At 69.8% G+C, this 56,961-nt stretch carries 48 protein-coding genes and 3 pseudogenes (1 of these 51 only partly in view); 28 read left to right on the top strand and 23 right to left on the bottom strand.

Annotated features, from left to right (window positions below; translation table 11 throughout):
- From ACZ7L6_RS42210 to ACZ7L6_RS42195, 4 genes are all read right to left on the bottom strand, one after another.
- Positions 1–718: the 5' portion of a P-loop NTPase family protein gene (locus tag ACZ7L6_RS42210; RefSeq protein ID WP_471933645.1), read on the bottom strand. The gene continues 473 nt to the left of window position 1, outside the view; 718 of the gene's 1,191 nt are visible here — the first part of the coding sequence; the start codon lies at positions 716–718; the stop codon falls past the left edge of the window.
- A gap of 431 nt (positions 719–1,149) precedes the next feature.
- Positions 1,150–2,238, bottom strand: a complete 1,089-nt coding sequence (locus ACZ7L6_RS42205; RefSeq protein ID WP_471933643.1) for a hypothetical protein — start codon at positions 2,236–2,238, stop codon at positions 1,150–1,152.
- A gap of 434 nt (positions 2,239–2,672) precedes the next feature.
- Positions 2,673–3,314 (bottom strand): response regulator, encoded by a 642-nt coding sequence (locus ACZ7L6_RS42200; RefSeq protein ID WP_471933641.1) that lies wholly within the window; start codon positions 3,312–3,314, stop codon positions 2,673–2,675.
- Positions 3,311–4,516, bottom strand: coding sequence for a sensor histidine kinase (locus ACZ7L6_RS42195; RefSeq protein ID WP_471933639.1), 1,206 nt, complete (start codon positions 4,514–4,516; stop codon positions 3,311–3,313). Before ACZ7L6_RS42195 ends, ACZ7L6_RS42200 begins: the two co-directional genes overlap by 4 nt.
- Positions 4,517–4,748: 232 nt before the next feature.
- On the opposite strand from ACZ7L6_RS42195, the gene ACZ7L6_RS42190 reads away from it, so the two are divergent.
- From ACZ7L6_RS42190 to ACZ7L6_RS42155, 8 genes and pseudogenes are all read left to right on the top strand, one after another.
- A complete protein-coding gene (locus tag ACZ7L6_RS42190; protein ID WP_471933637.1) occupies positions 4,749–5,321 on the top strand; it encodes a GlcG/HbpS family heme-binding protein in 573 nt (190 codons plus the stop codon).
- Positions 5,322–5,490: 169 nt separating this feature from the next.
- The gene (locus ACZ7L6_RS42185; RefSeq protein ID WP_471933635.1) at positions 5,491–6,090 is read left to right on the top strand and encodes a DinB family protein; all 600 of its coding nucleotides are present in this window, start codon (positions 5,491–5,493) and stop codon (positions 6,088–6,090) included.
- Positions 6,091–6,288: 198 nt separating this feature from the next.
- Entirely contained in the window at positions 6,289–9,192 is a 2,904-nt protein-coding gene (locus tag ACZ7L6_RS42180; RefSeq protein WP_471933633.1) for an ATP-binding protein, read from the top strand.
- Positions 9,193–9,314: 122 nt separating this feature from the next.
- Positions 9,315–9,557: pseudogene (locus tag ACZ7L6_RS42175) on the top strand (GMC family oxidoreductase N-terminal domain-containing protein); the annotation flags it as partial.
- Positions 9,540–10,016 carry a GMC oxidoreductase gene (locus ACZ7L6_RS42170; RefSeq protein ID WP_471933679.1) on the top strand — a complete coding sequence of 159 codons (477 nt, stop codon included), beginning with the start codon at positions 9,540–9,542 and terminating at the stop codon, positions 10,014–10,016. The pseudogene ACZ7L6_RS42175 and the gene ACZ7L6_RS42170, both read left to right, overlap by 18 nt.
- 105 nt (positions 10,017–10,121) lie before the next feature.
- Entirely contained in the window at positions 10,122–11,600 is a 1,479-nt protein-coding gene (locus tag ACZ7L6_RS42165; RefSeq protein ID WP_471933631.1) for an aldehyde dehydrogenase, read from the top strand.
- A gap of 286 nt (positions 11,601–11,886) precedes the next feature.
- Complete coding sequence (locus tag ACZ7L6_RS42160) at positions 11,887–12,867, top strand: threonine ammonia-lyase (protein WP_471933629.1); 981 nt, start codon at positions 11,887–11,889, stop codon at positions 12,865–12,867.
- 230 nt (positions 12,868–13,097) lie between these two features.
- Positions 13,098–14,411, top strand: coding sequence for a hypothetical protein (locus tag ACZ7L6_RS42155; RefSeq protein ID WP_471933677.1), 1,314 nt, complete (start codon positions 13,098–13,100; stop codon positions 14,409–14,411).
- A gap of 201 nt (positions 14,412–14,612) precedes the next feature.
- Here ACZ7L6_RS42155 and ACZ7L6_RS42150 read toward each other — a convergent pair whose 3' ends face one another.
- Complete coding sequence (locus ACZ7L6_RS42150; RefSeq protein ID WP_471933627.1) at positions 14,613–15,065, bottom strand: DUF6082 family protein; 453 nt, start codon at positions 15,063–15,065, stop codon at positions 14,613–14,615.
- 564 nt (positions 15,066–15,629) lie between these two features.
- On the opposite strand from ACZ7L6_RS42150, the gene ACZ7L6_RS42145 reads away from it, so the two are divergent.
- On the top strand, positions 15,630–15,830 hold the full coding sequence (locus tag ACZ7L6_RS42145; protein ID WP_471933625.1) for a cold-shock protein: 201 nt from the start codon (positions 15,630–15,632) through the stop codon (positions 15,828–15,830).
- Between the two features lie 148 nt (positions 15,831–15,978).
- Here ACZ7L6_RS42145 and ACZ7L6_RS42140 read toward each other — a convergent pair whose 3' ends face one another.
- A complete protein-coding gene (locus ACZ7L6_RS42140; protein ID WP_471933623.1) occupies positions 15,979–16,968 on the bottom strand; it encodes an ornithine cyclodeaminase family protein in 990 nt (329 codons plus the stop codon).
- Between the two features lie 241 nt (positions 16,969–17,209).
- Positions 17,210–17,419 carry a hypothetical protein gene (locus tag ACZ7L6_RS42135; RefSeq protein WP_471933621.1) on the bottom strand — a complete coding sequence of 70 codons (210 nt, stop codon included), beginning with the start codon at positions 17,417–17,419 and terminating at the stop codon, positions 17,210–17,212.
- On the opposite strand from ACZ7L6_RS42135, the gene ACZ7L6_RS42130 reads away from it, so the two are divergent.
- From ACZ7L6_RS42130 to ACZ7L6_RS42110, 5 genes and pseudogenes are all read left to right on the top strand, one after another.
- Entirely contained in the window at positions 17,418–18,380 is a 963-nt protein-coding gene (locus ACZ7L6_RS42130; protein ID WP_471933619.1) for an NADPH-dependent F420 reductase, read from the top strand. The two genes, ACZ7L6_RS42135 and ACZ7L6_RS42130, sit on opposite strands and share 2 nt — an antisense overlap.
- Positions 18,365–18,615, top strand: a pseudogene (locus ACZ7L6_RS42125) (transposase); the annotation flags it as partial. The gene ACZ7L6_RS42130 and the pseudogene ACZ7L6_RS42125, both read left to right, overlap by 16 nt.
- Positions 18,616–18,690: 75 nt before the next feature.
- A complete protein-coding gene (locus tag ACZ7L6_RS42120; protein WP_471933617.1) occupies positions 18,691–19,422 on the top strand; it encodes an HAD family hydrolase in 732 nt (243 codons plus the stop codon).
- A complete protein-coding gene (locus ACZ7L6_RS42115; protein WP_471933615.1) occupies positions 19,419–19,895 on the top strand; it encodes a GNAT family N-acetyltransferase in 477 nt (158 codons plus the stop codon). The genes ACZ7L6_RS42120 and ACZ7L6_RS42115 overlap by 4 nt, the downstream gene beginning before the upstream one ends.
- 168 nt (positions 19,896–20,063) lie before the next feature.
- Positions 20,064–20,900, top strand: coding sequence for a transposase family protein (locus ACZ7L6_RS42110; protein WP_471933613.1), 837 nt, complete (start codon positions 20,064–20,066; stop codon positions 20,898–20,900).
- A 76-nt stretch (positions 20,901–20,976) separates the two neighbouring features.
- On the opposite strand, the gene ACZ7L6_RS42105 is transcribed toward ACZ7L6_RS42110, so the two are convergent.
- Complete coding sequence (locus ACZ7L6_RS42105; protein WP_471933611.1) at positions 20,977–22,542, bottom strand: oxidoreductase; 1,566 nt, start codon at positions 22,540–22,542, stop codon at positions 20,977–20,979.
- 332 nt (positions 22,543–22,874) lie between these two features.
- Between ACZ7L6_RS42105 and ACZ7L6_RS42100 the strand changes: the two genes are divergently transcribed.
- Complete coding sequence (locus ACZ7L6_RS42100; RefSeq protein WP_471933609.1) at positions 22,875–23,855, top strand: hypothetical protein; 981 nt, start codon at positions 22,875–22,877, stop codon at positions 23,853–23,855.
- A 231-nt stretch (positions 23,856–24,086) separates the two neighbouring features.
- Here the strand turns inward: ACZ7L6_RS42100 and ACZ7L6_RS42095 are convergent, their stop codons facing one another.
- Positions 24,087–24,467 carry an antibiotic biosynthesis monooxygenase family protein gene (locus ACZ7L6_RS42095; protein WP_471933607.1) on the bottom strand — a complete coding sequence of 127 codons (381 nt, stop codon included), beginning with the start codon at positions 24,465–24,467 and terminating at the stop codon, positions 24,087–24,089.
- Positions 24,468–24,715: 248 nt separating this feature from the next.
- Between ACZ7L6_RS42095 and ACZ7L6_RS42090 the strand changes: the two genes are divergently transcribed.
- Positions 24,716–26,086 (top strand): PT domain-containing protein, encoded by a 1,371-nt coding sequence (locus ACZ7L6_RS42090; RefSeq protein ID WP_471933605.1) that lies wholly within the window; start codon positions 24,716–24,718, stop codon positions 26,084–26,086.
- A gap of 142 nt (positions 26,087–26,228) precedes the next feature.
- Here ACZ7L6_RS42090 and ACZ7L6_RS42085 read toward each other — a convergent pair whose 3' ends face one another.
- The 3 genes from ACZ7L6_RS42085 to ACZ7L6_RS42075 all read right to left on the bottom strand — a co-directional run bounded on the left by ACZ7L6_RS42085 (position 26,229) and on the right by ACZ7L6_RS42075 (position 29,549).
- A complete protein-coding gene (locus ACZ7L6_RS42085; RefSeq protein WP_471933603.1) occupies positions 26,229–27,800 on the bottom strand; it encodes an SMI1/KNR4 family protein in 1,572 nt (523 codons plus the stop codon).
- A gap of 515 nt (positions 27,801–28,315) precedes the next feature.
- Positions 28,316–28,693 carry a VOC family protein gene (locus tag ACZ7L6_RS42080; RefSeq protein ID WP_471933601.1) on the bottom strand — a complete coding sequence of 126 codons (378 nt, stop codon included), beginning with the start codon at positions 28,691–28,693 and terminating at the stop codon, positions 28,316–28,318.
- A 418-nt stretch (positions 28,694–29,111) separates the two neighbouring features.
- Positions 29,112–29,549, bottom strand: a complete 438-nt coding sequence (locus ACZ7L6_RS42075; RefSeq protein WP_471933599.1) for a pyridoxamine 5'-phosphate oxidase family protein — start codon at positions 29,547–29,549, stop codon at positions 29,112–29,114.
- A gap of 498 nt (positions 29,550–30,047) precedes the next feature.
- On the opposite strand from ACZ7L6_RS42075, the gene ACZ7L6_RS42070 reads away from it, so the two are divergent.
- Positions 30,048–30,350: a hypothetical protein gene (locus tag ACZ7L6_RS42070; RefSeq protein ID WP_471933597.1), complete on the top strand. Its 303-nt coding sequence runs from the start codon at positions 30,048–30,050 to the stop codon at positions 30,348–30,350.
- 302 nt (positions 30,351–30,652) lie between these two features.
- On the top strand, positions 30,653–33,742 hold the full coding sequence (locus tag ACZ7L6_RS42065; protein WP_471933595.1) for an AfsR/SARP family transcriptional regulator: 3,090 nt from the start codon (positions 30,653–30,655) through the stop codon (positions 33,740–33,742).
- A 17-nt stretch (positions 33,743–33,759) separates the two neighbouring features.
- Here ACZ7L6_RS42065 and ACZ7L6_RS42060 read toward each other — a convergent pair whose 3' ends face one another.
- The 3 genes from ACZ7L6_RS42060 to ACZ7L6_RS42050 form a co-directional block, all read right to left on the bottom strand.
- Positions 33,760–34,302 (bottom strand): hypothetical protein, encoded by a 543-nt coding sequence (locus ACZ7L6_RS42060; protein ID WP_471933593.1) that lies wholly within the window; start codon positions 34,300–34,302, stop codon positions 33,760–33,762.
- A 68-nt stretch (positions 34,303–34,370) separates the two neighbouring features.
- Positions 34,371–35,330: a hypothetical protein gene (locus tag ACZ7L6_RS42055; protein WP_471933591.1), complete on the bottom strand. Its 960-nt coding sequence runs from the start codon at positions 35,328–35,330 to the stop codon at positions 34,371–34,373.
- Between the two features lie 349 nt (positions 35,331–35,679).
- Positions 35,680–36,348 carry a TetR/AcrR family transcriptional regulator gene (locus ACZ7L6_RS42050; protein WP_471933589.1) on the bottom strand — a complete coding sequence of 223 codons (669 nt, stop codon included), beginning with the start codon at positions 36,346–36,348 and terminating at the stop codon, positions 35,680–35,682.
- A 134-nt stretch (positions 36,349–36,482) separates the two neighbouring features.
- On the opposite strand from ACZ7L6_RS42050, the gene ACZ7L6_RS42045 reads away from it, so the two are divergent.
- The gene (locus tag ACZ7L6_RS42045) at positions 36,483–39,293 is read left to right on the top strand and encodes a helix-turn-helix transcriptional regulator (RefSeq protein ID WP_471933587.1); all 2,811 of its coding nucleotides are present in this window, start codon (positions 36,483–36,485) and stop codon (positions 39,291–39,293) included.
- A 282-nt stretch (positions 39,294–39,575) separates the two neighbouring features.
- On the opposite strand, the gene ACZ7L6_RS42040 is transcribed toward ACZ7L6_RS42045, so the two are convergent.
- Complete coding sequence (locus ACZ7L6_RS42040) at positions 39,576–40,754, bottom strand: M48 family metallopeptidase (RefSeq protein WP_471933585.1); 1,179 nt, start codon at positions 40,752–40,754, stop codon at positions 39,576–39,578.
- A 469-nt stretch (positions 40,755–41,223) separates the two neighbouring features.
- Between ACZ7L6_RS42040 and ACZ7L6_RS42035 the strand changes: the two genes are divergently transcribed.
- Positions 41,224–41,955, top strand: coding sequence for a DsbA family protein (locus tag ACZ7L6_RS42035; protein WP_471933583.1), 732 nt, complete (start codon positions 41,224–41,226; stop codon positions 41,953–41,955).
- Between the two features lie 272 nt (positions 41,956–42,227).
- Here ACZ7L6_RS42035 and ACZ7L6_RS42030 read toward each other — a convergent pair whose 3' ends face one another.
- The gene (locus tag ACZ7L6_RS42030) at positions 42,228–42,422 is read right to left on the bottom strand and encodes a hypothetical protein (protein WP_471933581.1); all 195 of its coding nucleotides are present in this window, start codon (positions 42,420–42,422) and stop codon (positions 42,228–42,230) included.
- Positions 42,423–42,575: 153 nt separating this feature from the next.
- Complete coding sequence (locus ACZ7L6_RS42025) at positions 42,576–43,076, bottom strand: hypothetical protein (RefSeq protein WP_471933579.1); 501 nt, start codon at positions 43,074–43,076, stop codon at positions 42,576–42,578.
- A 1,217-nt stretch (positions 43,077–44,293) separates the two neighbouring features.
- Here ACZ7L6_RS42025 and ACZ7L6_RS42020 point away from each other — a divergent pair.
- Positions 44,294–46,009, top strand: a complete 1,716-nt coding sequence (locus ACZ7L6_RS42020; protein ID WP_471933577.1) for an RICIN domain-containing protein — start codon at positions 44,294–44,296, stop codon at positions 46,007–46,009.
- Positions 46,010–46,650: 641 nt separating this feature from the next.
- Here the strand turns inward: ACZ7L6_RS42020 and ACZ7L6_RS42015 are convergent.
- Positions 46,651–46,950 (bottom strand): hypothetical protein, encoded by a 300-nt coding sequence (locus ACZ7L6_RS42015; RefSeq protein WP_471933683.1) that lies wholly within the window; start codon positions 46,948–46,950, stop codon positions 46,651–46,653.
- On the opposite strand from ACZ7L6_RS42015, the gene ACZ7L6_RS42010 reads away from it, so the two are divergent.
- Entirely contained in the window at positions 46,913–47,401 is a 489-nt protein-coding gene (locus ACZ7L6_RS42010) for a GNAT family N-acetyltransferase (protein ID WP_471933575.1), read from the top strand. The genes ACZ7L6_RS42015 and ACZ7L6_RS42010 overlap by 38 nt on opposite strands.
- Before the next feature lie 137 nt (positions 47,402–47,538).
- On the opposite strand, the pseudogene ACZ7L6_RS42005 reads toward ACZ7L6_RS42010, so the two are convergent.
- Positions 47,539–47,763, bottom strand: a pseudogene (locus tag ACZ7L6_RS42005) (hypothetical protein); the annotation flags it as partial.
- 449 nt (positions 47,764–48,212) lie between these two features.
- Here ACZ7L6_RS42005 and ACZ7L6_RS42000 point away from each other — a divergent pair.
- The 3 genes from ACZ7L6_RS42000 (at position 48,213) to ACZ7L6_RS41990 (ending at position 50,804) form a co-directional block, all read left to right on the top strand.
- The gene (locus ACZ7L6_RS42000; protein WP_471933573.1) at positions 48,213–49,628 is read left to right on the top strand and encodes a DEAD/DEAH box helicase; all 1,416 of its coding nucleotides are present in this window, start codon (positions 48,213–48,215) and stop codon (positions 49,626–49,628) included.
- 209 nt (positions 49,629–49,837) lie between these two features.
- On the top strand, positions 49,838–50,080 hold the full coding sequence (locus tag ACZ7L6_RS41995) for a DUF5302 domain-containing protein (protein ID WP_053663526.1): 243 nt from the start codon (positions 49,838–49,840) through the stop codon (positions 50,078–50,080).
- 388 nt (positions 50,081–50,468) lie between these two features.
- Positions 50,469–50,804 (top strand): hypothetical protein, encoded by a 336-nt coding sequence (locus ACZ7L6_RS41990; protein WP_471933571.1) that lies wholly within the window; start codon positions 50,469–50,471, stop codon positions 50,802–50,804.
- Here the strand turns inward: ACZ7L6_RS41990 and ACZ7L6_RS41985 are convergent.
- A complete protein-coding gene (locus tag ACZ7L6_RS41985) occupies positions 50,791–52,476 on the bottom strand; it encodes a ribonuclease J (RefSeq protein WP_471933569.1) in 1,686 nt (561 codons plus the stop codon). The genes ACZ7L6_RS41990 and ACZ7L6_RS41985 overlap by 14 nt on opposite strands.
- 715 nt (positions 52,477–53,191) lie before the next feature.
- Here ACZ7L6_RS41985 and ACZ7L6_RS41980 point away from each other — a divergent pair.
- Both ACZ7L6_RS41980 and ACZ7L6_RS41975 read left to right on the top strand, forming a co-directional pair.
- Positions 53,192–53,395: a cold-shock protein gene (locus ACZ7L6_RS41980; RefSeq protein WP_014670069.1), complete on the top strand. Its 204-nt coding sequence runs from the start codon at positions 53,192–53,194 to the stop codon at positions 53,393–53,395.
- Positions 53,396–53,730: 335 nt separating this feature from the next.
- Positions 53,731–54,087, top strand: coding sequence for a WYL domain-containing protein (locus ACZ7L6_RS41975; RefSeq protein WP_471933567.1), 357 nt, complete (start codon positions 53,731–53,733; stop codon positions 54,085–54,087).
- Between the two features lie 57 nt (positions 54,088–54,144).
- Here ACZ7L6_RS41975 and ACZ7L6_RS41970 read toward each other — a convergent pair whose 3' ends face one another.
- On the bottom strand, positions 54,145–54,573 hold the full coding sequence (locus ACZ7L6_RS41970) for a hypothetical protein (protein ID WP_471933565.1): 429 nt from the start codon (positions 54,571–54,573) through the stop codon (positions 54,145–54,147).
- 258 nt (positions 54,574–54,831) lie between these two features.
- Here ACZ7L6_RS41970 and ACZ7L6_RS41965 point away from each other — a divergent pair, with 258 nt between their 5' ends.
- Positions 54,832–55,716, top strand: a complete 885-nt coding sequence (locus tag ACZ7L6_RS41965; RefSeq protein WP_471933563.1) for an SCO6745 family protein — start codon at positions 54,832–54,834, stop codon at positions 55,714–55,716.
- Positions 55,717–56,178: 462 nt separating this feature from the next.
- Here ACZ7L6_RS41965 and ACZ7L6_RS41960 read toward each other — a convergent pair whose 3' ends face one another.
- On the bottom strand, positions 56,179–56,799 hold the full coding sequence (locus ACZ7L6_RS41960; RefSeq protein ID WP_471933561.1) for an Rv1733c family protein: 621 nt from the start codon (positions 56,797–56,799) through the stop codon (positions 56,179–56,181).
- Positions 56,800–56,961 lie beyond the last annotated feature (162 nt).

Genomic DNA, 56,961 nt, shown 5'->3' with positions numbered 1-56,961 from the left:
TGCGCAGAATACGGATCACCTGCGGCATCGGCTGCTGGTAGGTGCTGGGGAAGCCCAGATCGGTGAAGTCGATGACCCGCGACGCGCCCGCGTCGGCCATCAGCGTCGGATCCCCGGGCGCACCGGTTCCGGTCACCTTGGCCGCGCCGACCCGGCGGCCGGCCAGGCTGAGGCCGCGGATGAGGGCGGCGGCCACGGTCGTCTTGCCCGCGTTCATCGATGTGCCGAGTACGGCGATGGTGCGCGGGCGGGGAGCGAGAGCGGGCACCACCGGCCGGGCCAGGCGGGCAAGGTCGATGACTTCGCCGTGCTCGTCGGTCAGCCGGCCCAGCGGCTCCACCCGGGTGGGGGACTTCATCCTGGCGTGGGAGGACAGGACCCGCCCCGCTATGCCGCCTCCGGCGACCAGGTCACAGGGTCCGAGGTCGTCCGGCACCACGGCCTCGAACTGATCCGGGGCGTAGCGAGCGCCGTAGGCGACGACGATCCTGTCGCCGACGAACAGCCGGTTGCGCTTTCCGTGTACCTGCCCGAGGAATTTGTGCTGGCCGATTCCGGTCACCTGGCACAGCACCAGTTCGCCCGCCCGCGGAGGCTTGTCCTCCCGGCTCAGCCCCAGGGGTCTGGTGCTTCCGTAGCCGAGCTCGACAAGGCGGCGAGCCGTATAGGAAACCTTCGCCACCTCATCGGCGGAGGCATTGAACCGCACGCACTGCATCGATTTCTCCTTACCCCGTCGTCCCGCGGAGCACCAGCATCCGCCGCGTTCGCACACTGCGCACTCCGACTACCGGCATCCGCCGCAATCTGGAACTCCTGACGGATGACGACTCGCTGGAACGGGTTCAGGCTGTCCGGCCGTACACCGACGACTTGGACGGAAGAACGCACAGCCGGGTCCACCGCCGAGGCCGATGCACGGCCCGACCCCGAACGCGTCACCCAGGCGGTCGCGCGGATGGCCGCCGACGCGGCGCACCACACGGGGTCGGAGGACACCATCCGGCCCGGATCGGCCGGACGCGTGGACGAGCCAGGTCCGGGGCTGCTGACTGCCACCCCGGCTCGCACCTCGTCGAGGCCCCCAGCCGTCAACTCCCGCGCAGTACAGCTGGATGTCCACGCCGCTCACTCCGCAGCCGTACGACGTCAGGCTTCAAGGCGTTCGGTGTATGCCCCGGTCGGCGGAGCCGGCGTGGGACTCGTCATGCCCACGGACCAGAACCCATCGGTGCCGGGAACGGACGTCACGTCATTGAGGTACGGAGCAGGCGCCGCGCCGGCCGGGCCCCGCACGACGGTCCAGGTGCTGCCGTCCCGGCGCAGGTACGTACTGCGGCTCTGGTCCTGGTAGTTCCAGCCCGATATCCAAGCCGCGCGGCCCTGCGCATCACCCGCGATCCCGGTCAACGACCCGACCGTGAAACCCGCGTCCAGCCGGGTCCAGGCCGTGCCGTCCCAATGGCTCAGGGCCGGATTGCCGGGGCGGCCGGGTGGCCCGCCGACGCCGGCCTCGGTGCCCACCGCCCAGACGTCGTCCGGACCGGCCGAGTGGAGGTCGGCGATGCCCAGACGCAGACCGGCGATCGGGGGTAACACCGTCCAGGCTCCGTCCCAGCGTGCGACCAGTCCGGACCACCCTCCGCCGTTCGACTGGTCACCGCTCACCCAGACCTCGCCCGGCGCGCGCAGTACGACCCGGTAGAGGTTCGCGCTCGTGACGGGCAGCGGGTCCAGCCATCGCCAGCGTTGTCCGTCCCCGTGCAGCAGACGGGCGGCGCCGCCCCGGCTGCCACAGATCCACACCTGCCGGTCGGGGCCGACCGCCACGGAGTTGAGCCGGACGTCCGGTTCGCCCCTGCCCGGGAACGTGGCCTCGCGCCAGGTGGTTCCGTCCCAGCGCAGCAGCGGGCTGCCGTTCGCGGCAGGCATGCCCACACTCCACGCGGCGGTGGGGCAGACACCGGCGACGTCGGTCAACCGCGTGTGGCCGAGATGCGACAGGTCGGTCTTCATCCAGGCGCTGCCGTTCCACAGCATCGCCAGCGCCCGCCCCCGGGACGGCCCGGCAAGGCCCTCCTCACCCACGGCCCACGCCAGTTGGGGGCCGGCGGCGGCGATGCGGCGCAGCTGCGCGGCGGGAGTACTGCCGGGCGCCGGCACGGCCTGCCAGCCTTGCGTCTCGGGCGTCGGCACGTCGGCCCGGGACGGCACCGAGCCGAGCGCGATCCCCGACATCGTGCCGAGCGCTCCTGCCACAAATCGCCTTCGTCTCACTGCTGCATCCCTCCGGACGGATCGGGCGGATCAGATCGGGCGGATCAGGAGGGACCACCGTGAACCGGCGGACGTCGCAGGTCTAGATACTCACGTGACAAGTCCAGCGTGCGTTCTGCGGGGTTGGCGGTCGCATCGAGTGCGAGCCGGTCGGCGGTGCGGGCCAGGCGAAGTCACCGGTGACCTCGCCTTCGTCTCCTTGTGTGACTCCGTAGCAGGGCCGGATTGCCCTGCTACCAAGAAGACGACCGGCGGACCGGCGGATACGACAGACACCCCCGACGCATTCACGAAGCCGCCTGCCGCGTCCGGGCGCCGCGCCTGCGCATCGAATCCTCCTGCGCCGCCCGCACCGGCAAGCGGTCGGCCGACACGCCCGCATGAGTGGGCTGCCCTCACGGCAGCAGCCGTCGCTCCTTCGCGACGGCCACCGCTCCTGCGCGGGTGTCGACGCCGAGTTTGTCGTAGATGCGGCGCAGGTGCGTCTTGACCGTGGCCTCGCTGATGTACAGCGCGCGGGCGATGTCGCGGTTGCCGATACCGAGGGCGAGCTGGGCGAGGATGTCGCGTTCGCGATCGGTGAGGGTGGGGCGGGGTTGGCGCAGGTTGGCCATGACGCGACCGGCGACCGGTGCCGACAGGGCGGTACGCCCCTCGGCGGCGGCGTGGATCGCGGCGAACAGCTCCTCGGGCCGCTCGGCCTTGAGCAGGTAACCGGTGGCGCCTGCCTCGATGGCGCGGGTGATGTCGGCGTCGGTGTCGTACGTGGTCAGGACGAGAACGTGGGCGCAGGCGCCGGCGGAGGAGGTGAGGCGGCGGGTGGTCTCCACGCCGTCGATGCCCTCGCCCAGTTGCAGATCCATCAGCACCACGTCCGGGGCGAGTTTCGCGGCCAGCGCGAGCGCCTCCTCGCCGCTGCCGGCTTCACCGACGACCTCTATGCCCGGGGCGCTGTCGAGCAGTGCGAGCAGCCCGGCCCGTACGACGGCGTGGTCGTCGCAGACCAGGATGCGCACGGGAGCGCGGTCGGTGGTCATCGGGCTGCCTCCAGGGGAACGGCGGCGGACACGACGGTGCCCTCGCCGGGCGTGGACTCGACGGTCAGGGTGCCGCCGAGAGGGCGCAGCCGGGCCCGCATGGCCGGCAGCCCGTGCCCGCGCTCCGAGCCGGGGAGGCCGGGCAGCGCGGCGGGGTCGAAGCCATGGCCGTCGTCGGAGACGTCCAGGACGACCTCGTCGTCGAGGAGTGTGAGGGTGACGGCGGCACTGCGGGCACCGGAGTGCTCGCGGACGTTGGCCAGGGCGCCCTGGGCGATGCGCAGCAGCGCGGCCTGGACGCGGGCGGGCAGCCGGGCGAGCCGGCCGTCGCCGTCGAGGTGGACGCGTACGGTGAGGTGCGCCCCGGACTCCCGCGCGGCGAGGGCGCGCAGCGCCTGATCGAGGCCTTCGCCGCGGGCCAGGTCGGCGGGGGCCAGGTCGTGCACGAAGCGCCGGGCCTCGGCGAGGTTGTGTTCGGCGACGGACGCGGCGGTGCGTATGTGGGCGCGGGCCTTGTCCGGTGCGGTGTCCCACACCCGGTCCGCCGCCTGGAGCAGCATCTGCTGGCTGGACAGGCCTTGGGCGAGCGTGTCGTGGATCTCCATGGACAGCCGCTGGCGTTCGGCGAGGGTGCCCTCGCGGCGTTCTGCGGCGGCGAGTTCGTGGCGGGCGCGGATCAGGTCGTCGATCAGGACACGCTGACGTGCGGTGTGCCGTTCCATCTGCAGGAAGACAGCGGCGGCCAGCGCGGCCACGGCGGGCGGCGCGAGGACCAGGTTGGGGTCGAAGCGTCCCGCGAGCTGCACTTGCGCCGCGACGACGAACACCGTCAGGACCGCCACGAGACCAAGGGCCGAGCGTGGCGGCAGCGTGCGCAGACCGGTGTAGAAGAGGGGCACCGCGCACCAGGCGAAGCTGGGCGCCAGAACGACCAGGACCATCCACACCACGACGACCAGCGCCAGCCACGCAGTGTGCCGCCGACCGGGCCGCACCCCCGGGTCCCCGGCCCTCGGTCCCAGCAGATGCAGGACGGCGAGCACGACGCACAGCGCGATGATCCACGGACTGCGCGGCTCCCCGGGATGGCGCAGCAGGAACCGGGCGAGCGCTCCGCCGAGAAGCAGGAAGAACGCCGCGTGCATCACGACGCCGAGCCACCGGGCGTCCACGGTGCTCGGTTCGTACGACCGGTTCCCCATCCGGGGCCGCCTCCCTTCTCGCTCGCGGGCGCTGAACTGGGCAAACATCTCCATTGTGGCCCGTTGCGGGGGTCAGACAGGTCAACCGATCGGATGACCCCGGTGTCGTCCGCCGGGCGCCGCCGAGCCAGCCGGAACGCCGACCCTCCGGGCCGGGATCCGGGCCGAGGCTGGAGAGCGACGAAGAGGGGCGGCAACCGGGCCGCCCGACACCCGAGGAGTCGACCGACCCATGAACAACCCCGTGCGCAAGAAGTTCTCCCGCCGTGCCCGCGTCGCCACCGGTGGTGCCGTACTCGCCGTCGTCGCCCTCGCGGGCTTCGGCGCGGTGTCCGCGAACGCCTCGGCGCCCGCCCCCACAACCGCCGCTGCCACCTCGGCCCACGCCCCGGCCCGGGCCACCACCACCTCCACCCACCTGACGATCGACGCCGCCGCCAAGGCCGCGCAGGCCGCGCTGGACGCCGCGGAGAAGGAGAACCAGCGCGTCACGGTCGCCGTCGTCGACCGCAACGGCAACACGATCGTCACCCTGCGCGGCGACGGCGCCGGCCCGCAGTCCTACGAGTCCGCCCAGCGCAAGGCGTTCACCGCGGCCGCCTGGAACGCCCCCACCTCCCAACTGGCCGACCGCCTGCAGCAGACCCCGAACCTCAAGGACATCCCCGGCACCCTGTTCCTGGCAGGCGGCGTCCCCGTCACCGCCGACAACGCGCCCATCGCCGGCATCGGCGTCGCGGGCGCTCCCTCCGGGGCACTGGACGAGAAGTTCGCGCAGGCGGGGGCGAACGCGGTGGCTCGCTAGCCACCCGCTGTCGATGCCGTACCGGCCTCGCCGTACAGGACGTCCCTACGGCATCGACCGCGCACTCACGACAGCCCGCCCTCGGGGCTTGGGCTTACGGCGTCGCAAGACAGCTACCTGGCCTTTCCGCCGGGCCCGACTGTCAGTGCCGGGTGGCAGAGTGCCTGGCATGAGCGAACCGAACCCGAAGGCGGACCTCCTCCGATACCTGCAAGACGCGCGCGACACCCTGGTGTGGAAGCTCGACGGCCTCTCGGAATACGACATCCGCCGCCCGCTGACCCCGACGGGCACGAACCTGCTGGGGCTGGTCAAACATGTCGCCGGGGTGGAGCTGGGGTACTTCGGCGACACCTTCGGGCGGCCGTTCTTCGACGAGGAGCCGCCGCCCTGGTGGTACACGCAGGGCGCAGAACCCAACTCGGACATGTGGGCCACCGCGGACGAGTCGCGCGAAGAGATCGTCGGGCTGTACCACCGGGCATGGGAGCACTCCGACCGCACGGTAGCGACACTCACCCTGGACGCGATCGGTCACGTCCCGTGGTGGCCGGAAGAACGCCGCGAGGTGACCCTCCACCACATCCTGGTGCGCGTGATCTCCGATACCCAGCGGCACGCCGGACACGCCGACATCGTGCGGGAACTCATCGACGGAGCCGTCGGGCACTTGAAGGGCAACGACAACATGCCCGCGGGAGACCAGGCATGGTGGGAGCGCCACCGGCGCCGACTGGAGCGGGTCGCGCGGGACGTCGGCAAGGGCTGATCATGCCCCGGCACTGCCGACGAGGTGCACCGGATCCGGAGGGTGGGCGGTGCCCGGTCGACCTGTGGGCCGTACGGTGAAAGAGGGAACGGAGGGCGGCTGGGACTGCCGCCGGGAGACCGAGAGAAGGCCTTTGTCATCGTGAAGCCGTCCGCGCGCGGACGCGAGCGTGACACCGGAGCCGGCCATCACCCGACGGTGACTGACGGACCGGATCGGGTCGGTGCCGGGCTGCTGGAGCGCGAGGAAGAGCTGCGGCGTCTGGAAAGGGCGATCGCCGGAGCGCAGGCCGGCACGGGCACGGTCGTGGCGGTGGAGGGCTCGGCGGGGATCGGCAAGACCCAGCTGCTGCGGGCCGCGATGGAACGTGCGGCACAGCACGGCATGGCTGTGGTCAGCGCTCGCGGCGGGCAGATGGAGACCGACTTCGCGTTCGGCATCGTCCGGCAGTTGTTCGAGCCGGCGCTGGCCGCCGCGGAGACCGGCGCGCATGAGGCGCTGCTGGAGGGAGCCGCCGCTCCTGCGGCATGGCTGCTCGGCGGCGGCCGGGCCGATGAGCTCGGTGAACCATTCGGCGGCGATCGCAGCTTCGCCGCCCTGCACGGCCTCTACGGTCTGACCGCGAAGCTGGCGGCGCGCACGCCACTGCTGATGGTGGTGGACGACGTGCACTGGGCCGATGTGCCGTCACTGCGGTTCCTGGGCTATCTGGCCCGGCGTGTGCGCGGCCTGCCCGTAGTGCTGCTCGTTGCAGTGCGCCCGGAGGACCCCGGTGCTCAGGGACTGCTCCTTACGGAGCTGGTCGGCGGCCCGGAGACCGACATCGTCAGGCCGGGGCCGTTCACGATCGACGCGGTGCGAACGCTGGTGCGGGGAGCCTTCGCGGCGGCACCTCTCGACCCGGGCTTCGTGCGTGATTGCTGGACGACGACGGGCGGCAACCCCTTCCTGGTCACGCAGCTGATCGATGCCCTGCGTGCCCGGGGCGCGCAGCCGACCTCCGCGGCGGTCGACAAGGCCGGCGAGCTGGGCCTGGAGACGGTGTCGCGCTGGGTCACCCTGCGTCTGGCGGGCCTGCCGCCGTCGGCCACGGCGCTGGCCGCGGCCGTGGCGGTGCTGGGCGACGGAGCCGCTGCCGCGCAGGCCGCCGATCTGGCCGGGCTCGATCAGGCCGGGTGCGACGAGGCCGTCGACGGACTGGTCTCGATGAGCATCCTGCGTGACGACGACCACCTGGCGTTCGTACACCCACTCGTGCGCTGGGCGATCTACGCGCACCTTCCTCCCCGTCGGCGGGCACGAGCGCACCGGCAGGCCGCCCGGCTGCTGTGGTACGAGGGAGCCGCGGTCGAGCGCGTGGCGTCGCACCTGCTGGCGGCCGCCCCGGCCGGCGACGAGGAGGTGGTCGACATCCTGCTGCAGGCCGCCCGCGCGGCGAGCCGGAAGGGCGCGCCCGACCTGGCGGTCCGGTACCTCAAGCGGGCACTTGCGGAGCCCGCGCGTGCGGAGTCCAGGCCCGAGCTGCTGCGCGAGCTCGGTGTCGCGGAGCAGAGCGCCGGCCAGTTCACCGACGCCGCGCAGGACCTGCGGCGCGCTCTGGAGTCCACCGACGACATGGCGGCGAAGATCGAGCTCGGGTTTCGCCTGCGCACCGCACTGGTGTGGTCGGACCGCGCGCACGAGGTCGCGCCGACTTTGGCCGGCCTCATCGCCGAGGCCGGCCGGCGCGACTCGGAGGGCGCCCTGCTTCTGGAGACAGCGGTGGCCGGGGCCCTGCAAGTGGACATTTCGACATCGCAGGAGCTGCGCGAGCGCGTCCGGCGGGTCGTGGCGCCTGCCCTCGCCGGCGAACCCGTGCCTCCCCACGTCGCCAGTCTGGCGGCGGTCGAGGCACTCTTCGCCAACGCACCGGCTGCACGGGTTGTCCGCCTGGCCGAGAAGGCGAGCCGCGGCCGGTACCAGGTGCCCGACTTCGCACGCGGCCCGATGAGTGCCCAGCTCCTGCTTGCGCTGATCTTCGCCGAGGACTACGCGACGGCCCGGCGGCTGCTCGACGACGAAGTCGAGGACGCACACCACCACGGGTCGGCCGCGCAGTTCTTGAACGCGGCTGTGCTCCGCTCGGTGCTCTTCCACCGCCTGGGTATGCTGGCCGAGGCCGAGGTGGATGCCCGCGCCGCGCTCGAGGCGGTGCACCTCCAGTCGGGGCCCGGTCGGTCCGGCGGCGGGCGGCCGGCCCACTCCCTGCACGCTCCGATGGCGGTTGCGGTGCTGATGGACACCCTGATCGAACGCGGGAACGTCGGGGGCGCGGAGCAACTGCTGGCCGAGACAGGGCTGGCCGCGTCCGACAGTCCGCTGCTGCTGTTCACGTTCCTGATCGGTGCCCGCGCACGGCTGCGGGCCGCTCAGGGCCGGACGCCGGAGGCGATCGACGAGTTCATGGCCCTCGGTGCCCGGATGGGGAGCACGGTCGTGACCCCGGCGCTGGCGCCCTGGCGGTCGCAGGCCGCGCTTGCCCTCGTAGCGACGGACCTCCCTGCGGCGCGTCGGCTGGCGCGTGAGGAGCTTGCTCTCGCCCGGCGGTTCGGTGCGCCCCGGACTCTCGGGGTGGCGCTTCGTGCGGTCGCCGCGACGGGCAGTCCGGACGAGCAGGCGCAGTGGCTGCGCGAAGCGCTCGCGGTGCTGGAGAACTCGCCGGCCGCCCTGGAGCGGGCGCGCACCCTCGTCGAGTTGGGTGCCGTGCTGCGTCGCCGGGGCCACCGCCTTGAGGCACGGGCCGCTCTGGAGCGCGGCATGGACGGCGCATGGTCCTGCGGGGCGACCGGCCTGGCACAGCGCGCGTGCGACGAGCTACGGGTCGCCGGTGCGCGCCCCCGCCGACTGGCGCTCAGCGGGGTCGATGCCCTGACGGGCGCCGAGCGCCGTGTCGCCGGCCTCGCCGCCCGAGGCGCCACCAACCGTCAGATAGCGCAAGCCCTTGTCGTCAGCCCGGCCACCGTCGAGACCCACCTGCGGCACGTTTTCCAGAAGCTCGACATCACCTCCCGCGAGCAGCTCGCGGAGCTTCTCGGCGGGGCGCACGAGCCCGAGGCCCCGTAGAGGAACTCTCAGGGACATGACCGCAAAAGGTCAGCGCCGTTTCATGGACGCGCAGCAGCCCGCCGACGGCCGACGATCGCTTCAGAGACCGGACGGACAGCGGCCGCAGGAGGCGGAACGTCATGGCTGCGCAGCAGGAGAGCCATCACGACTACGTGATCGTCGGGGCGGGCACGGCCGGCTGCGTGCTCGCGGCACGACTGCCGGAACGCGACGGTGCGCGCGTGTTACTCGACAGGGACCGCTGCGTCGGCGCCCAGTACGTCCTCGACGGCCGGACCCGTCGCGCCTCGGCGACAAAGGAGGCCGTCCTGCGCGCCGGAACTGTCGGCTCGCCGAAGCTGCTCATGCTGTCCAGACTCGGTCCCGAGCGGCACCTGCGCGCTCTCGGCATCGACGTCGTACACGACCTGCCGGGCTCGGCGCGAACTGCACGGCCATCCGCTCGCCGGCATCACCTACGAGGCACGCCGACCGGTCGAGCCCGGCGCCGACCAGCATGCCGAAGCCAGCGTGCTGCACCGGCGGGGCGACAGGTGCCGCCCCGGCCCGAGGCCGTCGACCGAACCGCCGTACGCGACTACCTGGCCCACTGCACGGGCCCCTACGTCCATCTCGTCGGGACATGCGCCATCGGCCAGGTCGTCGACCCGCAGCTGCGGGTACTCGGCATGGACGGCCTGCGGGTCGCCGACGCGTCGGTGATGCCGTCGATCGTCTCGGCGAACACCAACGCGACCACAGTGATGATCGGCGAGCGAGCCGCCGAACTCATCGCCCGACCTCAGGGTCGCCGGCGACAAAACTCAGTGCCGACCCCATGATGCGCGCTCACCTCACCGAGACCGACGATGGGACCGACGCGTGGGGGCGGGTCAGGGCCGCAGGGGCAGTGACCCGCCGACTCCGCTCGTCCAAGGAGGCTGACGATGTCTGCGCACGCGACCATCCAGGCCCCGGACCTCGTCCGGGAGCGGCTGTTCATCGGCGGCGACATGGTCGAGCCGGAGTCCGACGACCTGCTGGAGGTCATCTCTCCGGCCACCGAGGAGAAGATCGGTTCCGCTCCGTCCTCCACACCCGCCGACGTTGCCCGGGCTGTTCGCGCCGCCCGTGCCGCCTTCGACGACGGACCGTGGCCGCGCATGTCCCCGGCGGAACGGGCCGACGCGCTGGAGCCCTTCACCGACCACCTCCGCTCGCGCATCCCGCAGATCGCCCAGCTCATCACCGAGGAGATGGGCTCGCCGATCACCTTCTCGAACCACCTTCAGGCACCCGTCCCCGTGATGCTGCTCGACTACTTCCGGCAGCTCGCCACGACCTTCCCGTTCGAGGAGGACCGTGCAGGGTTGAGCGGACCGGCCCGGATCCTCCGGGAGCCGGTCGGCGTCGTCGGACAGATCGTGCCGTGGAACGCCCCGCTCATCCTCACGATGGTGAACCTCGCCCCGGCTCTGCTCGCCGGCTGCACCGTGGTGCTCAAGCCGGCGCCTGAGACACCGGTGGACGCGTACCTGCTCGCCGACGCCGCCATGGAGGCCGACCTGCCGCCCGGCGTCCTGAACATCGTGCCCGCTGACCGTGCGAACAGCGAGGCGCTCGTGCGGCACCCGCAGGTCGACAAGATCAGTTTCACGGGCAGCTCGACGGTCGGACGACGCGTCGCCACCCTGTGCGGCGAGCAGTTCAAGCGGGTCACGCTCGAATGCGGCGGAAAATCGCCCGCCATCATCCTGGAGGACGCCGACCTCGACACCGTCGTGCCCGCCCTCATGCCGTACGCGATCATGATGTCCGGCCAGCACTGCCTGGCGCAGACCAGGATCCTCGCGCATCGCAGCCGCTACCGGCAGACCGTCGACGCGGTCACCCGGGCCGCGGCCGCGCTGACGGTCGGTGACCCGCACGATCCCGCCACCGAGGTCGGCCCCTTGGTGGCGGAACGCCAGCGGCGGCGTGTCGAGGACTACATCACCAGCGGCCGACAGGAAGGCGCAGTGGTCACCGTGGGCGGCGGCCGGCCTCCGAGCCGGCCGAAGGGCTGGTACGTGGAGCCGACGGTCTTCGCCGACGTCGACAGCCACATGCGCATCGCCCAGGACGAGATCTTCGGCCCCGTCCTCGTCGTGATCCCGTTCGACGACGACAACGACGCCGTCCGTATCGCCAACGACTCCAAATACGGCCTGTCGGGAAGCGTATGGAGCCCCGACCAGGACCGAGCCCTGCGGATCGCCCGCCGAGTCCGCACAGGAAGCCTGACGATCAACGGGTACCGCATCGAATTCAGCGCCCCCTTCGGCGGTTACAAGGAATCCGGGATCGGCCGCGAATTCGGCCCTGAGGGGCTCAGCTCCTTCCTGGAGTACAAGACAATCAACCTCCCCACGGGCACGGCCCATTGATGGGCGGGACGACAGTTCCTTGGCCGAGCTGATTGGTGCTGTGCTGCATCTCCTTCGCACCGTAGGCGGTACGCACGGCGGATCAGCTCTACCCGGCGGGTCGGGTGAGTGCCTCCAGACCGTAGGGGCGGCGGTCACGCTCAGGCTCCGCACGAAGCTGACCAACGGCGCCGACAGCGCGGCCGTCGGCCCTCGAGTCCAGCGCCGCCTGAGCCGCCTCAACTGATCCCACAGGCTTTGACCATTACTCGTGCGGCGCCGACCCCCGCCGCTACGCTGCTGTGTCGTGCAGGAGACGCCCCTCGACACTGCTCGGATCCGGGCGGCTCGCCAGGTGATCGACCCGTTGTTTCTCGACACTCCGCTGTACCGCTGCGAGGCGCTGGGGCCCGACCTCGGGTGCATGGTGAGCATCAAGCTCGAAACGGCGAACCCGGTCCGCAGCTTCAAGGCCCGCGGCACCGAGGTGGTCGCGAGCCTGCTCGCCGACCGTGGCTCACGAGCCGTCGTGTGCGCCAGCGCGGGCAACCTCGGCCAGGCCCTCGCCTGGTCCGGTCGGAGCCGAGGGCTCGACGTCACCGTCGTGGCCTCCCGCTTCGCGACTGCGGCCAAGCTTGATCGCATCCGCGCGCTGGACGCCAGGCTGGAACTCGTGGACGGCGACCACGAGATGGCTCGCGAACGGGCGGCGGCCATCGCCCGCCACGACGGCATCCGGCTGCTCGAAGACAGCCTGGACATCGAGACCTGCGAGGGAGCGGCGACCATCGGCCTGGAACTGGTGGACACCTTGCCGTCGTTCGACGCCGTCCTGATCGCTCTCGGCGGTGGGGCGCTGGCCACCGGTGTGGGCCATGTGGTGAAAGCCATGGCGCCCGAGGCCGAGGTGATCTGCGTCCAGCCGCTGGGCGCACCGGCGATGACACGCTCCTGGCACAGGCGCCGCGTCGTCACCACCGACTCGACCGACACCATCGCCGACGGCGTCGCCGGCCGCCGCCCCATTCCGGCCGTCCTGGACGACCTCCTCCTGGTCGCCGACGACGCCGTTCTGGTCCAGGAGGCGCCGATCATCGCCGGTATGCGCCTGCTCCTCGACCACGCAGGCCTCGTCGTCGAACCGTCCGCCGCGCTCGGCCTCGCGGCGATCCTCGAAGACCGTGACCGCTTCGCCGGCCGACACGTAGTCACCATCGTGTGCGGCAGCAACGTCGACGTGGACGTGTATCACCGCTGGGTCGGTGCGGCTCCCGTCCACCCGTCCTGACAATTCCTCATGGCGCGCGGCGGGAGACTACCCCGGACCCCGCCGATGACGTACTGACCACACCTCAACTGGCCTTGAGGCAGGCCGCCCGGGCCCTCAGACACTGCTGGGTCGGCCATGACCGCCGACCCTCGTCCAGCAAGGGCGGCCACCGCGGGTCACGCCCTGCTGTCAGTGCCGCGCCGTAGGCTGCCGGGCAGAGCGCGTTCCTGGAACGATTCCTGGAAATGATGGAGGTAATGGTGCGCAGGCCGGTCGCGGGCGAGGTTCATGTTCACTACGGCCAGATCTACGTCGAGAGCGATCCGGACAGCTTCGGCCTCGACCTCGCGCAGGCGTTCGCCGGGCAGAGTGCCGGGCTGTGCGGGGCGGCGATACCCGGCGCGCTGTGGCTGCACACCGGGCTGCACACGGGCAACGTCGGCTTCACCGTCGAGGTGCATGACCACGCCCCGGCGCTGGGTGCGGTGTGGGAGGACGTGGTGGAGGTGTCCTTCCGACCCGTCTCAGCCAGAAGTGCTCTCGTGCAATGGGCAGGGGAGGCCTCTTGGGAGCTGGACCTGGAAGAGACCGACTACCGGGTGCGCTTCTGCGCCAAGGGCATGGACGAGGCACACCGGCGGGACACCCGACTGAGCGAAGAACCCCAACTGGACAGGTATCTCCTGCAGTTCTGGCCCGCCCCGCCCGCACCGGACCGCATCCTGAAGCAGACCTCGACGATCGCCGAGTACTGGCACGATTACGCCCGCCGCCAGCCGGCACCTCCCACACCCGCCGAACGCGCCGAAGCAGAACGCCAAGCACGGCTCGCGAAGGAACAAGCCGAAGTAGAACGCCGGCTCGTCTACGAACGATGGCAGTGGGGCGGACAACTGCCGAGCCAGGCCCTGCGCAATGTGCGGGGCAACGTGCGCGGCCTGCTCGACTTCGACCCCGCCCTGGTCCACGCCATCGACGCCGCTGGTCCCGAGGCTCAGCGTGCGCTGGCCCTGTTGGCCGCGCACCGTGCGTGCGAGGTGGCCGGTCTCTCAGAGCTCGACTGGATCGCCCGAGGACTCGCCGCGCTGGTCGACGGCCGCCCTCTCCCGCCGCCCTTTGACGCCCCGGACCGGGTGTGGGAGACCCTGGCATCCGACCCCCGCGTCCCGCACGGGACCGTCGGCCGGGCCGTTCCGCCCAAGCGGCCTTCCTTTCAGCCGCCGGCCCCGGACGATGCACCTGCGCCGGTGGCCCAGCCCCAGCCGACCGCACAGATCGTGGGTCTTGCGGCCGCCATGCTGAAGTCGTCGGGCCGGCCCGCCCTGTCCACGCCGCAGTCCGACGGAGCGACGTCGTACATGCAGAGGGTCACTGCCGGTGAGCCGGATCCGTCCGTGCGTATGTCCCAGCCACACATGGCCATCCCCGCACTCCTCGGCGCCGCTGAACCCGACCCGCTCCAGGCGGCCCTCGATGCGGTGTACGCAGCCGTGGCCACCTACGGCGAGGACTACGACACACTTCTGCAGGAGATCCGCTCCGCTTGCCCACGGCGTCCGTAGGTGTCGGCAGGCCACGGGAGCGGCAGCGAGGGTTGGGGGGAGTGGGCCTCCTGAAGGAGTGGAGCCGCCACGGCACCGGCGCCGCCATCCCGCAGGGGCCCTGGGCCCGTTGCCTGCTTGGTCGGGACTCGCTCATCGCGACGACCCGCACGCACGAAGGGCCGGACGTGCGTACCGCGTTCGGCCCTCGAGATCCTCGTCTCAGCCTGCATCGGCAGGCGTCAGCGTTTGCCGGGCGGCGTCGAACACCTTGATAAAGGCTCTCAGCTTCGCGTCGTCGCCGACCAGGCCGGCGCGGGCGGTGCGGGCGCGCTCCCAGTACCGGCGTCCCGCCTCGCCGGCCAGAAGCGCCGAGGCGTGCGCGCGGAGCTGCTGCTGGGACAGGGCACCGATGCGCCACTGCAGTTCCCAGGCGGTCAACTGCGCCTCGAAGAAGAGGTGCTGGCCGGCCTCTCCGGGCTCCGAGCCGGTGAGCTGCGGCCCGGCCACGGCCCGGGCCAGGTCCGGGTCGGCCGCCGCGGCCTTCAACAGGTCCACCTGGGTCTGCAGCACGGTGGCCCGCAGGGTCTCCCGGTGCTGCTCACGGCGCTGCACCACGCCCATCAGCAGAACGGCCACCACAGCGGCCAGCAGCAGAGCGAACAGGATCAGCACGGCAGCTCCCCCCAGAGCAACGACAGTCGGTGCCGATGGTCCACCGCGCCCACACCGACAGCAAGGTCGGGCCGGCTTCCTTCCCTGAATCCTCACACCGCATGCTCCGACGGGACCTCCGGGGCGCGCTTGGGAAGCGGATCTTGATCTGAGCCCCTGCCGCCGATCGGGATGAAGCCTGGACGGCACCGGTGCACACCGACCGGCAGCTGACACGTATTCCACGCCGGCAGCGCGACGGCACCTGGCACCGGATCCTCGAACAGCTGCAGGCGAGAAGGCGGTGCACGACAGGCCCACCCCGGCGTCGATCCGGCCGACGGGCGCCTTGTCGAAGCCCTGCTCGGCGAAGAGTCGGAATGCGAATGCGACGGCGGGAATGAATCCGGCGGGGGGCAGGTTGTACCGAGCGGTCGTAGTTTTTGTGTCTGTGTTTCACCGCACGCTCGCGAAGAACGATGTCGCGGGCGCTGCCTTCCTTCAGGGAACTGGAGAAGTCGCGTCCAGGCCGGCCCGGGCCCGCAGAGTGCGGGTCCCGCACCCAGCCCCTGCAAGGAGCAAGAAATGACTCAGGGAACCGTCAAGTGGTTCAACTCGGAGAAGGGCTTCGGCTTCATCGCCCGGGCCGACGGCCCGGATGTGTTCGTGCACTACTCCGAGATCGACGGCCACGGCTTCCGTAGCCTCGAAGAAAACCAGAGCGTGGAGTTCGACGTGGTCCAGGGCCCCAAGGGCCCCCAGGCCGCACGCGTCCGCGCCGTCTGAGGCCCGGCGGGCGAGACCTGCCGAGCACCTGCTGACGAGCCGGAGGGCCGGTGCCGCAAGGCGCCGGCCCTCGGCATGTCCAGGACCACACACCCTGCCTCTTGCGTCACCTCACCTTACTCAGATCGCCCATCCCTACCATCGGCATTCAGCGCAAGGTGATCTCCTCGCCGACTGACTGCTCGCGTGCGGCAGTGACGACCAAGGCCGCGGCCACGGCGTCCTGCACGGCCACGCCGACCGATTTGTACAGGGTGATCTGATCCGGTGAGGTGCGCCCCGTCCTGCTGCCCGTGATGAGTTCACCCAGCTCGGCGTGCACGTGTTCGGCCGTGATGAGGCCGTCGCGGATCGGGGCCAGCAGGTCGTTGCTGCCCGCGGGGAACGGAGCCAGCGCGGCCTGCCGCGATTCGACGCACACCAGAGCCCCGGCGACGGTGGCGTCGTCGACCTCGCGGCCGGCCGGGTTGTACCCCACCGACGTGATGTGCACCCCGGGTGTCAGCCAGGGACGGCGAATCACCGGCTCGACGGCGTGAGTGGTCGCCGCGGCGATGTCCGCGCCGTCGAGCGCCTCGGCGTAGGTGGACGCCGGACGAACCTCCGCCTCCACCACGGCCGACAGCTCACCGGCCAGGGCGGCCGCCTTCGCCGGGTCACGGCCGGCCACCCGGATCTGCCGGATCGGCCGGACCCGGCAGATCGCGCGGGCGTGGGACCGGGCCTGCACGCCGGTCCCCAGGATCGCAAGCACCGTGGAGTCCTCGCGGGCCAGCAGCCGCACCGAAAGGGCCGAGCAGGCGCCGGTCCGCGTCGCGGTGATGGCCGTCCCGTCCAGCAACGCCGCAGGCTCGCCTGTGTCCGGATCAAAGACCACGATCAGTGCCTGGTGGGTCGGCAGGGCCGTTCCGGCATTCTGCGGGAAGAGCGAGACGAGCTTGCTCATGAGCACCCCGGCCGACGGCACGAAGCCGGGCATCGCCGCCAGAAGGGCCTCACGCTCGGGCACCAGCGCGGCGACGCGGTCGGGGGCAGAGGCACGGCCGGCACTGAGGTCCGCCATCGCCGAGCCCAAGGCCTCGATCAGCGTGTCCATGTCGAGCAGCGCTTCGACCTGCGAGCGCCCCAGTACCAGCATTCGTTTCTCCTCCTGATCGCTGTTCCGGCCGAAGGCCGGTCGCTCGAAGCGTCAACCGCAGCCACCTTGCGCCAGGCTGTGCGGATTGTTCACCACAACGTCCAACTGAAGCACTCAGTGGCCAGGTGAGGGGTTGTGGCCACGCATCCGTGATGGCTACGGCTGATGCATCGTCGGGCCATACCTCATCCACTCGACCCTTTTGCCCAGGCGCGTCGGGCGAGAGGAACTGGAGTTCCGGTCAGTCGTTCCTGGGTGTGTCCGCGTGGGTTGCGGGCTCGGGCAGGGGTTCGGTGTGGCGGCTGCTGAGGCCGTCGAGGGAGATGCGCAGGAGACGGCGCCACTGGCCCGGGTGGCTGTCGCCGGTCGTCAGGACGGCCTGACTCAGGGAGTCACTGAGCAGGACCACATCACTGGTGGTGACGTCGGGGCGCAGGAGGCCGGCGTTCATGCACAGGATGCGCAGCTCGTTGTCACTTGGCTTCATAGGCAGCGGAAGCATCGGCACGAAGATCGCCCGGCTCGCGATCGCGGCGGATATCGACGTCGTCCTGTCCAACTCCCGCGGTCCCGAGACGCTGGCGGAGACTGTGGCGGAGCTCGGCGAGCGGGCCCGCGCCGCGACACCCGAGGAGGCGGCCCGGGCGGGCGACTGGGTGGTCGTGAGCATTCCGCCGGCCGCCTACCGGGAGCTTCCCGTCGCCGCGCTGGCGGGCAAGGTCGTGCTCGACACGATCAACTACTACCCGTTCCGCGACGGGTACATCGAGGTCCTCGACTCGGGCAGGACCACCACCAGTGAACTCGTCCAGGAACACCTGGCCGGCGCGAAGCTCGTCAAGGCGTTCAACAACATCGGCGACCATCACATCCCTTCACTCGCCCGCCCCGCAGGCGCCGCCGACCGCACCGCCCTGCCCATCGCCGGCGACGACCCACAAGCCAAGGCGACAGCCGCCGACCTGATCAGCCGACTGGGCTTCGACACCGTCGACGCCGGCCCCCTGGCCGAAGGCTGGCGCTTCGAGCCGGAGACCGCTCCCTACGCGGTGCCGTACTCCGCCGGCCCCGACGCCGTGAGGGCGTTCTGGGCGCAGGTGAGCGAAGCCCTCCACTCCCGCACTCCGCCGCAGACGCCGCCCCCCGCCGATCCGGGCGTCCCGTTGCCCGCAGCACGGCTGCGCACCCTGCTCGCCGACACCCCGCCAAAGCTCACCGCCGACCGCGTGGTGGCCCGCCCCCCCCGACGAGTTCCGGCCGGTCCGGCGCACCGGCTCCGCCTGGAGAGGTTCCGGCCGAGCACGGACCTGGACCGGCAGGGCTCGGCCGGAGTTTCACGGTGCGGCAGCTCACGACCGCCGACGGTCAGGCCGTGCTGGATGCGGAAGGATGCGGGCGAGATCTCGGCGTGAGGCCGATGATCACTCGACGGGCACCAAGCACGGCTCCGGCCTGGGCGCCCAACGCTGGGCAGTAGAGCGCACGTTCGCCCGCCTGCACTGGTTCCGCCGCCTTCGGATCCGCTGGGGGATACGCGACGACGTGCACGAAGCCTTCCTCAGCCTTGGATGCGCACTCATCTGTTGGCGACGCCTAACGACCCCGGGGGAAATTGAGGTCCGGACGTGCTGGCCTGCCGCGATATAGAGCTCGCTACATGTAGCCAGTGTTCAGGAAGTGGCCCTGGCGTCGAACGCGACGACGTAGGCAGGATCGTGAGTCATGCGTGCAGTTGTGTTCGATATGGATGGGACGCTTTTGGATAGCGTCCCCACGGTGTCCCGCGCGTACGCCGACGCGATTCGCTCGCTCGGCGGCCCGCCGGTCTCGCCGGATGAAGTGGTCGCCGGCTGGCATGTCGGCCACACAGAGCTGGTTCTCGCGCACTTCCTCGGCCGCACCTGTGGCCCCGCCGAGGTCGAGCGGTTCCACGCTTACCTGGATCCGGCCGTCGCCGAGCTGCGGCCGTTCCCCGGCATACCGGCCCTGCTCGACGAAGTCGCCGATGCGGGCATGCGGCTGGGCGTATTCACGGCGGCCACCCGGCGAGTGGCTTCGAGCATGCTCGCTGCCGCCGGAATCGACGCGCGATTTGGCGTGGTCATCGCAGGCGACGAAGTCGGCAGGCCCAAGCCGGCGCCGGACGGATTGTTGCTGGCACTGCGGCAGCTCGGGGTTCCGGCCGAGGCAACTGCCTATGTGGGTGACGCTGAAGTGGACCTCGACTGTGCCAACGCCGCGGGAACGCTGGGAGTGCACGCCAGGTGGGGTGCACGCGCCGGTGTCCGTGCCGGGGCTCACCCGGTCGCGGCGCGTCCGTACGACGTGCTCAGCCTACTGGTGGCGCTACGCAGGCGTACGGGCGACGGCACGGCCCGCCAGGGCGGCTCCGGGACAGTGTCCCGCAGATCGGCAGATCAGTTGAGGCTCGCGAGTGAGGATGGGCAGTCGTGATCACCATTGGTTCGTTGCGCGAGGAGGACCGCGCCGCCTGGGAAGCGCTGGCGCGCGGTTACAAGGCGTTCTACCGCACCATGGTGCCGGACGAGGGCTACGAGCAGACTTGGCAGCGGCTATGGGGCGGCACCGAGTTCCACGGCATCGGCGCTTGGTCGCAAGGGAAGCTGGTCGGCATCGCGCACTACCTGTTCCACCCGACGTTCTGGATGGAAGACAGCTGCTACCTCCAGGACCTCTTCGTCGACGAGGCTGCACGCGGCCGAGGCGTGGCGCGGATGCTGATCGAGAAGGTGGCCGATGCATCGCGGGAGCAGGGGGCATCCCGCTTCTACTGGACCACTCAGGAGGACAACATCGCCGCCCGCGCACTGTACGACAAGGTGGCGAGCTTCAAGGGGTTCATACGCTACGACTACCCCATTGGCTTGCGACCTGGGGGAAGTGTTGGCGGGGCCGGTCAGCAGTGACGTGAGAACGGCCGCGTGGGTCAGGTGAGTTGTGAAGCTGACCTGGGCCCGCACGGCCTGCTCCCATCCTGCTCTGTCCGGTGTCTCCCGCACACTTGGGCGAGTTGTTCGCCGAACTCGCCGACCCGTGGGAGGCGGCCCGACAGTCCACACTGCGCGTGGCGCGGGGTGGTGAACGCAAGCGGGCGGCCGGGGCAGGACGCAAGCCGAAGCTGGTTCTTTACGACAGGCTGCTTCTCACGCCGGTACCCCTGCGCCATCAACTACCGCACGCGGTCCTGGCCGAACTTCGATATCGACCGCTCAACCGCCTCGGCGGCGATCCGGCAGGTCCGCCCGCTGCTCGCGGCACGCGGCTTCGCGGTGCCCGACCGGCCCGGGGTACGACTGCGGACGCTGGCCGACGTCTTCGCCTACGCCGAGGCCGAGGCCGTCGAACTGCGGCTCGACGGAGCTGAGACGCAGGTCAGGCGCCCACAGACGGGCCGCCCCGGACGCCGTGCCTTCGTCTCTGGCAAGCGGAAGCAGAACACGATCAAGACCACCACGTTCAGCGACAGACAGGGCCGGATGCTGCTGTCCGGGGTCGTACGGCCCGGCCGGATGCACGACCAGACCGCCGTGCGCACTGAGGGCATCGCCGAGCAGTTCCGGCTCCACCCGGCGGTGAAGTCCCGGGCCGACGCCGGGTATGCCGGGCTGGCCAAAGAGTTCCCCGACCAGGTCACCGCCCCGCCGAAGAAGCCGAAGGACGACGGGTGCGACGGCGGCAAGCGGGCCTGGCAACAGGCACGGCGGCGACAGTCCTCCGCGCGGATCTGCATCGAGCACACCAACGCCGAGCTGCGGCAATGGGCGCCCCTGCGACGCTTCACCGGATCCCGTGACACCTACGCCGAGACCCATCTGGCGATCGCCAGCCTGGTCTCCGACCGCTCCGCGCGGCGCCCCACCCGCCGCCGGACCAGCACCGAACTCGTCCTCGTCCGCGACAGAGCCAGCTGATCACACCAGCCGAACCGTCAGGCCCGCACGTCCAGACCACAATTTCCCCCGCGGTTGTAAGGGCAGCTCTGGCCCGCTAGTTCTTCTGCAGGGTGCGGGTGACACCCGCGATGACGGCGGTTGTCAGCATCCAGCCGAAGGCGATCAGCAGGTAGGCCAGCCACTGGAGGCTGTCGTTCGACCAGTACCAGGCCGTGCGCTGCCCCAGACCCCCGATGGGGATCAAGAGGTCGAGTGTGTAGACGAGGGGCTGGAACGGGGCACCTTCGCCTTGTTTGACCGGCTTGGGGGCATCTGTGTCGAAGGACAGTGTTCCCAGCAGGATCAGTGCGAGGAGCCAAACGCCGGCCAGCCAGGGCCGGTAGCCGTAGCCGACGGTCGCGTCGAGGAGGTGGCCCCATGCGCGGGCTGCCGGGGACAGTGCGCGGCGCCGGTGGCGCTGCTTGGCGAGGAGGACGCGGCGGGCGTCGTCGTCATGCCCGGCCTTGCGGTACCAGGCCGCCAACTGCTCGTACGGTTGTGGGTTGTAGCCCGGGCTGCTGCGTATCCATGCCACGCGTCGGGCCACGGACTCCCGGTCGCCCACTGCCTCGTGGCGCTCGTCATTCGCGTCCGCCGTCTTGATGGAGCCGTAGACGAAGCCGTCCAGCTCCGCCCTCTCCGGCCAGCTGTGCTCGTTCTCGTGAACGTACGACACCTGGGCACCCCGCAGGTCGACGGTGCCGGACGGGGGTCGGGCGAGGGTGAGATCGAGGTCGACGGCTTGCAGGTGCATGGCGATCAGGGCCGGGGCGTTTCCGCCGTCGGTGGGTGGGCCGTTCAGGACGGCTCCGTCGAAGGTCACGTTGTCCGTGACCTGGGTCCCGCGCAGCCGTACCGTGCCGTTCGCGGTGAATCCCTCGGAGAACTTGAGTGCCGAGGCGATGGCGTTGTCGAGGGTGAGGGCCACGCCGCGTGGGCCGGGTCCTTCCAGGCGGGCGCCCTGCATGACCAGCGTCCCCGGCAACTTTGCCCCCATCAGCCGGACTTCCCCGTATGCGACGAACCCGTTTCGGCAGAAGACACCCCCTTCCATGGCCAGGCCACCGGCCGACAGGGCCCACCCGTCCGGTGCGATCAACTTGGCCCCGTTCAGGAGCAGGCCGCCATTGATCCGGGCGTCGGTGAGTGACAGGGCGGTGCTCAAGCGGTTGAAGGGGGTGGGGGCGCCGCCCTCCACCACGGAGTGCCGCAGGGAGAAGTTGCCCTCGATGCGGGCCGAATCGGCCTCGATGCCGGGTATCCGGCTGTCCGTGAACACGAGGGTCTGCGTTGACGCGCCGAGGAGATTCACCGCCTCCTCGAACCAGCATGCCTCCAGCCAGAGGGCATGGGCGATCTGCGCGCCGGCCAGGTCCAGGCGTCCGGAGATCCGTGCTCCGGTGAGCCTCAGACGCGCCACCGCACCCGGTTGCCCGGTGTTCGCGCCCAGCAGCAGCGCGGCGACCACCGCCGCCCGCACGGTCCGCTCGGGTCTCCACCGTCCGCCGCCGGCGACCCTGTCCTCCTCCGGAGTACCCGTACGCAGGTCCACCCGCCGCCCCTCGGGGAACGCGTCCCACAATTCACGCTCAGGTGAGGTCAACTCGTCGTAGGAAAGCACTCATGCAGAGTAGTGATCTTCCTTCGTGCTCGCCTGACCCCATCGCACCCGGATCGGACGAAGTCCCTTTCTGTCAGGAGTTCCAAGCCCGTCATCGACCGGATGGCCGCCGTAACCAACCTTGAGCATGCTCCACGCCACCAGGCGGCGCTCACCGGCCACGACGGCATCCGCAGCCATATCCTGCACGTGGTGACCCTGGAGCCGGGTGACTGGAGCATGGCGAAGTGGACGCCGTGGCCCTTGACCCGGCAGTCACGTAGGAGCTTCCAGCCCTTCATTGGGGCGAAGGTGGGCTTGTCGGGGGCGCGAATTCGCTTGAGGGAGCGGTTGTGTTCCGGGCCCAGGCGTCGGCGGTGCTCTTCGCGCTCGTGTACCGGATGCGGCCGGGATCGGTGCCCCCGCAGCTGCGTGGCAGCGTCGGTGAACTCGCCGGTGACCTGGCCGACTTGTGGCGGTCGTACGCCGCTCTGCTCCGCGGCCAGGGCCGCGCCCATGGAGATCCCGACCTCGAGGACCGCGGCATCGCCTGGTTGCGTGGGCTCGCCGGGCACCTGCCGCCGGGCGACCCGCGGCGGTCGGACGCCCTGGTCGACCTGAGCGGCGCCCTGTATTCCCGCTACCAGCACCGGGGAAACCGCGCCGACCTCGACGAGGCCGTCGAGACGGGACTGCGCGGCGCGGACGGCCGGCCGCCGCTGGACACCGGCCGCGCCGCCGCGTTGATCAACGTCTGCCTCGCCCTGCGCACCCGCTTCGAGCACTTCGGCCTGACCGCCGACATCCACCGGGCCGTCGACGCCGGCAGCCTCGCCCTGGCCGCATGCCCCGCCGACGCCGCCGACCGTCCCCTCGTCCTCGGCACGCTCGGGGCCACCGTCCGGGTCCTGAACGAGCACACCGGGAACCCCGCAGAACTCGACGAGGCCGTGGCACTGCTGCGCCGGGCGGTCGCCACCATTCCCGGCGGCCACCCCTTCCTCGCCACGCACCGCAACAACCTCGGCTGCGCCCTCATACGGCAGTACGAGCGCGGTCCCCGGGGCGGCCCGCTGCTCGACGAGGCGATCGACCATCCGCGTCGCGGCGCCGCCCAGCCGCACCCTCGCCGGGGCGCCTATCTGGCGAACCTGGGTTCCGCCCTGTTTCGCCGCTGGGTCGACGCACGCCGCCCGCGACCGGCCGACCTTCGCGAGTCGGAGCGTGTCCTTACCGAGGCGTACGGAGCCCTGGGCCCCCAGGACCCTGACCGTCACACGATCGGCCTCCTGCTCGGCGAAGTGCGTGAAGCCCTGCGACGGGTGGAGAAGTAAGATCCCGCAGTCGCGTGCGGGACGGCGGTGGCGCATCGGCCAGCCGCAGGTGCGCTCGAAAACCCAGGACCGCTTCGTTCGGCAGCCGGTGTCGGCCCACGCCCTGGTCACGGGAGGAGCTGCCGCAGATATCTCGTCAGCTCAACCGCAAAGCAGCCTCTTGCCGGACGGGAACACCCCGCAGGCGATGCGAGCCTGTGGTGGGGCGGTTGCCGAGGTGACTTCGGTTGGTCAGCTTGCTGTCGGGCTCTGCGGGTCCTTCGCTCGCATGAACCCGTGGCTGCGCTCCACTTTCGCCACATGCAGCGTGTAGCTCTGATACCACTCGGCTTGCCCGCGCTTTTGCGCCGCGCGGTGCTCGGCGTTGCTCCGCCACTCCGTGAGGGCGTCGGAGTCGCGGAAGTACCCGACGGTGATGGACAGCCCGCCAGGAGTATGCGCGTGGTCCATCCCCAGGAACCCAGGGACGTCCTTCACCAGTTCTTCCATGCGTGCGGCGGTCTCGCTGTAGCCGCTCTGGTCCTGGGTTCGCACCGATGTGAAGACAGCCACGTAGTAAGGGGGTTCATAGGCTTCGACGGGCGTGACAGGTGCTTCGGAGTGATTGCTCATGGCGCCACTGTAGGGCTGGGTGGGCCCAGCGATCCGGTGTCTTTCCTGAACGGGATACACAAAGGATCCGGCTCTTGACCAAAGCTGTCCGAGCCGACGTTCTCCCGGGCTGCGATGAGCAGCCGCGCGGCTGCCGCACGAGCAGTCGGAGATCATCGGGCACCTACCGCAGGGGAACCGCCCTGCCGGATTCTGCGTGATCTCCTGACGTGCTGTCGGCTGGTGATGGGCGATCGAAGGGGGACCGGGTGAGGGTCCGGGTGTGGGCGATGGTGAGCGTGGCGGCGTCGGCCTCTGTTGCGCTGGTGGCGTGCGGTCCGGAGAAGCCGAAGGAGTACACGGGCGCGGAGCCTTCGCGGGCATCCGCAGCCGAGGCCGCTCAGTTCGCACCGCTGGTGCGGCTCCACAAGAAGGAGTCGCTGATGCCGATGGACGCGACGCGATTCATCGAGCGGTCCGTGCTGCGCTTCGACCACGACGGCCTCTGCCGTGACGAGGAACCGGTGGCAGAACCTGTCGACCCGCGGCGGCTGGGCATGCGCACCGCCGAGCCGTATCGACACCAGGACGTCGAGCCCGGGAAACCGTCAGCACAGCCGCTGTCCTGCCCCGGGCACGCGGGGCAAGAGCATGCCACGACCGATGTCGCCGCCGGGTTCTATCTCGACCCGCCGAAGGAGGTGCGCAAGGGCGAAGGCCCGGGCGCGCCCGTCTACTGGGAGTACCACAAGCACAAGACAGACCCGGCGCGCACGGCGTACGTGTACTGGTTCTTCTACGCCTACAACAAGCTGAACCCCGGCAACAGGCACGAGGGTGACTGGGAGCGCGTCGCGGTCCAGCTGCGCGACGGCGAGCCGGAGGCGGTGACGTTCGCCAAGCACGGCAACAATCCGTGCAGCGTGAAGTGGTCGGATCTGAAATTGAGCGGCGGGCATCCGACGGTGTACTCGGCGCTCGGTTCACACGGCTCCTATTCCACTGTCGGATACCACCGGGTGACCGCCACGTTCGACCGGACCTCGGAGGGCGGCGCCGAGTGGCACGCGTGGGACCACGTCCGCCCGGTCGACCTCGAGCCCTGGTGGGGGTACGCCGGGTGGTGGGGTGCGCAGGAACACGTGAACGGGTTCAACGGGCCGATGGGCCCGTACCCGAAGCGTCAACTGCCGGGCGTTTTCACCGATGACCGGTGCGGGGGTGCTGACGAGCCGCCGGCGGAGCCGAGCGCGGAACCGAGCGCTCAGCCGACCGCGGAACAGCCCGCGCCCAGGACGAAGGAAGGGGCGATTCAGCGGTACGAGGAGTACCTCCACGCCCTGGGCCGGGAGGACATCGACACGGTCTGCGAGGTGGCCGGACCCGCGGCGAAGAAGGCGCAGGACCAGGGGTTCGGTCCGTGCACGTCGACGTACGCCGTCGTGTTCCAGATGATCTCACCCGAGCAGAAGAAGGCTCTGCAGACCGCGACAGTCGACCCGCAGCGCGTCGTTGTGCGAACGCCCGACAAGGTCGAGATGCCGGTCGAGGCGGTCAGGTCCTCCGCCACCTTCTCCGAGAGCGACCTCGGCAGCTACACCCTGGAGTACATCAAGGACGCTTGGTACATCACCGACTGAAGCCCACGCGCACCGGGGCCCCTTCCCCTCCTGCCTGGAGCGGGCGTCGGCAAGCTCGCGATGGGGCCCGCTGACACGCTGTTTGTTCGGGAGCCGGCCCGGTTGTGTGACCACGACCAGGCCGGCTCCCGGACGGCGCGATTCAACCGCCGGACTGGAGAGTGCCGGTGACGCGGAGGGCGTTCTCGGTGTTGACGCCGATGCGGCCTGCCCAGGCGAGGGCGTCGTCGAAGGTGGCGTCGCCGTCGGCGAGGCAGGCGGCGGCGAGGGTGGGTGGCACCTTGCCCTCATCCAGGAGGGTGGTCCATTGGCGGACGGTGAGGGAGAGGTAGCGCAGGTCCGGGAGGTCGGCCAGGACAGGCAGGTTGGGGACGTCGGCTCCCGAGAGGTCGAGGCCTCGCAGGTGGGGGATCGTCGTCAGCGGGGTGATGTCGGCGGGAGCGGTGGTGCTCAGGTCGAGGGACGTGAGATGGGGGTGGGCTTCGAGGGGCGTCAGGTCGCCTTCGGTGACGGCGATGCGCAGGGATTCGACGGGCAGTTCGCGTACGGGCGTCAGGTCGGCGGTGGTGGAGCGGTTGAGGTGGAGACGGCGCAGTCTCGGGGCGGCGGTGAGCGGGGCGAGGTCGACGAGGCGGGTCACGTCGTTGATGTGGATCGCCTGAAGGGTGGGCGGGACCTCGTCGGGGATGTCGCCGCCGATGATCTGCTGGGGGGCGGGATCGCGGTCGGGTTCGAGCAGGGAGATGTGGTCGCCGTGCTTCTCGTAGGCGCCCTGGTCCAGGAGTGCCAGGTAGTGACCGAGAAGTGAGGTGACCGAGTCGGCGACGTAGGCGGGTCCCTCGTCGTAGTCGCGGCCCGTCTGGATGATCTGTCCGGGGTGGCCGTCGCGAGCCGGGGACATGTCGACGGCCAGGAAGTTGCCGTCCTCGCCGCTGCCGAAGCGCAGCCAGCCGGGGTGGCCTCCACAGCGGCGGACGGTGTCGGTGGGCGCGGTGTCGAAGACGACGGCGTCCCATTCCAGGTCCCAGCCGTACCAGGGCCGTTCGCCCGCGCCCCACTCGGTGGACTCGGCAACCATGCTCTGGAGCGACAGCCAGGCGTTGCCCTGGAACAGGTAGCGGTTCTCGTAGCCGATGCCGTCGCCGTCGGCCATCAGGTAGAGCGCCCGCAGGTCGGAGGGCAGGCGGTGCCCCAGCCGGCGTTCGGCCTCCTCGATCGCGGCGGCAGTGGCAGGCGGGGGCAGTTCCTCGGGATGCCCCAGGATGGCGGCACGCCGCTCGAGGTAGGCGCGGAAGCGTGCCACGGCCACGTCGGGATCCCCCATCGGCGTGGCGGTGCCGGCCTCCTGACGCCGACCGGGCTGGGGCAACCGGTAGTCGGGGTCCAGGACCACCTGGAAGCCGCCGCCCGTCCCGGTCACCCTGCTGATGGCGTCGCTGAAGGCGACGAGCCGGTACTCGCCGGACGGCCGGCACCGGATCTCCAGACTGACGGGCTCCCAGCCGCGGTCCTCGCGCAGCCTCTCCGCCAGCGCCATGAGTTCCACGTAAGGATTGGGCAGCCCCGTGTTCCAACTCTCCCCGTGCCGGCTGTAGCCACCGGTCACTCCGGTACCGCCCCGCCCTGCCCGACCGTGCAGAACCGCATGCGTCCAGCCGTTCGGGGCCTCGGCCACGATCGCCTCGACTATCGGTCGTACCGCCTGCTCCAGCATGCTCGCTCCGTGCTGTCGATGTTGCCGTGCATCATGGCAGTGGCCACTGACAGTGGGACTGGGTGGGCCTGAACGGGTCGGGCATCGACAGCAGTTCGAAGCGACCTCTCCGCTTGTACGTGCTGCTGCGGATGCTGCGGTGCGTACGGGGCGCCACGGCATCACAGATGGGCCGGGTGATCAGGGTTGAGAACAGGGACGAACGCTCCTACGTACGCACGGCGACGCGGAAGCTCGCAGAGCGGAGCCTGGCGGAGACGAACGGACAGATCGTCGAGGACAACATCTGGAACTTGGCCCGGCGCGGGACAGTAGGAAGAGGTGTGCGATGCGATCCTTCGACGCCGGCGAGGCGGTACTACGGCGCGACGTGCAGCGCAGCGGCCGCCTGTAGAGCGAGCAGGCGCTGATCATCGCCGACACCGGCGGGGACGTCGTGTACAACGGATGACATCTCCAGCCGCCCGACCGCCCCGGCACGATGCGACGCCGGGGCGGTTTCCTGCCGTGTGCGCTCAGGACCGGGGACGGTTGCGGCACAGGCAGAACGGATGCCCGGCCGGGTCGGTGTAGACCTGCCAGCCGTAGCCGGACTCGCCGACGAAGCTCTTCTGGAAGGTCGCTCCCAGCTCGATCACCCGACGCTGCTCGGGCTCGAACTCGTCCACCTCGAAGTCGAGATGGAACTGCTGAGGATGCTCCTGCCCCGGCCAGCTGGGCCGCTGGTAGTTCTCCACCCGCTGGAACGACAGCTCGACGCCGTCGTTGCGCAGGTTGACCCAGTCCTTGGTGCTGATCTCTGTGTTGATCTCCCAGCCCAGCAGCCCGGCGTAGAACTCGGCCAGCTTCCAGGGGTCGGGACAATCGAGGATGACATCGGTGAACGTCAGCATCCGATCATCATAAATCGCGCCCGCCGGACGCCCGCGACGCATGAGCTGGCGCCGCGCCTCGACCCCGCCGGCGCGGCGGCACCGGCCCACCGGAACGGTCCTGCAATCCGCACCGCCCCGGGTGCCTGTAGTCGGTGCCGACGTCCCGGAACTGAGCGAACACCGGGCGCGGTCAGTGGAGCGGGCGATGCCGGCGATCCTCACTGAGCCCGAGGAGAAGAACAGCATGGCGATGCTTCCAACGAGGCGTCTCGCGCCTGGAGTTGGCCCCTCACCGACCCACGGCCCTGCGCGGCGATCGTTGACCGCTTACCGTTCAACGCCACCATCACCGAGACCGGAACCGAGCCCTACGCCGTGCCAGCCGCTCGCCTGGCCCGCACGAAGGCGCAGCAGAACGACATCGCAAAGCACACCGTCACAACGCCACGGAGTAACTGAGATCTGTCGCGGTGAGCGAGGCGGGCCTCAAACGCAGCCACGTCGTGCCTCGTTCGCCCGGATCATCGTGCAGGTAGTGCACGAAACGCTCGTCCCACAGAGCCTCGTCCGCTCCCAAGTAGCGGGCAAGCTTGCGCCGCCCCCGTGGCACATCGAAGGGCACAAGCTCGGCCCGGCCCCGAGCGATCACCTGCCGGACACGTCCAGTGGCGAGATGACACTCGTCAACCACGAGAGCGACGTTCGGGTCGTCCTTCACACGGTCGAACAGCCGGGCCCACGGGCCTGTCAAGGTCCAGAAGGCTCCCTCTTCCCATAGGAACCAGACTGGACGCACTGTGGGCCCGCTCGTCGCGATCCGAGCGGTGAGCGGCTGCTGCAAGAAGGCGTCCACATCAAAATCAGGAGACTCCACATCGCCAATTTTCCGGTGCCGCCCATCACTTCACCACCGGCCTACGACCTACGACCAAAGCGCAGACGCCCCGAGCCCCGGGAAGAAGAGAGGCAAGACGCCCCCTCAAGTGGTCCCGCCGCAGACCACTCCCCGAGCCATTGGGCGCCCGGTGAGATGACGCGGGCAGTCACTTCGAGGCCTCGTTGCAGGCAGGCCCGACGGCGGTACGCCGACCACAGCGGCGAAGTCGAACAGGCCGCCAGAGAAGTCCGCGCCGACGAACATCGCCATGGTGAAGTCGACCAGGGCCGGCACCGACGAGCAGCGGCAGGGCCAGGCCGTTGAGGGCGCCTGGGCGAGGATCGAGGCGTGGCTGAAGCACAATGCTCCGGGCTCCTTCGGGTTGCTCCCTCCAACTGCTCCAGAGGCCGACATCCACGCGGTTGAGCAGGAGCTCGACCTTGTCATTACTGGGTTGAGGGGCCCCACACCACCGGTCGGCCAGCGGATCCCGCGATGCGATACCTCGCCTTCGCCGCGACCGACCGCAGCGGCTTGTACGGCCTCTTCACCGACTCCACCCCAGGGCCCGGCTACGGACGCATCGGAACCTTCGAAGAGGCCGGCATCCCGAAGCTGGGCGCATGGCCGTCGTTCGCCGACTACCTCATCAAAGTTGCCGATGCCCCTTACGAGAACCGTGGTGTGGAGTACGCGGACGGACGCCAGGACAGGACTGTGCCCGGTCTCGTCGATAAGGCTCTGGTGTGGGAGGGGCCTGTGTATCCGCTGGAGCCGGACTGGGAGCGCTTCGCATAACGCTGTGGCCCAGCCGCAGGATCCGTCAGCCAACGGCCAGTCAGCCAACCTCCTTCCACACACAGACCGTGTCGGCGCCCTTGCAGTGCTGAAGGCCGGGATCGCTGATGAAGAACCCGTCCTCGTCCAGCAGCGGCATCTGCGGGACGAACTTTCATGCCGAGGTAGCGGAACGCGCCCTCGTTCTGGTCCCGCGGCACGGAGGCGCGATCGCCCTTCTCGAAACCTTGGCCAGATCTTGAGTTGGCCGCTCCGAGCCGCCTTCGACATCGTGGGACGGCGCCCAAGGGGGGAGCGGTGTGATGGCAGTGGAGTTCCGCGTACTCGGTGACACCGCGGTTCAGATCGACGGCAGACCAGTGGAGTTGGGACCTCCCAAACAGCGCTCCGTCCTGGCGGCGTTGCTGGTCGACGCTCCCCGCGCCGTCTCGACCGCCGCGCTCATCGACCGGGTGTGGGGGGAGACCACGCCGCAGCAGGTCAGAAACACGCTGTACGGGTACGTCTGTCATCTGCGGAAGGCATTGGAACCCGCAGGCAAAGACGCCATCATCAACAGGACCTCAGGGGGCTATGCGGTGGAGGCCGATCAACTCGCCGTGGACCTCCACCGGTTCCGCGCCCTGGTGCGGCGGGCCCGCGCGGCGGAGGACGCCTCACGTGGCGCAGAACTGTTCGAGCAGGCCTTGGAGTTGTGGCAGGGAGAGCCCTGCTCGGCTTGCGACACACCGTGGTTCGGCACGCTGCGCGCAGGGCTGCTCCGGGAGTGGTTCGCCGCCACACTGGACTTCAACGACGTCCAGCTGCGCCTCGGCCGCCACGGAATGCTGCTGCCCCAGCTCGCTTCTCTGACCGAGGAGCATCCCTTCGACGAACGAGCGGCCGGACAGCTCATGCTGGCTCTGTACCGCGGCGGGCGGGCCTCCGACGCCCTTCAGCGCTACGACCTCCTGCGCCGACGCCTGGCGGAGGAGTTGGGCACCGATCCCGGACCAGAGTTGCGCCGACTGCACCAGCAGATCCTGACCGCCGCCCCCGCGCTCGCTCCCGCGTCCACCCTCACTCCCGCCCCCGCCCTCGCTCCCGCCTCAGGCGCTGCCTCCCCTTCCGAGCCTGCCCGGATCCAGCAGGACGACAGCGGTGGCGGCGCTCCAGAAGATCGGGGTGGCGGCGCGAGCGGCCAACAGCTCGTGCCCCGCCTCCTTCCGCCTGCCCCCGCGCTGTTCGTGGGCCGCGACCAGGAACTGGCCGGAGCCTGCCGGATGCTCGGCCGGATGACGGCGGGGCCGGTGACGCTGCTGGTGACCGGGCCGGCCGGAGTGGGCAAAACGGCCTTCGCCGTATCCGCGGGGCATGCGCTCGGTTCGCGGTTCACCGACGGCCAGCTCTACGTCGACCTGCGGGCCTTCGACGACGACCGGGTGGAGCCGTTCACGATCCTGGGGGCGTTCCTACGGGCGCTCGGCGTACGCGGCGGTGCCGTACCCCCCGATCTCACCGGCCGCGTGCACCTGTACCGCACCTTGCTCGCGCAGCGCAGAACACTCGTGGTGCTGGACAACGCAGCCGATGCGCAGCAGGTGAACGACCTCATGCCCAGCGGAGCCCAGTGCGCCGCCATCGTCACCAGCCGCACCACCCTGTCGGACCTGAGCGGCCACCGGCTCCCCCTGGGAGTCCTGGACTCCGAGACGGGACTCGCCCTGTTGCGGGAGATGATCGGCGTCGACCGAACCCGCGCCGAGTCTGACGCGGCCCGGGCCATCGTGGCGACCTGCCAGGGCCTTCCCCTGGCCGTGTGGGTCGCCGGTGCGCGGCTGGCCGCGCGACCGCACTGGCCGCTGGGCAAAGTCGCCCGCGCGCTGGCGGACGAGCACCGCAAGCTGGACGAACTCGCCGTCGGCCACATAGCCGTACGGGCCAGCCTGGAGCTGACCTACCAGGGAATGACCCCCACGAACCGGCACGCCCTGCGCATGCTCGCCCTGCTGCCCACACCGGACTTCGCCGCCTGGGCGCTGGCCGCACTCCTGGACCTGGATCTGGACCGTGCGGAAGCCGTACTCGACGACCTCGTGGAAGTGCATCTCGTGGAGGCCGGCTCGACGGGGCCGACCGGTATGCGTTACCGGCTGCACGACCTGGTGCGCCTGCTGGGCCGGGAAAGAGCGGAGCGGGAGGTGCCGGCGCAGGACCGTACCGCCGCGCTGTCCCGGCTGCTGGGGGCGAGCCTCTATCTTGCCGACCTGGCCGCGGACAGCCTCAGTGTCGACTTCCAGGGCATCTCGCAGACCGGCCTGGCGTCCTGGCGGCCCTCTCCGGCAGACGCCGCCCAACTCCTCTGCGATCCACAGGCCTGGTTCAACGCCGAGCGCCAGTCCCTCATCGCCGTGGCGGACCAGGCACTCGACAGAGAAGAGATCATGTCGGCGGCCGCGCTCGCCACCGCACTGACCACGCTGTTCCAGATCGGAAGCCACTTCGACGACTGGGAACGGCTCCAGGGCCGGGCCCTCAAGGCCGCCCTGCGCGGCGGCCATCGGCGCAGCGCCACGCAACTCCACCGGTGCCTGGGCGAACTCACCACCATTCTCGACCGGTATCCGGAGGCGCTGGACCACTTCCAGCAAGCGCTGAAGCTCGCCGACGGAGAGGACCCGGCCTATCTGGCCAGCGCCACGGCCGGATTGGCGTACGTGCACCGACTGCTGGGTCAATACGCCTCCGCCACTCGCCATTTCGAGCGGGCGGCGGAGCTGGCCCGCAGCGCGGGAAACGTCAACTGCCTTGTCTACGCCACCAACGGCATCGGCGTCATAGAGCTGGAGCAGGGGCGTGTCGAGGCAGCCGTGGAGCGCTTCTCGCAGTGCTTGCGAGCCAGCCGGGACGCCGGCTACCGCCCCGGCGAAGCACAGGCCCTGCGCTGCCTGGGACAGAGCCACCGCGCCCACGGCGCCTACCCGGCCGCCGCGGACTGCTTCAGACAGGCCGCCGCGATCAGCGAGAACCTCGGCGACCGGCTGACCGCCACACATGCCCTCTGTTGGCTCGGCGACGTGCTCGTACGGCAGGGCGCGCAGCGCCAGGGGCGCCGACTACTGGCCCGTGCCCTGTGGACCTACCGCGAATTCGGCAACCTGTGGGGTGAGGCGGCGACGCTCTACGCGCTCGCGGAGGCACAACTCGCCGTCGGGCGCGTGAAACAGGCTCGTCGACGCGCCGCAGCGGCCGCCGGCCTGTGGCGGAAGATCGGCTCCCGGACCTGGCTGGCCACCGGCCTGGACACCCTGGCCGAGGCCCACGCCCTGGCCGGGAACGCCACGGCCGCCGCACGGGCCCGCGACGAGGCTGCGGAAATACGCAGGGAGCTGGGAGCCACATGGATGAGCTAGGGCGGGCTTCAGCGCCGTCATGACTGACTGTTGATGAACCCGATCGTCACAGCTCCCCACCACCCCAGTTGGGAGAGCGCGGCCGAGAGCACTCCGCGCACGAGCAGCCGCCGCGGGGGCGGGGAGCCGGCCTGGTCGGCCAGGGTACGGTGCAGGGCTTGCGCGTGCACTCCATTGAGTGCGATCAGCAGGACGAGCACCAGCTTGATCCGGGTGAGGGCTGCTCGTGGATCGGGGTCGAGGACGGTCCCGCTCAGCACCAGTCCGGCCAGACCGGCCCACACGGGCACGTGCAGCGGGCCGGCGAACTCCAGTGCCTGGTGCAGGCTCCGCCGTCCCAGCAGCCACAGCGTGCCGTAGTAGTCGATGGTCAGCACCGAGCCCAGTCCGATGACCAGCGCCCCGAGATGCACGAACAGCGCGGCCGTGCGCACCGCTGGACCGGCCTGCACATGGAACGCCGCCCACAAGCTGCCCGCCCAGGCCAGGCAGATGAGCATGTCGGCGACGATCAGCGTCCAGCCGTACGGGCCTCTGGGGGAGGACGGACCCGGGTTCATGTGATCACCTCCATGGCAGGGCGGTGGGGCGGCGGGGCGCGCGCTCGTGCCCCACCGCCTGAGGTGGATCAGTTCTGGGCCACCCAGCCGGCCATGATCCCCATGACGTCGCCGTGTGAGTGCCCCGAGCTCTCGTACCTGCTGGTGATCTGCAGGACATCTCCCCGGTGGATCGTGCCGAGAGGGTCACCGCTGCACGGTGGCATGTCCGAGATCTCGGTGTTTCCGTGCAGGTCGATGAACTCGGGGCTGCCGCCTTCCTCGGCCACGATGGTGCACAAGGGCTTGCCGGTGGTGAGGTTCTCGGTCCGCACCGAGTGGCCGCCGTGGTGGAGGTGGCCGCGCATGTGCACCAGCGTCCCGGAGATCGTGGACCGCCACCGTCGGGTCTTTTCGCTGACTCCCTGCGGAACGTCGTAGGCGCTGCCGAGGCATCCGCCCGCGTCCATCCAGATCGGTGTCACCGGCTTGAGCCGCGAACCCGTGGCGGGTTCATGTGTGTAGGTGACGGAGATGTATACCGTCTTTTTCTCCGGGGCGTGGTTCATCATGTCGTAGAGCATGTTCCACCGCTCGCCTCTGCCGACCTTGATGCCGTATCCGGCGGGCAGGATGCTCTCCACCCGCTCGTTGCCGGAGGCGAATATGCGCTGCGGACCGTTGCAGACGACGTCGTTCTTCCAGTGGTTTCCCATCACCATGTGGTGCAGCATGGGGCCCGTGTTGACGTTGGCGTTCGACCCGTCCGCGTACACCAGATTGGGTTTGAATCCGGTGATGAAGCAGTCGTCGCACGGCTTCTGGACGTTGAAAGAGAGTCGGTTCCGCGTTTCCCCGTGGTCGTGCCCCGAAGCGGCCGGGATGGTGATGGGCCCGTACCGTACGGTCGTGACCTGCGGGCCGCGGTACTGCGGGGACTCGCTGGGGGCAGCAGCGGCGGCCGAGAGGGCCGGGGGCACGGCGCCGGCCGCCAGGGCCATGGCCATGGCCATGATGGCGGCACGCACCGCGTGTTTTCGGTGCAGCATGATTTCCCTCCTTTGCTGGAAAGAGGTTTCTCCGGATCTGCCGGTACGCACGGAAAATGGGCGTTGACCGGCGGCGGCAGCTGTTCTTGCCTGGACAGGAATGCGTGACGGTCAATTCCTCAGGAGCGGACAGCGCATATCGAGGGGGTTCTCCCTCACCGATAATTGCCTCGCTTGGTTGACCGTAGAGTGACGTGCGGCCTTTTTGCTGTCAACCGTTTCGCGCCCGCAGTGAAAACGGGGAGATTGCCGTTCGAGTTGCTGACCAGCGTCGACTCGGCGGTGCTCGTCGCGCGGGCCGGTGCAACACCGGCGACTTCACCGATTCGTGGTGACGGCGTCTCCTGATTCAGCTGATGCTGCGCCGCGGATGCCCCCCGGGCGAGCGCCGTGCGGCGGTCACGGTGCGGGCAGCACCTGAAGCCAGCCCGGCGAAGAGCCTGTGCACCAGTGCGGTCCATGCCTTGCGGTCAGGGCCCTCGAAGTCCAGGGCGGTGAGTACGTCCAGCCCGAGGGACACACACAGCACCAGGCGGGCGCAAGCGGCGGCGTCGACCTCGGGCGCAAGTGAGCCGTCCCGTTGCGCGAGTTCGACCAGTTCCGTCAACCTGTCCTCCGCCCTGCGCAAGGCGGCGTGGACCCTTCGGGCGACCTCGTCGTCCCTCCGCGCGGCGGCGAGCGCCTCGCTGACCAGAGGCGCCCACGTGCGCCGACGGGGATCGGAGAGGTCGGTGGCGACCATCTCGAGCAGGTCGGTGGAGGCCGCTCCGCGGTCGAGCGCCTCGACCAACTTGCGTGCGGCAGCCGCCAGACCGCGGTCGACCGCCTCGGCAAGCAGGTCGGCCTTGTTCCTGAAGTTGCCGTAGATCGCACCGGTGGAGAGCCCGGCACGACGGGCTATGTCCTGCACCCGCGCTCGGTCGTAGCCCTGCTCACCGAACTCGTGAACGGCCGCCTCGATCAGCCGGTCACGGATCAGGGCACCGGACTGTTTTGCGAAAGAATCAGGCTCTGCCACGAACCAAGCCTAACCGTGCCGCCAGGATCCAACAGGCCCCCGCAGAACGGCACTTCGGGCGCTCCGGCTCTTGCGCTACCCGTCGAGAATAGCCATTATTCTCGACCTGAGGCGTCGAGCCGGGAGCGTGCGTCATGACGTACGGCACCGAGCAACCCCCCATCATCGGCAGACAGGCCGAGCGCCGACAGCTCGCGGCGGCGATCCACGCCTGCCGCACAAACGGCGGAGGCGCCCTGCTCCTCACCGGTGACCCCGGGATCGGCAAGACTGCAATGCTGCGGTACGCATCCCAACTGGCCCACGACTTCCGCACGATCAGGGCTGACGGAGTACCGGCCGAACAGAACCTGGTGTACGGAACGGTGCATCGGCTGATCAGGCCGCTGGCCTCCGACCTCCCTCAACTGCCGGCGCAATGCCGTGAAGTGCTTCAGCGGCTGCTGCTCGGGCCCGTGCCGCCGTCCGAGGAGCGCTCGCTCGTCGGCGGCGCCGTGCTGGCGCTGCTTGCGAGGGCCGGCCGCCGCTGTCCGGTGCTGGTCGTCGTGGACGATCTGCACCTGGTCGACGCCGAGTCCCGGTTCGCCCTAGGCTTCGTGGCCCGCCGGATCAGCACCGAGAGGGTCCTGATCCTGGCCGGGACGGAGAGCGATCGGTGCGCCGCCGGATCGGGAGTGCCCGTACTCCGGCTCGCGGGTCTGAGTGACCAGGACTGCCTGCGGCTCATCGCGCGCATCCGGTCCTCTCAGGTGGCACTCCCGGTGCGCGAGGTGCTCCTCCACGCAGCCGGCGGCAACCCCCTGATCCTGCTGGAGTTGTTGCGGACGCTCACCCCCACGGAGCTGAGCCGGCTGTCCCGGCTGCCGGACCCCCTGCCCCTGCCGTCTCGCCTGGCGGGCCGCCGGCTCGCCGAATTCCGCCGGCTTCCCGACGACTGCCGGCGGCTGCTGTTGCTGCTGGCCGCGGAACCGGGCCTGGACCCCCTGACATTCGCCCGTGCCGCCCAGCGGACGGACATCGACCCGTCGGCCCTGAAACCGGCCGAGACCGCCGGCCTGCTCACCACCTCCAAGACCCTGATCTCCTTACGGCACGACGACCTCGGCCGCGCCATCTGGCAGGCAGCGGACCTCGCCGACCGGCACTGGGCACACGCCACGCTGGCGCAAGTGCTCGCCGACACGCACGACGACCGTCGTTACTGGCACGAGGCCGCCCTGCTGTCGGAGCCCGACGCCGACCTGGCCGACGAACTGGACCGTCAGGCCGCATACGCCCGTCGGCACGGCAATCCGGCGCACGCAGCGGCGCTCATGGAACGCTCCGCCCAGCTCACGCACGAGGACGGCCGCCGCGCCAGCCGCCTGGTCGCCGCGGCCGACTTCAGCAAACGCGCCGGACGGCCGCGGCGGGCGGCCCGGCTGCTGGAACAGGCCGAGACCCTGGTCGGCACGGATCAGCCGTCCTTACGGGGGCACATCGCCTACCTGAAAGGCATGATCGCCCTCCACCACGCCGCGGCACCGGACGCCTACGACGCTCTCCTGACCGCCGCCGACCTGCTGGCCGGTGACAACCCGTCGCTGGCCGTCAAGGCGCTGGTGTCAGCGGGGGAGGCGGGCCTGTACGCGGGAAACGCAGCCTTACCCGTGCAGGCCGGCCGGCGCGCCTCGGCGGTGCTCAACGGCTCGGCGCGGAAGGAACAGCACGCGGGCCGACTGGCCGTCGACGTTCTGCTGGCGGTCGCCGACGCGCTGCAAGGTCAGCCGGAGGCCGCGGTGCCCCGGTTGCGCGAGCGCCTCGATACGGCCGGGCAGATGGACGATCCCCTGCTGCTCGCCTGGGCGTCGCACGGTGCGCTGTTCATCGCCGACGACGCCCGCGCGCGTGCGCTGGCCACCCGCGCGGTGGAGTTGGCGCGCACGGCAGGTGACGCACCGATGACGGTGCACGCGCTGCAGTACCTCGCGTATCCGGAGTGCTGGCTGAGCGGACCGGACACCGCGGCGCTCACCGCCACCGAGGCGCTGCGGCTCGCCCGCGAAACGGGACACCTCACCTGTCTCCGCAATCTGATGGGGATTCTGATGCTCGCAGCCGGTATCACCGGAGACGCCGGGGCCTGCGGGCAGTACGAGGACCGCGTCGTCGGCGAAGCACAGGCGCACGGCCTGGGCCTCGCTTCTGCCCTGGGCCTGTGGGGCCTGGCCCACCTCGATCTCGCCTCCGGAAACTGGGCCGCGGCGGCTGCCAGACTGCGCCGGCTCGTCCGTACGCGGCTCGGACATCCCGGTGTCGCGATCGAGGCCGTGCCCAGCTACGTGGAGGCCGCCGTCCGCGCCGGGGACCGGCGACGGGCGGAGGGCGCCGCGGCGGCTTTCGCCCCATGGGCGGAGGCGGTCGGCCGGGGATGGCCGACCGCGCTGGCGGCCCGCTGCCGCGCCCTGCTGGAAACCGGCGACACCGAGCAACACTTCCGGCGCGCTCTGCGTCTGCACCCGATCGGCGATCGCGAACTGGAACTGGCCCGCACCAGCCTGCTCTACGGCGAGTACCTCAACCGCGAGCGCCGACGGGCGGACGCCCGCGCCCAGCTGCGAGAGGCGGCCGACATCTTTCGCCGACACGGCGCGCGGCTGTGGCTCGACCGGGCCCGGGCCGAGCTGCGTGCCACCGGGGGCGACTGGGACCCTGCGGAGGACGGGGCTCCCGCTGAGGATGGGGGCCCCGCTTTGGAAGCCCGCTGCCAAGGCCTGACCTCCCGTCAGCGCCAGATCGTCCGGCTGGTCGCCCAAGGCGCGACCAACAAGGAGGTGGCAGCCCGGCTGTTCCTGAGCCCACGCACCGTCGACTATCACCTGCGTCGCATCTTCGAGCGCCTGGGGATCACCTCGCGTACCGACCTGATCCGCCGCTGCGCCGCCGAAACCGGTTCCGACAGGTGAACACCAGGCACGCCCGGTGGCGTTCGCCACGGCCCGACGGGTGCCTCCAGGGGTGGGCCGAGGTGCCCCCACACCGGGCACTGGCCGATCTCTCAGGTCAGCCCCCATGGGGAAGCCACCGGAAACGACGGCGTTTCCTCCCGACGCACCGGCCCAGCAGCTCATGAACTGCTGCCAGCCCGCCCCATCAGCCCGCCCACGGCACGTCAGCGAGCTGCTGACCTGTCGGCCATGACCGGCTTCCTGCAATCCTGCGTCGACCGAGGGGCCGGGCCGAGGGCCCTAACCGCCGAAGCCGTCCCGGATGATCTTTCGGGCCACCGTGCTGCGCGCGTCGGTGAGTTCTGCGGTGATGCGGCGTTCGCGGTCGCCGTCCACCACCACGGCCGCAGGCGCGAGCGCGCCAGCGAGCAGGCACTCCCGTCGCAGATGAGTCGGCGGATGGGTCGAGTCGACGCTGTGCCCCCTCAGGGCGCCGACACGCCGCTGACGCTCGTACTCGTACTCCGGGACCGAATCCATGTGGGCGGCGAGGTGTCCCCACAGCTCGTCGCCCCGGTCCTCGCCCTGCCCGGTGCCGCGCCGTGCGGCCCCGGGCTTGTTGGCCTCGCGCCGCAGGGTGTTGACGGCCGAGTCCGCGACGAGGAGCCGGTCCATGAGCCCCACCGCGGCGTCGGTGGAGCCGGCACGGGCGGCCACGGAGTCGGCGAGATACTCGGCGCGCTGAGCGGCGCGCAGCGTCAGCTGGTCCAGCAGCATCAGCATGCCCTGGAGCAGCGAGTACGGCACGATGCAGGCCAGGTTGACGACCATCTCGATGGGAGACGGATTCGCGATCGGGGTGAAGTAGTAGCGCCAGGTGCTCAGCGAACGGTACGCGGTAGCAACGACCAGCCCGTGACGGGTGTCCCCGTTGCTGTAATGGCCGAGCTCATGGCCCAGCAGCGCGATCCGCTGCTGCGGCGCGAGGATCTCCCACAGGGGCAGCCCCAGCGTCAGCAGACGACGACCGCGCAGGCCGTAGGTCGTAACGGCCGCATTGACCTCCGCGTCAACAGCGATCACGTCCACACCACGGGTGCCGGCCACGCGGGCGACCTCGTCGATCAGCGCGAACAGCTCAGGCGCCTCGGCACGGTGCAGAAGTGGCCCGTCCTTGGGCAGCCCAGGCAGCCGCGGCCGGAGCGGCCACGCAAGCGCCAGGAGGAACAGGCCCAGCACCATCCCGGCACCGCCCCATCCGCTCACGACCCACCAGATCCCACCCGCCACCAAGGCCAGGGTCACGCCATGAACGCCAAGCGCAATCGCGTAGGCGAAGAGCGCGGGGGCGTCCCGCCCTGGGCTCAGCGTCCCACCGGTGGTCACCTCAGCGAGCAGCTTCTCACCGTGCCGGCGGGCCAGGCTGCGCCGCGCCCTCTCCAGCCGTCCCTGCTTCTCCTCCGGCCTTGCCGGATCCACGTTCCAGTCACATACGGCGCACCAAGCGATGAATCGGCTGTCCGCACGGATCTCGGCCCCGCACTCCGGGCACGGCTGAGTTGCTTCTTCTGTGGCGCTGCGCATCGGCGCGCTCTTCCCTTCCCCACAGCCTCCGAGAGGCTGCCTGTTCATGACAGGCCGAAGCTGATCACGTAGGCGCGCCCGCGTAAAGCCTTGGGGCCTGTCGGAGCCTCGGAGTGGTGAATCGAGAGGGTGCACCACGTGGGGGATGTGACGTTCGCCGAGCAGGCGTCGGAGATCCGTGCCGGGCACACGGGCCTGCCACAGTCACGGGGCGGCGCCGGCCGCCAAGGCCGGTGGGAGGCGCCCACCTGGGGAGACTGCGCCGGCACAGCACCTGCGGGCGGGCGTGGTGGTGGGTTCTTGCTGGTGCGGTTTTCGCACTGATGATCTAAGGTCACGCTGTTCTCAGTGGAGGGGATGACGCATGGTGCGTGGGGGCCGGTGGGCTGTGCTGTGCGCGGCCGCGGTGCTGTTGATGGCGGGGTGCGGGCAGCGGGCGGCGGAGCACGAGGCTGACTTCGCGAGCGTTGAGGAACTGCCGGAAAGGCTCGGCGCGGATGGCATCACCATCTCGGTCGGCGATCCCGGCGCGCCGGTGAAGGTGCACTTGTATGAGGACCCCCGGTGTCCGTACTGCGAGGAGTTCGAGACAACCGGCGGCGGTCCGCAACTGCGGCAGGCGCTGCTCGACCGCTGGGCCAAAGCCGAGTACACCCTCGCCTCCTTCCTGGACGACCGGGTCGGCGGCAGCGGTTCGAAGAAGGCGGTCAACGCGCTGCGCGCCGCGCTGGAGGAAGGCAAGTTCGCGGAGTACCACGAGGTGCTGTACGCCAACCAGCCCGAGGAGAGCGTCGACGGCTACACCGACGCCTACTTGCTTCAATTGGCCGGCAAAGTGGAAGGCCTGCGCAGCGCGAAGTTCGACGCGGCCGTGAGATCCATGAAGTACCGCGCTTTCGTCACCGCCTCCGAGAAGACCTACGAGAAAGCCGGGGGAGTGAAGGAACCCGAAGGCCCCGGTACGCCCACCGCGGTGATCAACGACAAGCGGATCCCGCTGCAGTACAACGCCGTCCTCCTGGAGGGCGACACTTTCGCCGAACTGCTGCAGAAGATCTATGACCAGCCGGCGGAGTGGGAGGACACCGCTCTGTGACCGTCGCGCAATGCGCCGCCGGCTCGAGCGGCTCGGCAAGGCAGCGGCGCTGCTGCGGCCCTCGGCCTTGTGGCTGCGCAGGTTTCTGAGAGAGTCGTCTCGGCGTCACTTCGGATGTTGTTCTATGGCGAGCATCAAGATGAACGTCGGTGGCCTCTTGGTGTCGGAAGCTGGGCTGTCTCGCTCTCCGTCCACCGCGTCCGGGCCTGACGTTCACTGCCACTCAGCCGACGACCGCTACGAGTCGCCCGCTACGAGAAGACCGCCACGGCCTACCGCGCGGCCTCCTCATTGCGGGCATCTTCCTCGTGTCTGCCCGTTGAAAGCACGGTCAGCAGCTCACAGGTGAAGGCATTCTCCTTGCGGATCGAACAGATGAGTCCGTGCTCGCGAGCCGGCGCAGCGGCGTACTCGGACACCTCCTCAGCCTTGCTGTAGGACACCTCCTCAGCCTTGCTGTAGGACATGAGCAGGTACACGATCGGGCCCGATGCCTCCTCGATGACCGCCGGTGGCGCCCAGACGACACCGGGGTCGACGTCGTCGGGTATCGCGACGAGCGCTGTGTGTGGGGCCGCGGTGGCGTCGGAAGTCCGGGTGCCGGCCTCGAGCCCGGCTGCTCAGGCAGGGGTGATCGTCAGGTTGCCGTTGGTGTGAACCAGGCGTACACCCTGGTCGGTCGTGCATTCCACAGGGTTGTGAGGGCCGACGGTCTGGAACAGAGTGCTCTGTCCGACGAAGTCGCCTGCCACCACTGTGCCGACCTCTGTGGTGACGATGGTGCCGCCCACGATCGTGGCGGTCCGGCTGTAGCTGATCCTGCTGAATCCGTGGGTGCCGGCGTTCCAGTCGATGGTGAACTCGCCAGTAGCCGGAGTCAGGAGGTCGGCGCAGGAACGAACCGCGTGGAACTGTGCGCCGTACGAACCTGCCGTGATCCCCTGACCGCTGGTGTCTGTGCACGGCGCGAGATTGCCGTCCACCGTGACATGAACCGTCTGCCGCGCGACCTGCAGGCCGGGACTGTAGCGGACATCCGTCGACGAGCCACAGGAGAGGCTGCCGACGGCGGCCGCTGCCGATGGTGCCGGAAGGAGGAGGATGCCGACGAGTCCGGCCACTGTGGCAGCGGCTGTGAGTATGAGCCTGCATCTGGAGATCGCTGGGACCATGGGAATCCCTCGTAGCTGGAAGGCTGACTGAGTCCGGTGAAGGATGGAGCGTGGCTCGCGCCCTGTCGCAGAGACGAGGCAGGGCTGTTGGTGTTTGGACGGGCGAAGCCCACCACCGAGGCGGGGCCGGCGGTGGCTTCCGCGACTACGGAAATGCACGACCCGCGCCGAGGCATAGGCTCCACACCCAACCGTCAGGGGTGCGGTATCGCGGGCGCCAGGGCATTTCATGGGGCGCTCGCAGCAGTCGGACGGCGCCTTCCATCACCCGCACGCCGTGGACAGCGACGGCCGCCCGCCGCTGCGGGGCACCTTGTGGACGCCCTGGGCGACCCGGCGCGGGCGACGGCTACCCGCGCGCGGCAATGACGATTACGGCGATGATCGTGACGCCCAGTCCGATGTGACCGCCTCTGATATCCGTGCTGGACCTGCTGCCGCCTGCCATCCGGGTCTCCCGCCACTAAACGGCGGGGCCTGCCTCCGGAGCGTTGGGTGTGTTCGGCGTGGCGGCTGCGGCTGCTGCCTGGGCGCCGGGACCGTGAACAGGCGGCGGGCTGTCAGAGCCGCCGACGTAGCTGGTGGCGGTGGTTTCGGATCCGAGGACAACTGCGACGATCGCGCCGAGGACTGTCCGTCGTCTGGTGAGTAGTAACAAACCTGCGACTTCTCTTTGGGGACAAGCGTGCGAACGATCCCATCAGGTCGAAGTCGCAAGGCCTGTGGCCGAGATCATGGTCTAGGTGACGGCAGAAAGAGATGGGCCAGCAGGAAGCCTTTCTGCTTCGCATGCTGCATTCGATGGGAGTCCAAGGAGACACTCGCCGAGTGAGGCCCCGAGGCTGTCTGGGAGTTGGACCGGCGTGCCATCACCCGGGGTTGCGACACGGCAGTCCACCGACCCGGACTCGCCGGGCTGGATCGACGCCTCCTGCATCCTCGTGTACGGGCTGATTCCGGAGGTCAATCAGGGCGCCATCGTCCACGCCCCGCGGGCCGCTCAAACCGGGCGCAGCAAGCCGACGAGCGGGGCGAGCCGCAAATCCCGGGCCCTGTGCGTCAACCGGCTCGCCCATGCTGCGAGGACAGAGACCGAGAAAACCGACACGCGCGCCGACATCAAGGCCGCGCACCCAGGCGCTAGTTGTGGTTATAGCCTGCACGCTGTGAAACAAGCGTTCGAGCGCATACGGCGCCTTCTACTTCCCACAGTCGGGGCGACCCTGACCGCGACCCTGCTGCTGCCCGTGCAGTCCGCTCAGGCGGCTCCCGCACTGGACTCCTTCTCCGCCGATTTCACGCTGACCCGCGTGGACGGAGACAAGTCCGGCCTCATCTCCTCCGCCGAATCGGCCGGCGTCGCCAGGGCGTCCGTCACCGACGTACTGGGCTCCCGTACCGGCCGCCCGTCCCTGTGTCACGGCACCGGGCTGAACGGCACCCTGAAGTACGACGGTTTCTGCTGGGACGACGCCGACGACCGGACCGGCTACACGGACAAGGACAGCTCCGGCACGAAGATCGGCGGCTGGATGCCGCAAGGCTTCTCCGGTTCGCACGACGCGACTGCCGACGGCCTGTACGCCGGTCGGCACCTGTACGCCGCGTCCTGGTACTACGGGACGTACGTCCAGGGCGATTCCCAGAGCCCATATGAGGAGTACACCCGCGTCTCCATCGCTCAGTCGACTGGTGATCAGGTGTCGTACGGCCATGTGGCGCTCGTGGAGCCCGTCAACGGCAACTTCAAGGTACCGGCCCACCGCTCGCACGCGGACGGCATCGCCTGGTACGGCGACCGGCTGTTCGTGGCCAACGGCGTCGAACTGCAGGTGTACGACCTCAGGCACCTGTGGAGAATGAGCGACACCAGCGCCTCCGCCACCGGCCTGAGCGGCGGCCGGACCTCGGCGCGCTACCACCGCTGGGCCCTGCCGCTGGTGGCGCGCTACACCACCAAGCCGGACGTCAACCCCGACGAAACCAACGGCCACCCGTTCCCCAACGACAACCCTCGCAGCTGCGGCCCCACCAACGGAGTTCTGTGCCTGAGCAGCCTGAGCATCGACCGGTCGACGTCCACGCCGTCCCTGGTCTCGGTGGAGAACCGGTCGGGGGCCGGGGCCCGGATCGTCCGCTGGCCGCTGTCCCAGCTCGGTTCGAGCCTGCCGACCCGCGTGGCTTCGCACACCGAGGGCTACACCACGCCCGTGTACAACGTGCAGGGCACGGCCACCGACGGGGAGAACTTCTACATGAGTGGCGACTGCCCCGGCTCATGGCCGTCAGGCTTCTCCTGCATCCACGTGGCCAGTGAGGGCAACGCCCCCCATGTACTCACCCAGGCGCCGTATCTGACGCAAGGCCTGTCCTGGGACCGGAACGCCCGGCGACTGTGGGGACTGAACGAGGCACTGGAGGACTCCGCCGGCCCGCACCGCGTGGTGTTCTCCATCGTCCCCGACGCCGGTAAGGCGGTCGACGGCTGGGGGTGGATGTCCAACTTCAACAAACCGGGCTTCGTCTGCGCCACACCCCAGGGCGACGGCACTGCCAACGGCACCGTCGTCACGGTGTGGCACTGCACCGGGGCCGAGAGCCAGCGTTGGGCATACGTCAACGGCCGCCTGGTCAACAAGGCGAGTGGAAAGTGCCTGACCCCGCAGGGCGACGCCGAGGGTACTGACGGAGCCGTGCTGACCCTGTGGACCTGCAACAGCTCGGCGAGCTCTCAGCTGTTCGGGCCGGACGGCGCCACGATCACCAACCGGCTCGGCAAAGCCGTCACGCCCAAGGGCAATTCGCTGGCCGACGGCACCTGGCTGACCCTGTGGACGAACAACCGTGCGGGCGTCCAGGAGTGGAGCGTCAAGGGCTTCTAACAAGGTGCACGGTGGGCCGTGGCTCGGTGGTGGGTAGCTGTTGAACTGCGCATGATGGGGACTGGGGCGCGTGAGTTGATCGTGGCGGAGTACCGGGTCACCGGGATGTCGCCGACGGTGATCGCTGAACTCATCGCTGAAGTAGGGCCGTTGTGGCACGAACGGCACCCGGCACGCTTGACGGCTTGGCCGCGGCGGCGGGCTGTAGGAGCCGGGGCGAAGCACAAGTTCGTCTTCGTCGACCGGCTGCTGACCACGCTGGTGAGTCTGCGCCGTGGCACCACCCATGGCAGGTTGTAGAGACCGCCCGTGGGCGTCCAGGCCAGTCCAAGATGAGCGCGTAATGCCAGGTCAGGGCATCCTGGTCTGGGGGAGTCGACGCAGTCGGTGATAGGCGTGTGAGAGCGGCGTGCGACGAGAAGCCCCGCGGGCGCGGGCTGGCGGGGTTTCCGAACAGGTGGGTTACAACGCCGGCTCGGGCGCCGTTGCACTGGGTTGTCCTCTTGGGAGCCACCCGAAGCAAGGAGACAGCGACGGCACGCGTTATACGGCCGATGCGCAACACACGACCCAGGGACTTGGTGCGATCAACCCGGACACATCCGTTTTCTGACGCAAAGTCCGGAGTCTCCTGATGCGGCTCACGAGGCCGGCCTGAAGTCGTCCTGCACAGGCTGGCCCTCGCTGCGGCAGGCCCAGGGGAAGCAGCGGTTGACCACCCCGTTCTCTGGCTCCTCCGCAGCGGTTCGGGCGTCCCAGTTGCTGTCGGCGGCGGTCGGTGCGGCGGCAATGGCTTGGTCGATCGGCGCCAGGGCAGGCGGTTCCCCGGGAGCGGTGCCGGAATCCTGCCCGAGCAGCCGACCCGCCGCACGGCGGCACTCTCCGGTGCGAAATACTCTCCCGATGAGTTCACGCACTTCCCCGATCAGCCAGCCGGTCATGATACGGAGGGCCGTCGCGCGGGATGCCAAACGGCTCACGCGGCTCGTGCGTGGCTCACGCGCCTACGAGGGTAAGTACGCAGCCGCAGTCGCGGGCTACAGGGTGGGTCCTGATTACATCGAGGCCCACCGTACCTTTGTGGCCGTCGGCGCCGACGAGCACGGAGACCGGGTCCTCGGGTTCTACTCGCTCGTCCTCGCTCCACCGGAGCTCGACCTGCTGTTCGTCGCCGACGAAGCGCAAGGACGGGGTATTGGACGGCTGCTCGTCGCGCACATGCAGTCCGAGGCCCGTGCCGCCGGGCTCGACCGTGTCAAGGTTGTGTCGCATCTTCCCGCCGAGGACTTCTACCACCGCGCCGGTGCAGTGCGGATCGGGACCGCGTTTGCGAACCCGCCGGCCGTGCCGTGGGACCGTCCCGAATTCGAGTTTCGCGTTTCTGCGGAATGATGCGGTGTGCCGGTTGGCGAGGCACCGGCTTCGCTACGTGGTGGCCGGCTTGCAGGAGCCGCTGGACGCCGCGCGCTCCGTGTGTGTGGTCTCCTCTACCCTGGCGCCGTGAGCGCCTGCGCCAGCAGTCTGCCACCCAAGGCCCGGACGTCCCGGGCAAGGGCCTGGGCGGGATCTTCATAGAGATCTGCCAGGCGGTGAGCGAGAGAGCAGCGGTGAAGCGGGTCGTCCGTGACACCGACCGCGGACCACAGGGTCAGAAGCTTCTGGCGGGCAGAAGCGATGTCACCGGCTCGGCCTTCGGTGCCCGCTTGGCTTATGGCTTCCATGGTCGGGTCGGGGCTGGCGGGTGCGGTGGTCATGGGTGTTCCTCGTCGTCTTTGCTGCGCACCATGCATAAGTCCAAGATCTAGCGTTTGGGATCTTCCGCAGGCCGAAGCGTTGACCGCCGCGTCCGGGTCAGCAAATGGTCAGCGCGGGGCCGGACGGCGTCCGGCTTGCTGAGCTGCACCCGCAGCAGGGGCCTGCTGCCCCGCCCGGCGCCCCGCTCGTAAGGCTCGATGCGTGGCTCGACAACCCGCTCGTGGAGTGCGGCCGTTCTTCAAGTGGAACGGTTGTTCCAGGCCGACCCGCCGCCAGCCCCGTACACAGGGGCGATTGGTATCAGCGGCGCGAGGTTATGCCGTGTGTTAACATCGCGCGTTTGCGTGGTCGTCGCGGTGGGCGATTCTGTCTGTTCTGTTCGGCTTGTGCATGGGCTGTTCAAACCTGCCGGGCCTTCCTCGGTAAGTTCCCTTGCGGAAGGCTGTTTATGAAGCATCCCAATGACTCCGGCATCGCTGAGGGCAGTCCCGCCCAGCCTGGGGCAACGACCCCGGCGCTGCTCCCGGCCGTCACCTTCGCCGGTCTGGAACTGCCGAAGGAGGTGCTGCGGACACTGAGTGAACTCGGGGTGCGCGAACCCTTTCCGATCCAGGCCGCCACACTGCCCGATGCCCTGGAGGGGCGCGACATCCTGGGACGCGGGCGCACCGGATCAGGCAAGACGCTCGCATTCGGCCTGCCGCTGCTCGCACGGACGGCCGGGCGGCGCGCGGAACCGAAGCAGCCCCTTGCTCTGATCCTGGTGCCTACCCGGGAGCTGGCCCAACAGGTCACCCAGGCGCTGGCGCCGTACGCCGAGGCACTGCGGCTGCGGATCGCCACGGTCGTCGGCGGAACGTCGATCGGCCGGCAGGTCGCCGCGCTGCGTCAGGGAGCCGAGGTGGTCGTCGCCACCCCCGGACGCCTGCACGACCTGATCGAGCGCAACGCCTGCCGCCTGGGACGGGTGAGAATCACCGTGCTGGACGAGGCCGACCAGATGTGCGACTTGGGATTCCTGCCGCAGGTTGCCGACGTGCTCGACCAGGTGCACCCCGACGGTCAGCGGATGCTTTTCTCGGCCACTCTCGATCGCGACGTCGATCAACTGGTCCGCCGCTACCTCCACGACCCCGTCGTCCACTCGGTCGACCCGGCCGCGGGCACCGTCACGACGATGGAGCACCACGTTCTGGTCGTCCACGGCCCTGACCGCTACGCCGTCATCACGGAAATCGCCGCCCGCGACGGCCGCGTACTGCTGTTCCTCGACACCAAGCACGCCGTCGACCAGCTCACCCGGCATCTGCGGGCCAGCGGGGTGCACGCCGGGGCCCTGCACAGCGGCAAGTCCCAGCCCCAGCGCACACGGACCCTGGCGCAGTTCAAGAACGGCCAGATCACCGTTCTGGTGGCGACCAATGTCGCGGCCCGTGGCCTGCACGTCGACGACCTCGATCTCGTGGTCAACGTCGACCCGCCCACCGATGCCAAGGACTATGTGCACCGGGCGGGCCGCACCGCCCGCGCCGGTGAGTCCGGCAGCGTGGTCACGCTCGTGCCGGCGGGCCGGCGCCGCGAGACGAGCCGCATGATGGCCGGGGCCGGCATCGAGCCGACCGTCACCAAGGTGCGCTCGGGCGAGGCGGAGCTGAGCCGGATCACCGGCGCCAAGACTCCCTCCGGGATCCCGCTCGACGGCGAGCCCGCCGTCCCCCGACCCAAGAACACCAACGCTCCCTTCCGCGGCCTCGGCACCAGCAAGGGCACCTCCCGCGGCGCCGGCGGCAAGTCCCGAAAGGCGGGCGAGGCACGCAAGCTCGCCGAGGCCCGCAGGGCCGCCCTCGTGCGTCGCAACGGCTGAGAGCCGTTGCCCTGGCAGCCTGGCCACGGGATCGACAACCCTCGGCCCCGGCCCGAAGCCGTCCTGTGTGCCTCACCTACGAGGTCAACGCCTTTGGCCGCGAGAGGGATGCCCGCCGAAACGGAGCAGGATGATGTTGCCGGCGCCTCGCACTGGCCCCGGCATGACAAGCTGTGCTTGCCCACCCCCCCCGAACCCAGGAGGTCACCATGACCGCAGAGCCCGTATCTACGGAAGGTTCGGAGCCGGCTGCCCCGGAGACGTCCCCTCTGGAGCCGGACAGCGACGGCAACTACGACCTCAAGCGGAAGTTCCGCGAAGCCCTGGCGCGCAAGCGCGGTGCGCAGGCGGATGCCGCTGATGTTGCCGCCAAGTCCGATGCGTCGAAGGTGCGTTCGGCGCACGGCCCGGCTGCGAGCCAGCGGTCGTTCAGGCGCAAGAGCGGCGGCTGAATCGATGAGTCCCGCGATCTGACCGCTTCACCGGCACCCGCGCTGTCCACTCGCGCGTCCCGTGCAGTGGCCCGCGACGTGCGCATGCCCATGCGCGCGTTGCGGGCGGGGCGTAGCCGGGGACTCGCCTGGGGGAATGGCCCAGATGCGGTGGGCTCGGTCGGTGGCGCGCCGAACTGGAATTCCGGGATGAGGGCACTTCCTTGTCCGAGGGCACGCGGCCGGTGTTGCGCGCCTTGCGTGCCGCTGTACCGCTGTACTGCTGTGAAAATCGACTGCGGTTGTCCGGGGTGACGGTAGGCATCCGCGTGGCAAGGACATTCGTTCCCCGTCCTGCTGCGGGCTGAACGACGCACAGACGGTCGTGTTCCGGGCAGCGGTCGCCGTCGTGCCCAGCCACGACGTGCAGGTGCCGACCTGCCCCGAGTGGACGCTGTCCGATCTTGTGCAACATCTGAGCGGGGTGCACCGCCGCCATGTCACCTGTTCCTCCCGCGGCTTCGGCCGCGAGTTTGCGCAGGCGGCCCTGGAGCGCGGCGACAGGGCCGTCGTCCGCAACACCGACTCCCTCGCGGACCTGCCGGCCGCCCGCGGCGAGGCGATCCGCCTCGTCGAGCCCGGCGCTTCGCCACCGTCCGGTCCGGGCGTGCCCGACCTCGATGCTCGCCGGGCCGCCACCGGAACCGCGGACCGTGCTACCGGGCCGCGGCTCAGGCGTCGATGATGACGGGGATGATGAGCGGCTTGCGACGGTGGGTGCGGAACGCCCAGTTCGCCACGGCGCGGGCGAGGAGCTGTTCGAGTTGGCGCGCGTCCCCGACGCCTTCCTCGGCCGCGGTGGCCAGGGTCTTCTCGATGACGGGGACGACCGGCTCGAAGGTGGCGTCGTCGTGGACGAAGCCCCGGGCCAGGAAGTCGGGGGCCTCGGCGAGGGCGCCGGTGTCTGCGTCGACGATCGCCACCACCGTGACCACGCCTTCGGCGGCGAGGGTGAGGCGGTCCTTGAGCGACGCTTCCGTGGCGCCGCCGACTTCCATGCCGTCCACGTAGACGTTGCCGGCGGGGACCTTGCCGGTGATGGACGCCCGCCCGTCGACCAGGTCGACGACGACGCCGTCCTCGGCGATGACGACCCGTTCGGGGTCGACACCGGTACGGATGGCGAGGTCGCCGTTGGCCCGCAGATGGCGCCACTCGCCGTGTACGGGCATGACGTTGCGCGGCTTGACGATGTTGTAGCAGTAGACGAGTTCGCCGGCGCTGGCGTGCCCGGAGACGTGCACCTTGGCGTTGCCCTTGTGGACCACGTGGGCACCCCACCGCGTGAGTCCGTTGATCACCCGGTAGATGGCGTTCTCGTTGCCGGGGATCAGGGAGCTGGCGAGCAGGACGGTGTCGCCCTTGCCGATGCGGATCATGTGGTCACGGTTGGCCATCCGGGACAGCGCGGCCATCGGTTCGCCCTGGGAGCCGGTGCACACCAGAGTGACCTTGTGGTCCGGGAGCTTCTCCAGCTCCTTCGTGCTCACCACCAGACCGGACGGGACCTTCAGATACCCCAGGTCACGAGCGATGCCCATGTTGCGGACCATCGACCGGCCGACGAAGGCGACCTTGCGGCCGTGCTGGTGGGCGGCGTCCAGGACCTGCTGGATGCGGTGCACGTGGCTGGCGAAGCTGGAGACGATGACCCGGCGCGGCGCGGTGCGCATCACCTGCTCGATCGCCGGGTTCAGCTCTCGCTCGGAGGTGGTGAAGCCTGGTACTTCGGCGTTGGTGGAGTCGGTGAGGAACAGGTCCACGCCCTCCTCGCCGAGGCGGGCGAAGGCGCGCAGATCGGTGATGCGGTCGTCGAGAGGGAACTGGTCCATCTTGAAGTCGCCGGTGTGCAGCACCATCCCGGCCCGGGTGCGGATCGCGACCGCGAGGCTGTCGGGGATGGAGTGGTTGACCGCCACGAACTCGCAGTCGAAGGGCCCGAAGCCGCGCCGGTCGCCCTCCCGCACCCGCACCGTGCGCGGCCGGATGCCGTGTTCCTTGAGCTTGGCCTCCAGGAACGCCAGCGTCAGCTTGGAGCCGACCAGGGGAATGTCGGACCGCTCGCGCAGCAGGTACGGCACGCCGCCGATGTGGTCCTCGTGGCCGTGGGTGAGTACCACGGCCACGATGTCGTCCAGCCGGTCCCGGATCGAGGTGAAGTCCGGCAGGATCACGTCCACGCCGGGCTGGGTCTCCTCGGGGAACAGCACGCCGCAGTCGACGATGAGCAACTTGCCCGCGTGCTCGAAGACGGTCATGTTGCGGCCGATCTCACCCAGGCCGCCCAGGGCGATGACCCGCAGCCCTCCTTCGGGAAGGGGCGGGGCGGCTTTCAGCTCGGGGTGCGGATGACTCATACCCTGACGGTACCCGGAGAGCGGGACAGGTGATCCATTGCCTGTGCGATCTCCTTTTCCCGACGGAGCGGGGCACCCCCAGCGTGCCTCGGCACGATCGGATCACGCCGGCGACCGGGAACAGGGAGGTGAAAGCGGTACCACCTTCCGTGGCCGAACCGTTCGCCCGGTGCTGGAGAAGATCTCGTGCACCCTGTCGTGTTGTCCGGCGTTCGTTGCCTCCCGGCGGGCCTCGGCACTGGTCCACTCGCAGTAGTCGAGACTCGGGTGTCCTCGGCGCTCAGGAGCAAGCGGGCTGAGAGGGCCCTGAGGCAGCTTCCTTCGCCGGGCAGACAGAGTCCGGCCCGTGGAGCGACTACCGCTTCTCGCAGGCGGTCCAGTGGAGCCCGAGGACGCTGATGCCCGCGTTGCGGAGACGTCCGGCCGCCTCCAGCCAGTGCGGTGATGGCGGTGTCCCCGAAGCGCTCGCCGCCCCCGCCGGCCATGCAGGAAGCCGATGGGGTGCTCCATCGAACTCGGCCCGGATGCTGGCGCGTTTTCGCTGGCGGCTTCCGTCATGCCGTTATAGCGTTGTGATCAGCAGTCGTGGTTCCGAAGTTCCGTTCGCCCGTGATCGCCTCACGGGCGTTCTTGCTGTTCAGCGCCTCTCCGGACCAGGGCGATCACCTCCCGGTCGCGCACGGTGCGTGTCCGGTTTCCCTCAAAGGAGACAGTCATGGCCAAGGGCACAGTGAAGTGGTTCAACAGCGAGAAGGGCTTCGGCTTCATCGAGCAGGAGGGCGGCGGCCCCGACGTCTTCGCCCACTACTCCAACATCGCCAGCCAGGGCTACCGCGAGCTGCAGGAGGGCCAGAAGGTCGAGTTCGACGTCACGCAGGGCCAGAAGGGCCCGCAGGCTGAGAACATCCGCCCCGCCTGATCGCGCCCCGGTAAGGGGGGCCCGGCATCCCGGCTTCGGGACGCCGGGCCCTTACCGTCTGCCGCAGTGGTCAGCGGGCCAGAGCCGATCGATGTCTCGCGTGTCCCAACGAGCCATTGGCAGGAAAAGTGCGCGGAACTGCCGGTACGACGGCGCCGGCGCCAGGCAGGTGACGGGGCGGTGTCGGACGGAGGCGGACTGCGGCGGTTCTCACTGGGCTGGATGAGAAGCAACGTGCGGAGCTCAACGCATCGGTCGAAAGCCAGCGCGCGCTCTCCAAGATCGCCGCTGCACAGCCACGTCGAGTTCATGAGCTCCTGCCTCTCACCGACGTAGTGCACGTGGACAGCCGCCCCTGGCGTCAGGCACAAGCTTTCGGCACGACTCCGGCTTCGCTGATCGGCGCAGTGCGGCGAGGTCGTCGGCTACGGATCGAGTACGACAGCCCACACGAGTCAGGCCCACGCGACCTGGTCGTGGATCCCTGCGGGCTGTTCGCCAAGGCCGGCATCTGGTACTTCGTCGCCGACAGTGCCCGAGTGCCACGGATGTACCGACTCGAACGGATCACGACGTGGAAAGAAGCCGACCAGCCACGACGGATCCGCGATAGCCAGACGAGCGCAACGGATCTTTGGGCCTACGGCTCGTCCGGGACGACCATGCAGAATCCGCCACCGGCCACAAGGTAACGATCCGCTTCCTACATCTGGAGGACGTGCGAGCACTACTGCCGTTCGGGAGCGCCATCACTGTGCACGGCCCCACCGAAGGCAGGGCTCACCTTCGCGACCTCGCCAGCCATCTTGCCCACCACTATGCGCCGTCACCAACGTCCTGATCCGCGACAAAGCTAGTTGCGAAGATCCTCCACCGACTTGGAAGAAGGTGTATGTGAGGGCGACGGTCTTGCCGAGTTGTTCGATTGCGATGTAGCCGTTGACGAGGACTCCGTGGTACCTGGCGTCCATGCGTACAGCGGACGAGTTCGGGCCGCCGAAGCGGATCGGCCGCAGAGCAAACTTGATCGTTTGCCCGTCAGATGTGAGGCTGATGGGGTCACACGATTCCAGAGCATGCTTGGCCAGCGCGTAGTCGGCGTGGAGCGCGGCGGATGGCTCGGCCGTCAGCGCTTCAGAGACGAAAACCCCTCCGTCCCGGCTCACGAACCTGGCCACGGCCCGAGGATTGTGAGAGCGCCCACCGCAGCCGTCTCCGTTCAGCAGCCGCGCCAGGGGCTGGCAGCCCTCGAACCGGTTGCCAAGATGTGGCCTGTCCGGCGGTTGACCTTTGTGGCGGTACTCCAGTCGGCGCACGCTTGCTTGACCGCATTCAGGTTGCCCATCTCTCACCTGAATCGAGCCATCGGTATCTCGATGCGCGCGACACAGCCCTCGATCGTGGCGTAAAAGGTTGCCATGTCAATGCCAATGCCAATGTCGACGCCGACCCGGCCTAACGTCGCTCGGGATCTCTGGCGGCTGCTTGAGCCGATCCACGCCGTCGTCTACTTCGCCCCCGAGCCGCTGGAAGAGTTCAGGACAGCGGGCTACCGCGGTTTTTGGATGGGCTACTTCGCCGGACGGGCTGCTCCCCTGGGCAGCGTAGGCGCCGACGTCGTGCACGCGCTGTTCTACAACTTCGCCTACACGCGGGTAAGCCGCGCGCTGCCGGCGGCCTGGGACTTTGCTCCCCCGCACGAGGCCCTGGGAGCGCGCACACGAGGATCCGTTCGTGCGCTCCGCCGGGCACTCGGCCCGGCAGCCGACGGCGCAGAGGTAGCACGGGCCGCAGAGCTCGCCACTCGTGCTGCTCAATCGGCGCCCCTCGAAGGCCGAGCTCTCTTCGCCGCCAACCGCTCCCTGCCGGTACCTGATGAGCCCCTTGCCCGACTGTGGCATGCCGCGACGCTTCTGCGTGAACACCGCGGTGACGGTCACATCGCGGCTCTGGTCGCGGCGGGGATCGCCGGCCGCGAGTCGCATGTCCTCCACGCGACCTCGAGCGGCATCCCGCGCGATGTCTACACGTCTGCACGCGACTTCGACGAAGCGGAGTGGACATCGAGACGTGACGCCTTGACAGAAAGAGGGCTCCTCGAGGACGGCCAGCTGTCCCGACGTGGACAACAGCTCAGGGCCCAGATCGAGGAACGAACCGACCAGCTGGCCGCCACCGCCTATGGCGCGCTCAGCGACAGCGAGACGGACGAACTCGTCCGGCTCCTGCGCCCCCTGACTCGTGCCGTGGTACGCGAGGGCGACATTCCCCTGGACAACCCCATGGGGCTCAACCTGCGCGAGTCGGAACAGCCGAACTGAGGCAGGGCGTGCCCGCAACGAGCCAGCCGTGAACGGGCGGACGTGCACGGCGAGGGGGTTGGTTCCACCTGCGCCAGTTGCTCGGCATCCCGACGGAGCCCAACCCGGGGAAGGGCCTTCGCGCCGCTGTCGACCGAGTCAACGCCCGACCGCGCCGCACCGACGACCAGTAGCTACTGGCCCCCTTGCCCGCGCAAAAGCGCGGGCAAGGGGCGACTTCGTCGTGTCTGCGGCTGGGTTCTGTCGGCGAGTTCAGCGGATCTCCGCCGGGGGAGGGGAGGCGCTGGTCGACGCTCCCAGCCCTGGCGCGACACCCATCACGGCCAACCCCCCTGATCCACTTTCGACACGGCCTGGTCGACGGGATGTTCGTCGAGCCAGTCCGACAGGTCGTGGGCGGAGCCGAGGAGCCAGGCGTTTGGAGAACCAGCAGCGCAGCGAGGCCGCTTGGTGGGTCGGGGCCTATGGCGATGTGGTCCAGCGGGGTGCTGTTTCGGCCCAGGCGGTGTCCCATGCGGCGAGGTTGCGATGCTGGATGATGCGGCTGGCGGTGCCGTACGCGGCGGCGGCTGTGGCGTGGACGCCGGGGGCGGCGATGATGGCTGAGCCCAGGGCGCGGCTGCGGATCTGGCTGGGGGGCAGAGGCGGGTCGGTGATCTTTCCGTCGGTGTCGGCCCAGACGCGGATGGTGCTGCCCTTGGGCAGGGCGGGCGGGACGTCGGTGGTGGCGGTGCGGGTGTTCCCGTTGGGGTCGGTGAAGCGGACCTTGGTCGGGTAGCGGGTCTTCTTGGCTTCGGCGGAGCCGGGTTCGGGGTGGCGCCGGGCGTCCTCGAGGAGGGTGGCGGTGGTGTGGTGGCGGGTTTCGGCCTGGTGCTGGGCGGTGTGGGTGTAGTGGCGGTGGGCGGCGTCGCCGACCAGGAACATGGCGAGGGGAGTGGCTGCCAGCGCGGCCAGGATCAGGCCGAGGCCGGTCCATGCCTGGAGCAGGTCGCTGCGGCGGCGCAGGGGGTTGCGCCGCACGCGCCAGAGCATGACCCGGCGGAGTTCCTGCGGAGGTGGCGGTGGGGGTGTGCGGCCGGGCATGTGCCCTCCTTTCGGCGGTGAGCGCAGCGGATGAGGGATGCCGAGGAGACCGGTGTCGAGGGCGCGGCCTAGGTGTGCTGTCCGGGGACGTTGGTGACGGGCGACACGCCTTGAGTGGTTCTTGAACGAGGCGAGGGCCTCTGGTTTCGGTGTGGATTGCGA

The organism is Streptomyces sp. NPDC107522 (assembly GCF_055657525.1).
This window is presented reverse-complemented; position numbering and strand designations above follow the sequence as displayed.

Bases quoted from the DNA above. Each gene is read 5' to 3' on its own strand.
- ACZ7L6_RS42205 (WP_471933643.1), bottom strand. From the start codon at position 2,238: ATGTCGGGGATCGCGCTCGGCTCGGTGCCGTCCCGGGCCGACGTGCCG.
- ACZ7L6_RS42200 (WP_471933641.1), bottom strand. From the start codon at position 3,314: ATGACCACCGACCGCGCTCCCGTGCGCATCCTGGTCTGCGACGACCAC.
- ACZ7L6_RS42195 (WP_471933639.1), bottom strand. From the start codon at position 4,516: ATGGGGAACCGGTCGTACGAACCGAGCACCGTGGACGCCCGGTGGCTC.
- ACZ7L6_RS42190 (WP_471933637.1), top strand. From the start codon at position 4,749: ATGAACAACCCCGTGCGCAAGAAGTTCTCCCGCCGTGCCCGCGTCGCC.
- ACZ7L6_RS42185 (WP_471933635.1), top strand. From the start codon at position 5,491: ATGAGCGAACCGAACCCGAAGGCGGACCTCCTCCGATACCTGCAAGAC.
- ACZ7L6_RS42170 (WP_471933679.1), top strand. From the start codon at position 9,540: ATGCTGTCCAGACTCGGTCCCGAGCGGCACCTGCGCGCTCTCGGCATC.
- ACZ7L6_RS42165 (WP_471933631.1), top strand. From the start codon at position 10,122: ATGTCTGCGCACGCGACCATCCAGGCCCCGGACCTCGTCCGGGAGCGG.
- ACZ7L6_RS42155 (WP_471933677.1), top strand. From the start codon at position 13,098: ATGGAGGTAATGGTGCGCAGGCCGGTCGCGGGCGAGGTTCATGTTCAC.
- ACZ7L6_RS42145 (WP_471933625.1), top strand. From the start codon at position 15,630: ATGACTCAGGGAACCGTCAAGTGGTTCAACTCGGAGAAGGGCTTCGGC.
- ACZ7L6_RS42140 (WP_471933623.1), bottom strand. From the start codon at position 16,968: ATGCTGGTACTGGGGCGCTCGCAGGTCGAAGCGCTGCTCGACATGGAC.
- ACZ7L6_RS42130 (WP_471933619.1), top strand. From the start codon at position 17,418: ATGCACAGGATGCGCAGCTCGTTGTCACTTGGCTTCATAGGCAGCGGA.
- ACZ7L6_RS42135 (WP_471933621.1), bottom strand. From the start codon at position 17,419: ATGAACGCCGGCCTCCTGCGCCCCGACGTCACCACCAGTGATGTGGTC.
- ACZ7L6_RS42120 (WP_471933617.1), top strand. From the start codon at position 18,691: ATGCGTGCAGTTGTGTTCGATATGGATGGGACGCTTTTGGATAGCGTC.
- ACZ7L6_RS42095 (WP_471933607.1), bottom strand. From the start codon at position 24,467: ATGAGCAATCACTCCGAAGCACCTGTCACGCCCGTCGAAGCCTATGAA.
- ACZ7L6_RS42085 (WP_471933603.1), bottom strand. From the start codon at position 27,800: ATGCTGGAGCAGGCGGTACGACCGATAGTCGAGGCGATCGTGGCCGAG.
- ACZ7L6_RS42080 (WP_471933601.1), bottom strand. From the start codon at position 28,693: ATGCTGACGTTCACCGATGTCATCCTCGATTGTCCCGACCCCTGGAAG.
- ACZ7L6_RS42070 (WP_471933597.1), top strand. From the start codon at position 30,048: ATGCGATACCTCGCCTTCGCCGCGACCGACCGCAGCGGCTTGTACGGC.
- ACZ7L6_RS42065 (WP_471933595.1), top strand. From the start codon at position 30,653: ATGGCAGTGGAGTTCCGCGTACTCGGTGACACCGCGGTTCAGATCGAC.
- ACZ7L6_RS42060 (WP_471933593.1), bottom strand. From the start codon at position 34,302: ATGAACCCGGGTCCGTCCTCCCCCAGAGGCCCGTACGGCTGGACGCTG.
- ACZ7L6_RS42055 (WP_471933591.1), bottom strand. From the start codon at position 35,330: ATGCTGCACCGAAAACACGCGGTGCGTGCCGCCATCATGGCCATGGCC.
- ACZ7L6_RS42045 (WP_471933587.1), top strand. From the start codon at position 36,483: ATGACGTACGGCACCGAGCAACCCCCCATCATCGGCAGACAGGCCGAG.
- ACZ7L6_RS42035 (WP_471933583.1), top strand. From the start codon at position 41,224: ATGGTGCGTGGGGGCCGGTGGGCTGTGCTGTGCGCGGCCGCGGTGCTG.
- ACZ7L6_RS42030 (WP_471933581.1), bottom strand. From the start codon at position 42,422: ATGTCCTACAGCAAGGCTGAGGAGGTGTCCTACAGCAAGGCTGAGGAG.
- ACZ7L6_RS42010 (WP_471933575.1), top strand. From the start codon at position 46,913: ATGAGTTCACGCACTTCCCCGATCAGCCAGCCGGTCATGATACGGAGG.
- ACZ7L6_RS42015 (WP_471933683.1), bottom strand. From the start codon at position 46,950: ATGACCGGCTGGCTGATCGGGGAAGTGCGTGAACTCATCGGGAGAGTA.
- ACZ7L6_RS42000 (WP_471933573.1), top strand. From the start codon at position 48,213: ATGAAGCATCCCAATGACTCCGGCATCGCTGAGGGCAGTCCCGCCCAG.
- ACZ7L6_RS41995 (WP_053663526.1), top strand. From the start codon at position 49,838: ATGACCGCAGAGCCCGTATCTACGGAAGGTTCGGAGCCGGCTGCCCCG.
- ACZ7L6_RS41985 (WP_471933569.1), bottom strand. From the start codon at position 52,476: ATGAGTCATCCGCACCCCGAGCTGAAAGCCGCCCCGCCCCTTCCCGAA.
- ACZ7L6_RS41980 (WP_014670069.1), top strand. From the start codon at position 53,192: ATGGCCAAGGGCACAGTGAAGTGGTTCAACAGCGAGAAGGGCTTCGGC.
- ACZ7L6_RS41965 (WP_471933563.1), top strand. From the start codon at position 54,832: ATGTCGACGCCGACCCGGCCTAACGTCGCTCGGGATCTCTGGCGGCTG.
- ACZ7L6_RS41960 (WP_471933561.1), bottom strand. From the start codon at position 56,799: ATGCCCGGCCGCACACCCCCACCGCCACCTCCGCAGGAACTCCGCCGG.